Here is a 57671-nt window from a genome sequence, read left to right on the forward strand (position 1 = left end):
ATTGAGTACCACGGGGATCAAAAGCTGGATGCGCCTTCAGGAACAGCGATTAAAACGGCTGAATTGATCGCAGCCAACCGGGAAGAACTTCGTCAGGGTAACCCGAATGAAGAGGAGACGATTGAAGGCTCACGTGGTGGATACTATAACGGATTCCGTATTCACAGTGTTCGATTGCCAGGTGTATTTGCTCAGCAGGAAGTGGTATTCGGCGATTTTGGTCAAACGCTCAAAATTCGTCATGACTCCTACGAGCGTGCAGGGTACATGCCTGGTGTTAAAATCGGAGTGCAGAAGGTTATGGAATATACAGGACTCATCTACGGATTTGATCACTTTATCGACTAAAGGAGATTATCATGTTGAAAATCGCATTTATCGCCCATGATCGCAAAAAAGAAGAGATGGTAAACTTTGTGACTGCTTATGAACCCGTATTTACTGACCATCAACTATATTCTACAGGTACAACGGGCCTTCGTATTATGGAAGGTACGTCCCTGAAAATTCACCGGTTTGAATCCGGTCCTCTAGGTGGAGACCAACAGATCGGTGCTTTGGTTGCTCAAAATGAAATGGATCTGATTATCTTCCTGCGTGATCCGCTGATGGCTCAGCCACACGAACCGGATATCAATGCACTGCTTCGGTTGTGTGATGTACAGGGCATTCCACTCGCAACCAATATCGCAACGGCGGAAATTCTGGTTAAAGCACTGGATCGCGGAGATTTTGGCTGGAGAGAACTTGTGCATAAATACAAACCGGAAGCTGGAGTGAATCAAGGTGATTCCCAATGAGTCTTGATATTCTGATTTTTGGGGCACACGCTGATGATGCGGAGATTGGTATGGCGGGAACAATCGCCAAGCATACTGCCGCAGGCTTGAAAGTTGGCGTGTGTGATCTGACAAAAGCAGAAATGTCATCCAACGGGACTGTAGAGCGCAGAGCCGAGGAAGCGGAGGAAGCCTCCCGCGTCCTCGGTCTTTCGTGTCGAACCAATCTGGGTTTGCCAGACCGCGGCTTATACATAACCCCTGAACATATACAGGCTGTAACGGCTGAGATTCGTCGTCATGCGCCGCGAATTGTATTTGCACCTTATTGGGAAGACCGGCATCCGGATCATGTCATGTGCAGCAAGCTTGTACAGGAAGCGGTATTCAATGCCAAGTTGCGAAATTATATGCCGGACATGCCAGCCATCCAAGTGAAGGAACTGTATTTTTACTTCATTAATGATATTGGGCCAACGGATTTGATTGTCGATATTACGGAACACTATGAGCAAAAGGAAAGATCGCTGCTCAGTTATCGTTCTCAATTTGAATCAGGAGCAGGTACGGTTTCTACCCCATTGAATCAAGGGTATATTGAACGTGTAAGAGCCCGCGATTCCTTGCTGGGTCAGCGGAGCCTGATACCCTTTGCTGAAGGATTTGTGAGTATTACACCTTATGTCGTTGGGCAGTTTGGCGCAGCAGCCAGGTAATATCCTGCTGCGCTTGCTCGTATCCTGATATATCGTTTTATTTTCCGTTGCATTACATCAACCTGCACACGCGGGAGATCAAAGGAGCGTCCACCGGATGGAGCAAAAGTTAAAGATTGGTATCACCTGTTATCCGTCCCTCGGAGGGTCTGGCGTTGTCGCAACGGAGCTCGGCAAATTGCTTGCCGAACAGGGTCACCAGGTTCATTTTATTGCGAATAGTATCCCGTTCCGATTGGGTACTTTTCAGAAGAATATTTTTTACCATGAAGTTGAAGTGAACGATTATTATGTTTTTCGCTATCCACCATATGATCTGTCGCTTGCAACCAAGATGGCCCAAGTGGCCAAGGCACAGCAGCTGGATCTGCTGCATGTGCATTATGCAGTTCCGCACGCCGTATGTGCCTTCTTGGCCAAACAAATGGTGGGCGAAGACCTGAAGGTAGTCACGACGCTGCATGGAACAGACATTACCGTTCTTGCACAGGACGAATCGCTGAAGGATCTCATTCGCCTTGCAATTAATGAAAGTGATGCCGTAACTGCTGTATCACAGGATTTGATTCGGGAAACGGTAGATCTGCTGGATATACAGCGTCCAATTGATTTGACCTACAATTTTATAGATAAACGAATATATTACCCTCGGGATGCAGCCAGTCTGCGCAGGGATTTTGCAGCACCGCACGAGAAAATATTGATGCATATCTCCAACTTTCGTCCGGTGAAGAGAACCCAGGACGTTGTTGAGGTTTTCCGTCAGGTGCAGGAGCAGGTTCCAGCCAAATTGTTATTTGTTGGTGAGGGGCCTGACCTGCCTAAAATCCAATGGAAAATCAATGACATGGGATTGAATGATAAAGTTCATTTCCTTGGTAAACAGGATGATATTGCACAAGTCATTTCGATGGCGGACATCCTTATGCTGCCTTCCGAGAAAGAAAGCTTCGGACTTGTGGCTCTGGAAGCGATGGCTTGCGGTGTGCCAACGGTCGGATCGCAGGCGGGAGGAATTCCGGAACTCGTACTGCACGGCAAAACCGGATATTTATCCCCGATCGGCGATACACAGTCCATGGCTGAGAACGCGATTCGTATATTAACAGACGATCGACTGGCCGCTGATTTCAGGGAAGCATGTCTTCGTAGGGCTCATCATGATTTTTGTAACGATGCAATTCGGCATGAGTATGAACAAATATACTATCGGGTGCTGGGACGTGAAGTTCCCAATTTGAAGCCCGTTTGTGGATAAACTGTCGTAATCATCGGCAGAAGCAGCTGACCAAGGAAATATGGAGCAGCAGGCAGGTAATGAGGTGATGGGTTTGGTGCAATGGACAAAGGTAGACCCGGAAATGGCTCGGCAGAGTGAAGAGGTGCTGCTGAAGTTAAACGAAGAAGGTTATGATGCCTTTTGGGTCGGTGGTTGTGTCCGTGACGAGCTGCTTGGACGCAGTGTAGATGATATGGATATTACAACATCGGCTTCCCCTGAACAAGTGATGGAACTGTTCGCGGACTGTATTCCGACAGGGCTTCAGCACGGTACGGTTACCGTACGTTCAGGCGGCTATTTTTTTGAGGTCACAACATTCCGCACGGAATCGGAGTACAAGGACAATCGGAGACCGTCTGAGGTTCAGTTTGTCAAGGATATAAAAGAAGACTTGCAGCGTCGTGACTTTACGATGAATGCCCTTGCGATGGACAGAAACGGCAAAATCGTTGATCCCTTTGGTGGTCAGTCTGATATTCGTGAAGAATGGATCAGATGTGTGGGTGCAGCGAATGAGAGATTCGGTGAGGATGCACTTCGTATGCTTCGCTGTGTCCGGTTTGCATCGGTATTTGATTTTAAGATTGCCTATAACACATGGAGAGGTCTTGTGAAACAAAGAGATCTGCTTCAACATATCGCCATGGAACGGGTTCGAACCGAAATGGTAAAAATGATGGCTGGCCCCCATCCGCTGAGAGGATTGGAGCTGCTCTCCCGCAGCCGAGCATTGGAATTTATCAAGGCCCCGGTTCACGGGGACCGATTCGATAAAAAAATATTGGTTAGTATCGAACAATTGTCGGGAGTAGACGTTTTGCTGCGCTGGTCTCTTCTGCTGATCTCAGGTCAGTACATAAGGGAGGAAGCAGATGCTTTACTGCGCAGGTGGACGTTTTCCAACGATGATCGTACGCGGATTACTGGAGTCCTTCAAGTTGAAGAATTAATGAAGACGGTGGTTCGTGAAAACAAGGACCATGTGACGTTACGATCCGAATGGATTGTTACCGTGTTAGCGTGTGGGCGTCAGGCAGCCGAGGACTGGCTCAAAATACAACCACTTCTTCCTTCTGGTTCACGTCTTTCCACTTCAGCAGAAAAGGTATATCAAAAGATTTATGCCAATGCGGGGGAGTGGACTCAAACCATGAAGGTGCACGAGCTAAAGGATCTCGATATTACCGGAGAGAATATTCTTGAACAGCTGCAGCGTAAAGGTGGACCTTGGCTTGGTCAGCTGATGAAGCATTTGTTGCGTGAAACGGCGATTGGAAATATAGCGAATCAGCATGAAGCGCTGACTGCTGAAGTGAAGCGGGTGGTTGCAGATGACCAAGCATGAAGAACTGTTACATATGTTAATGAATGCGGACGGGCAATTCGTGTCTGGTGAAGAAATCAGCAAGAACCTGTCCATTAGCAGAACGGCAGTCTGGAAACATGTGAACAAATTGCGTGATCTTGGATACGAATTTGAGGCGGTTTCCCGCAAAGGATATCGCCTGATAACAAAACCCGACAGTATTGATGCAGCAGGCCTCCAACTGGCTCTGCAAACGTCAATCTTTGGTCGTAAGGCAGTGATTCTGAATTCGACGATGTCTACTCAAGGCGATGTTCAGCAAATGGCTGAACAGGGGCAGGCCGAAGGCGCTGTGGTCCTTGCTGAAGAACAGTCGGGTGGACGGGGGCGATTCGGTCGTAAGTGGTTTTCTCCACCTGGCAAAGGCATCTGGATGAGCATACTGCTGCGTCCAGAGCAGCCCCTTCGGAACACTCCCCAGCTGACATTGTTAACGGGTGTTGCCGTCTGTCGTGCCGTCCGTGCCTATACCGGGGCAGATGCTGGTATCAAATGGCCGAATGATCTTTTGATCAATGGTCGCAAGATGTGTGGCATTCTGCTTGAATCTGCGGTTGAAGATCATGAACTGCGATACTGCATCGCAGGCATTGGGGTGGACGTCAATTTTGAGCTTGCGGATTATCCTGAAGACTTAACTTCAATTGCCACTTCGATCAAAGTGGAAACAGGGCAGCAGGTGGATCGGACGAAGTTGGCAGCGGCCATTTTGAACGAGCTGGAACATCTGTACTTTGTGTATCAAAAAGAAGGTTTCGGTGTTATTGCGTCATTGTGGGAGGCATTGTCTGTTTCAATTCACCGTGAGGTGAAGGTTTCAAACCCGCAGGGAAGCATCGAGGGAACTGCTATTGGGCTGGATCCTTCAGGTGCATTGATTGTAGAGAAGTCAAGTGGAGAACGCATAACCGTTGTATCGGGTGAAATATCTCTGATAGAGTAAGGAACTTGTCGAATTTCCACTAAAATAATGATCATAACACGTGAAGTTTGGGCTGATCTTTGGTATACTGTGTTCGTGAGGCGATATCGGCTATACAGACCGAATTGCACTCCGGCAACAGTATGCCTAATTGGCTTGAATATGAACAGATGCATAGCAAAATTGAAAATGTGTTAAGTGAGTTGTTGGATTCTGCTCTGAGCCGAAGAGGACCGAGACAGAAGGGACGATCGCAAGTGACTCTTTTTTGACTTTTCGGGACTTTTTAGTGGAAAACTAAAAGGTTTTTTTGTTGCGTTTTGAATTGAAAAGGAGAAAGGAGCCATGAAGAAAATGGCTAACAAACAAGCGTTGAATATTGTGAAAATGAAAAAATACAAGCAGGATGGCGTACCGCTCAGCATGATAACAGCCTACGATTATCCAACCGCGCTGCTGGCGGAAGAAGCAGGTATTGATCTGATCCTGGTCGGGGATTCCCTCGGCAATGTAGTGCTGGGATATGATTCTACCCTGCCTGTGACCATAGACGATATGGTATATCATACGCGTTCCGTAGTACGGGGTGCAGGCAACACCTTTATCGTAGCCGATATGCCTTTCATGACCTATCACGGCAGTGTGGATGAGACACTGAAAGGTGTTCGTCGACTGATGCAGGAAGGTCATGCGCATGCAGTCAAAATGGAAGGCGGCGTGGAAATTGCGGATACGGTCAAAGCCGTGGTGCAAGCAGGCGTACCTGTCCTCGGGCATATCGGACTAACCCCGCAATCGGTAAATCAAATTGGTGGGTATCGCATTCAGGGTAAGGATGCAGCGGATGCCAGACGATTGATGGATGAAGCAAAGGCACTTGAAGCAGCAGGAGCCTTCGGGATTGTGCTTGAACTGGTTACCGAAGAAGTGGCAAGAGCCATTTCGGAAGAGCTGTCCATTCCTACCATTGGTATTGGAGCCGGTAGAGGATGTGATGGTCAGGTATTGGTGTTTCATGATGTCGTTCAGTATGCTTCTCCGTACATGCCCAAACGCTTTGTCAAAACGTATGGCGATGTGGGCACATTGATTCGCAGCAGCATTGAAGCTTATGTGAAGGAAGTCAAGGATCGTTCGTTCCCCGCTCAAGAGCATGTATTCACGGCTGCAGACGGCGTCGTGGAGCAATTGTACGGACATCGTAAAGAAAAGGTGGAGAGCAACTCATGAAAGTGATTCGGAACATCGCAGAATTAAGACAGGAAATTGGCTTGATGCGTCAAGCGAACCCGACCAGAGAAGCCTCTGTTGGCCTGGTGCCTACAATGGGTTATCTTCATGAAGGGCATGCGAGTCTGATGCATGCTGCCAAACAGCAGAGTGATATTGTAGTATTGAGCATCTTCGTTAATCCGATTCAGTTTGGGCCTAATGAAGACTTTGACAGCTATCCAAGGGATGAAGCCAGAGATGTGGAAACGGCACGTACGCAGGGAGTGGATATCGTATTTATTCCCACTGTTGCCGAGATGTATCCACAGCCGACACAAACGACGGTATCCGTATCCCGTCTGACTAACCGGTTGTGCGGGGCTTCTCGTCCCGGACATTTTGATGGAGTGACCACCGTCGTATCCAAGCTGTTTAACATCGTTCAACCACAGCGGGCATTTTTTGGGATGAAAGATGCCCAGCAGGTCGCAGTCATCCAGCAAATGGTCAATGACCTCAACATGCCGGTTGAGATCGTTCCATGTCCCATTGTACGGGAGCAGGATGGATTGGCCCTTAGCTCACGTAACGTCTACCTGAGCGCTGAAGATCGTCAGGAAGCTCTGGTTCTGTCCAAGGCACTGCGTGCGGCCCAAGAAGCAGTTGATACCAGACACGACACAACAGCTGCGGATATTCGCCGTATTCTGCGCGAGAACATTGCACGGTCTTCACGAGCTGTTATTGATTATGCCGAAATTCAGGCTTTTCCAAGTCTGGAACCACTCGCTGATCAGGAAAAAGTGTATGGACGTGACGATCTGCTGATTGCACTCGCAGTGAAATTTGGCAAAACAAGACTGATTGACAATACAAGACTGCAAACTACGGAGGTCATGTCCCATGTTTAGAACGTTAATGAAATCCAAAATTCACCGTGCCACCGTTACGGAAGCCAACCTGAATTATGTGGGGAGCATTACCATTGATGAAGATCTGATGGAAACATCCGATTTGATGGAAAATGAAAAAGTGCAAATTGTAAACAACAACAATGGCGCACGCCTTGAAACATACGTGATTCCTGGACCACGCGGCAGCGGAGTGATTTGTCTTAATGGTGCGGCTGCACGTCTCGTACAGCCCGGGGATACAGTTATCATTATTTCCTATGCGATGATGTCTCAGGAAGAGGCTAATACGCATAAACCTACAGTTGTATTTGTTGATGGTCAGAACAAACCTGTACAGACCATGAAGCATGAGGTTCACGCGACAATTATGTAATCGACTGGTAAGGGGAATGAAATCGGTCCCCCCTGCAAAAAATGAGTACAGGTCACGCACTAATCCATTTTTTCAAGGGTGGGGATGCATCGATGTTCCAGCATGTTTTCGCCGAGATGAACGACATGTTAGATGAAATTATCAAGCGCTACCCTTCCGCTGAAGGTCTGAACAAACAGGAACTGCTGCAAAAGTGGAACTTGCTGAAGCGGATGAGTGACGGGATGATTGATGAGTGGCTGATGTTTGAGGAGAAAATGAGTCAGGTAAAGGATTTGGAACAACCGGTTGCTCTTCAACCGGAACAGGAAGCAGTTACCGCACTGCCGGAGATCCATCTGGAATCCTTTAGTCGCGGTCAGGGGTATTTCAAGTTGCAAATGTATCCGCAAGCCATCATGCAATTTTCACGGATTGTTGATGAATATCCTGACAGTGCACTGACTCGGTACTATCTGGGACTTGCACACATGAACCTCAATCAGACCGCTGAAGCGGGAAGTCATTTGCGGCTCATTGTGCACCTGAAGGGTTCCCCGAGGCTAAAGGGGCTAGCCTGTAATGCTTTGGGCTGCATCGAAGCCAAGCTGGCGAATCCGAAGGGAGCCTGTTCCCTGTTTGCTCAAGCGCTCCAGCATGACCCAACGCTGACCGAACCACTGTATAATATGGAAGCCTGCAGGCTGAACAGCGGACAACTGCAATATGGAATTAGCTGACTGTACTTGATCATGAAGTGCTTTTCAGCAGCATCAAGACGGTGTTTCCTCCTTTAACCTAGTGGAGGGAACACCGCCTTTTTTGTCAGTTAATTTTCAAATGCCCGTTTTTTTGCTATGCTGTAACATAGACTGAATGGAAGGGAATTGTACATTGCAATGAAATTTGCCGTATTGGATTTCGAAACAACCGGCACGCAGTCCGACGGTGAGATTATTCAAGCCGGACTTGCCATCATAGATCATGACTACAGCATAACTCAAATATATAGTTCTTATGTAAACCCGGGTGTTCCTATTCCGCCGTTTATTACGGGGTTAACCGGGATTACGGACGAAGATGTGGCGGACGCTCCCTCACTCGAAGAGATGATGATGGAGATGGTTCCGCTGCTTGACGATGTTGTCCTGGTCGGACACAACGTTGCTTTTGATTTTCATTTTCTCCAAAATGCGCTTGACCGATGTGGCTATTTGCCGTTCACCGGGCGTATTTTGGATACGATTGATTTTCTCAAAATCTCTTTTCCATCTCTCGGGTCTTATCAGCTTGGGTATGTATCAGCCGAGTTCGGATTTCAACACGACCGGCCTCATCAGGCTGACAGTGATGCTCTAGCAACTGCTTATGTACTGCTGAAGTGCCTGGACGAGCTGCGTGAATTGCCCTTGATTACCATACAGCGTCTCAGTGATCTGTTTGCTCCAGAAGACAGTGATCTGGGCTGGTTCTTCGACGGCATGCGCAGCGAGAAGGAAGCAGAGCCTATTCAGGATCTCGACGGACATACGTATTACCGTCAGCTGGCCTTAAACGTAAGTGACTGGACCGAGATTGGTGCACCACGCGATGAACGAGAAGGCAATCCGCTTGAAGGTATCAGTTTTGAACAGTATATGGATCAGGTCAGAAATAATCTGAAAGATACACTGGATCATTACGAAGAACGCGAGGCGCAGACGCAAATGTTCAGCAGCGTAAGACAGGCCTTGGACGAAGAAAAGCATCTGTTAATCGAAGCGGGTACAGGTACGGGGAAATCCCTCGGTTACTTGCTGCCTGCCATTTATGAAAGTGTGAAGCAGGAACGAAAAGTGATGGTTAGCACGCATACAATTAACCTGCAGGAGCAGCTTCGAGAGCGGGATATCCCTCTGCTCACCAAAGTAGTTCCTTTTCCGTTTAAGGCTGCTGTGTTCAAAGGACGGGGGCACTATCTGTGTCTGCGGAAGTTTGAGCACAAGATTAACAAACGGGAATTCGCCACACCAAAAGAAGACTATTTTACAGCGGCACAGATGATCGTCTGGCTCACCCAGACGGAAACCGGGGATGATGAGGAGTTAAACCTCAGCGCTCGCGGTGGGGATTTCTGGGAGACCGTGCAGAGTGAGTCTGAATCCTGTCTGGGACGCTCCTGTCCGTGGTTCAGAAAGTGTTTTTATCACCGGGCAAAACATGAAGCAGGTTTGTCTGATATCGTGATTACGAATCATTCCAAGCTGTTTACCGATGTCAAAGCAGCTCATCAGCTTCTGCCGGCTTATGACAGTCTTGTGATTGACGAGGCCCATCATCTGGAAGATGTTGCAGGCAAGCACTTGGGTCTTCATATGAAATATTTCACGTTGGTTCATACATTAACCCGATTGTTTAAAGATAGTCGCAATGGTCAGCTTCCCATGCTGCGAACTCAGCTGTCTGGTCATGAGATGTCGGCACAATGGGGCTCAGTGATTGACCAGATGTTCCCGCTTGCTGTTGAAGTCAAGGAAATGTGGGATCGGCTGAGTGAGGCTTTATTTAGCCTGCTGCCTGAGCGAAGTGATGCTTCTCCGGGAGAAACAGGACAGTTTTCACTCCGATTGAAGCCTTCGCAGAAACCGGCGAAGTGGCAGGAGCTGCAGGATTATGAGAACCAGATCTATGTCACGCTTGGTGACTTGATCCGTAAGGGAGACAAGCTGCTTCTGGAAGTCAAAGAGGATCAGGACGACTATCAATCGGATAGTCTGATTACGGACATTACAGGTTTGCTTAAAGACTTGGCAACGCTAAAAGAGAATCTTCGCTTTTTCATGCGGATGGATGATGCCAAAACAGTATATTGGATGGAGGCAAGCGGGCAATTCCGCAGCAAATCACTGCAGCTCTATGCCGTTCCTGTCGATGTCAGCGCACAGTTGAAGGACATGTTCTTCGATAAAAAGAAAAGCGTTGTTCTTACTTCGGCTACGCTCTCTGTGGATAAGTCATTTCAATTCATGATTGAACAGCTTGGCCTGCAGGAAGCGGCCGACAATAACCGTTTGCTGACGTCCATGCTGCCATCGCCATTCCGCTACCGGGATCAGGCTTTGCTGGTTATTCCGCGTGATTTTCCAAGCGTGAAGGGCAGTGTTGGTGATGCACACTTTGTGGACATGCTCGTGCGGTCTCTTGCCGAAACGGCTATTGCTACACGGGGGCGCATGATGGTGCTCTTTACTTCATACAGGATGCTTCGCCAGGTTTATGATCCGTTAAAAGAAGCATTGTCCGGTAACGATATCTCGCTGCTCGGCCAAGGTGTAGACAGTGGCAGCCGCTCCAAGTTAACACGTCGGTTCCAGGATGCCAAAGCTACGGTTTTATTGGGGACCAGCAGTTTCTGGGAGGGTGTCGATATTCCGGGGGAAGCACTGACTTGTCTGGCGATTGTCAGATTGCCTTTCCAGCCGCCGAATCATCCGCTGGTGGAGGCGAAGAGCGAACTGCTGCAGGAACAGAAAAAGAACCCGTTCATGAAGCTATCGGTTCCACAGGCAGTCATTCGTTTCAAGCAGGGATTCGGGAGGCTGGTTCGTACAGCCAAGGACAGGGGCATTGTCATCGTCTATGATACGCGGGTGATTGAGTCTTACTATGGGAAATACTTTTTATATTCATTACCCGGTCCCAAAATGGAACATATGCTGACAGAACAGATGGTTCCACGGATTAGCGAGTGGCTGGAAGCGCCTGCGCATGACGAACCTGCTGCAGAATAGGATGTAACGTCATTGCGCAATGAGGTCTTCTCGCTGTAAACTTTATTAGATCAACAAAGTGATGATTCATTCATGAAGCACTTTTAATTTTATACTTGATAAGGCATCTTGCATGATTTCATTCGGAAACGAAAACGGTTATGCAGGGTGCTCCATTTTTATTTATCTATCGTGGCCTTGGTAAGGGGGAGTTATGTAATGAAATCAGATAAAATTTCGGAAGCCGTGGTACGCAGATTGCCTGTTTATTTGCGATATTTGAGTGAACTGCACCAACGTGAGGTTAACACGGTTTCATCACAGGAGCTTGGACTCCGGCTGGATCTTAATCCTGCCCAGATTCGCAAAGATCTTGCATACTTTGGGGACTTTGGCCGCAAAGGCATCGGATACGACGTATCGTATTTGATTGAAAAAATTCGCCAAATTTTGAAGATTGATCAGCAAATCAATGTAGCACTGGTCGGAGCCGGTAATTTGGGACATGCTTTGTCCAATTACAATGCGTACCTTAAAGACAACATGAAGATCGTTGCTGTTTTCGATGCTTACGGTCCCAAGATTGGCAGTCAGATTAACAGCCTGAAGGTACAGCCAATGAATGAATTATCGGATTCGGTCAAAAAGGATAATATTCGCATCGGCATTATTACCGTACCGGATACCGAAGCTCAAAATGTAGCCGATCAGTTAATTGAATCCGGCATTGAAGCGATACTGAATTTTGCACCGACTATCCTCAAAACACCGCCGCATGTCCGTATCCATCATGCCGATTTTACAACGGATCTGCTTAGCCTTGCTTATTATCTGGAGAATGGAAAGGACGACGAGGAAGATGACGACAAATAGATGGGTAATTCATAACGGCAAATTTGCTGTTAATAGCGGTACGGAATGGAATGTGGTTTCAGGTTACATGGTAGTCGAAGAGGACAAGATTGTGCATATTGGTGAGACATTGCCGGATGGGGATGAGAACCTGCCGAAGGTTGATGGTAAAGGACTGGTCTTTTTGCCGGGTCTGATCAATACGCATGGTCATGCAGCCATGTCGCTTCTGAGAGGCCACGGGGACGATCTGGCCTTACAGGTATGGCTTCAGGAGAAAATGTGGCCTATGGAGGCGAAAATGACGTCTGAGGACGTATATTGGGGTACCTCCCTGTCTGTACTGGAAATGTTGAAAGGTGGCACAACGGCATTCCTGGACATGTATGACCATATGGACCAGGTGGCTAAAGTGGTGGAACAATCCGGTATCCGGGCTGCATTGGCACGTGGTGTAATCGGTTTGTGTTCCGAAGAAGAGCAAATGCGCAAACTGCAGGAATCGGCTGCCTTTGCACGCGAGTGGAACGGACAGGCTGGTGGCCGAATTACGACGATCATCTCACCACATGCGCCATATACATGCCCTCATGATTACATTGAAAAGCTTGTACAGGTTGCGCATGATCTGGATCTGCCGCTGCATACCCATATGTCGGAAACGCTTCGTGAAGTGGAGCAGAATGTGACGGATTACGGTCTCCGTCCTGTAGCCCATTTGGAGAAGCTTGGCTTCTTCTCACGGCCTTCTCTCGTTGCTCATGCGGTGCATCTCAATGATGAGGAGATTGAAATTTTGGCACGGCATGATGTCGCTGTCTCCCATAATCCGGGAAGCAACCTGAAACTCGCTTCAGGTGTAGCACGAGTTCCGGATTTGCTAAAAGCGGGTGTTACGGTATCCTTGGGAACAGATGGACCAGCGAGTAACAACAATCTGGACATGTTTGAAGAGATGAGACTTGCTGCGCTGATACACAAAGGAGTATCCGGTGACCCTACGGCTGTACCAGCAGGAGAGGCGTTGCTGCTTGGAACGGGTTATGGTGCCAAATCCATATTCCTGAACAATACAGGAGCACTTCAAGTGGGGATGAAGGCCGATTTTATTGCACTGAACATTGAACAAGCTCATTTCTATCCGCACACGGACCTCATATCCCATACGATCTACTCGGCTTCAGCCAAGGATGTAGAGCATGTATGGGTGGACGGCAAACAATTGGTGAAGCATGGGGAATGTCTTACAATGGATGAAGAGCGCATTCTGCGTGAGTCTCAACTTGCATTTGACGGACTGCTCGCCCGTTAATTTCAGAACGCAGCAGCGTCATAGGGGAAAGGAAGTTCGGCTTTTGAAAAGAAAAAAGAAATGGATATGGATCTCGCTGCTCATCCTGATTTTGATTCTGTTTGGACTTCAGCGCTTTTATATCTATATAACCCAGGACCAGCGCAATGAAGAAGCACTAGCTATTCAAGCGGCACAGGAGCAGCTGGGGATTACATCTTACGAGAATCTCCGAAAATACGTCTGGGGCCAAAAAGAAGGCGATGACAATATTTACTGGACCATGATGGCCAAAAATAAAGAGAATCAGGACATTGCCGTCTGGGTCAAATTCGATGCAACCAACAAACCTGTCACAGGGAATAACGCTGTGCACAGTGAGCTGCTGCAGAACGGGTTGTCTGAAGCACAGATTCGGAATCGATTCAGCTCTGAAGTTCCAGGCGGAGAGATTAAGCGGATTATGCCAGGAGTTGTCAATGGAATCTATGTGTGGCAAGTGTATTACAAAGACGATACGCATAACTACTATCGATTCTATCGTTTTAGCAATGGCGACCAAGTTGATTTGGTATATACCATTCCAAACAGCTAATCGAAATAACAGAACTTTTTCTTAGGTAATTTCTTCAAAGAACCGGCAGATGGAAGCACGTCTGATCCGGTTTTTTGGCGTATCCTGCGAATCATTCTGGATTTGAATAGTTAAAATTAATAATTTATTCATATTTTCGCCTTCGAAATTGTATATACGATGTGATATACTCAAATATGTATTCAAGGATACATCAAACAGGAATAAAACCTGTTGGGCACATCACAGGTCATTCGTACACAATTCATATTATGCCTATAAGCTATAGGGATGGGCTCAAAATTTGGGAGGGGAAACTCACTTGAAGCTAAAAGTATTGCCTATTGCTTTAACTGCCGTCATTTCAGCCGTTGTGTTGTTTGGAGGTTGGTTTGTGTATCGTCAAGTGGCCATGCAGAATCCGATTGAAAAAATGGTAACCCAATATGACGGGGTTAATGACGTTCACTTAACTATTAACCGTAATGACGTACAATTGAAACTTGATTTGCAGCCAGATGTGGATCTGGGCAGATTGGTTCAATATATTCAGAAAGAAGGACAGACACTGATCGGCACGCGTGCATTGAAATTGGACGTGGTGGATCATTCAAATGAAGCCCTGGAAAACTGGTGGGGCGATGCCATGTTTACTGTCGCTCAAGCGATGGAGAACAAGCAGTACACGGATATTACACCTACATTATCCAAAATGGCGACCAATGGTATTCAAGTGAATACGGCCATGGATGACAATAACGTATACGTAAGCCTCCGAGATGGAGATGCCAGCAAGTTTATTATTCTGCCGCGTGTACCCGGTCAGATAGGAGTGTGGCCTAATGCCTAAATGGACGAAGGAAGTTGCCATTGGATTTGTCCCTGTGTTGATTATCTTTCTTGCTTTTGTTGGTGTGAATATTTTCCCCATTCTGATTGCAGCTGCGGTTGTGGGCGGATTGCTGCTTATGATGCAGATGCGCGGGGGAATTACGGTTGGAGCAGGTCAGGAACGCAAGCGCAAGAAAAAAGGACCTTCTAAACTGACTTTTGAAGAAATCGGTGGCCAGGACAGTGCCAAGCAGGAGCTGCGGGAAGCGCTTGATTTTCTGATCCGTCATGAAGAAATTCAGAAGTTCGGGATTCGTCCTTTGAAAGGTATCCTCCTTACCGGCCCTCCGGGAACAGGGAAAACGCTGATGGCCAAAGCGGCCGCACACTATACCGATTCCGTGTTTGTTGCAGCCTCAGGCAGTGAGTTTGTCGAGATGTATGTCGGTGTCGGTGCGGGCAGAATTCGTGATTTATTTCGCGATGCCAGAACACGTGCAGCAAAAGAAAATAAAGAGAACGCCATTATTTTTATTGATGAGATTGATGTGATCGGTGGTAAGCGTGAAGGCGGTCAGCAGCGCGAGTATGATCAGACACTCAACCAGCTGTTGACGGAAATGGACGGAATTTATACATCCGATACACCTCGCATCCTTGTTATAGCGGCAACAAACCGCAAAGAAATGCTGGATAGCGCATTAACCCGTCCTGGACGTTTTGACCGTCATATCCAGGTAGACCTGCCTGACAAGAAAGGCAGAAAGCACATCCTGGAGCTCCATGCGGTGAATAAACCTCTGCTCGAGGGTGTAAGCCTGGAGAAAACGGCTGAAGAATCCTATGGCTTCTCAGGTGCACAGCTGGAAAGTGTCATGAATGAAGCAGCAATTTACGCCATGAGAGATGGATTGCTCAACATTGAACAGCGTCACTTGTCTATGGCGATTGATAAAGTCATGATGGGTGAGAAAACGGATCGTGAATCCAGTGTAGAAGAGAAAAAACGGGTTGCGATTCATGAATTGGGACATGCCATCATGGCAGAACTCGTGCGTCCCGGCAGTGTTAGCCAGGTGGCGCTCAGCCCGCGTGGACAGGCACTCGGTTATGTGCGTCACAATCCCCAGCAGGAGCAATTCTTATATACCAAACGTTTTCTGGAAGAGCAGATCATGATCGCACTTGGCGGAGCAGCTGCCGAAGAAATGTACTATGGTGGCCGCAGTACCGGTTCGCGCAACGACTTTGAGCAGGCGACCAATGTGGTACAGACCATGATGGCTTCTGGCCTGACTTCCCTCGGAATCGTGAACATGGATATGGTTACAACGGAAGAGCTTATGCGTGAAAATAAAATGATTCTGCAGGATTTGATGGAACAGACCAAACGGCTTCTTGAAGAACAGCGGACAATTTTCGACAATTCATTGGATACACTGATGAGAGAAGAAGTGTTGTCTGGCGAACAATTTCGTTGTCAATTTCGTGACAGCGCCCTTTTACCGGCATAATTTATTTATGCCGGTTATTTTTTTTTACATTTCACTCGTGCTAAGATATTATTATATGTTGGGTCGAAATTTGTAATTTTCGGCGAACAGGGTACAATAGAGAAATAGAGAACCGAAAGGATGGAGCAGAACCATGTTTTTTAAAAAAATAGGAGTTGTCGGCGGCGGCACCATGGGACAAGGCATTTCCCAAATGCTTGCAGCCAAAGGACTTGATGTGCTTCTGGTGGAGCATACGACGGAGAAGCTTGACCATGCATATGACATGATCGAAACAAACCTAGATAAGCAATTGGAGAAATGGGCTATTACGAAAGCCGAAAAAAAATTGATTCTTTCCCGTATTACCAAAGTAGCTCATTTGGCTGAACTGGGATCTTGCGATATGGTTATTGAGACGATTTCAGAAGACCTGGAAGCCAAAAAAGAGGTATTCGGTCAACTGGATCAAGTTTGCCCAAGCAACGTTATTCTTGCAAGTAACACATCCACGCTGAGTTTGACCGAGCTTGCAAGCTCGACCAAATACCCAGAGCGTGTTATTGGTATGCACTTTATTCACCCGGTTTCCCGGGTTGACCTTGTAGAGATTATTCGTGGGTTGAAAACTTCGGATGCCACTTTCGATGAAACGAGAAGATTTGTGGAAGAAGTCGTGGACAAAAAAGGTGTAATGATCTATGAATCCCCAGGATTTGTTACGTCCAGACTGATCTGTCTTTTGATCAATGAAGCACTTCATGTCCTTCAGGAAGGCGTGGCTTCTGCTGAAGATATTGATGATGCAATGCGGATCGGATACAATTTCCAACATGGTCCGCTTGAGATGGCTGACCGTTTCGGATTGGATTCTGTGGAAGCTGCACTGGAAAGAATGTTCCGTGAATTCGGTGAATTGAAATACCGTCCTTCCATCGTACTGAAGAAAATGGTACGTGCAGGACATCTTGGTGTTAAAACGGGCGAAGGATTTTTCAAGTACGACAAGGATGGTGACCGGCTGTGAAAGTACTCGTAATCAATGCGGGGAGTTCCTCGCTTAAATATCAATTGTATGACATGACGGATGAGTCCGTATTGGCTAAAGGCTTGGTAGAACGGATCGGAATGGATTCCTCCATTCTGACGCACAAACCGACTGGCCGTGAGGATGTTACTGAAGTTAGTGAAATTCTGGAGCACACAACAGCAATTCGTAAAGTCATTGACATTTTGACAGATAAAGAAAACGGCGTTCTGGGTTCGGTAGATGAGATTCAGGCTGTTGGACACCGTGTCGTTCATGGTGGGGAAGCATTCAAGGAGTCCGCTCTGGTTGATGATGCATCCAAGGCTGAGATTCGTCGTCTGTTCGATTTGGCACCACTTCACAACCCTGCGGCCATGATGGGTATTCGTGCGGCTGAATCCAATATGCCAGGTGTACCTCAGGTGATGGTATTTGATACGGCATTCCATCAAACGATGCCTGAGAAAGCCTATCTCTACGCGATCCCTCGTGTGCTGTACAAAAAATACAAAGTGCGTCGTTACGGTGCCCATGGTACTTCCCATGATTACGTAAGCAAGACTGCAGCCGAGTATTTGGGTCGTCCGGTAGAAGATCTGAAAATCATCACTTGTCACGTCGGTAATGGCGGTAGTGTAACGGCGGTTCAAGGTGGCGTGTCTGTGGATACATCCATGGGTATGACTCCGCTTGAAGGTTTGATGATGGGAACACGCAGTGGTGACCTAGATCCGGCCATCGTACCTTACGTGATGAACAAGGAAGAACTCAGCGTGAGCGAAGTGAACTCCATGTTGAACAAACACAGCGGACTGCTGGCGATCTCCGGAATCAGCAGTGACATGCGTGAGATTACAGAAGGTATGGAGAACGGTGATGCGAACTCCACCCTTGCTTTCGAAATGTACGAATATCGTTTGCGTAAATATATCGGTTCATATGCAGCTGCAATGAACGGTGTGGACGTAATCGTATTTACTGCAGGGGTCGGCGAGAACTCCGTAGTTCTTCGTCAAAAAGTATGTGAACAACTTACTTACCTGGGTGTTGAAGTGGATGAAGCCCTCAATGCCATCCGTTCCGGCGAACCACGCCGGATTACAACAGCGAATTCCAAAGTGGAGGTACTCGTCGTACCTACCAATGAAGAATTGGTAATTGCTCGTGATACACACCGAATCGTATTGAATTCTAAGTAATCTAATTGTAAAGTGAATATAGCATGTCAAGGAAGTGCAGGGGACAGGCTGAGGCCTGCCCGCTGCATTTTCAAATTTAGGAACCAAGGGGAGATATGGGCATGAGTACGGATTGTGTAATTCGTAATGTGAATGAGCATGTGGGCGAAACCGTTAAGATCGGTGCCTGGATTAATAACAAACGTTCCAGCGGTAAAATTCAATTTTTGCAGCTGCGCGATGGAACCGGATATATTCAAGGGGTAGTCGTAAAGAGTGAAGTTAGCGAAGAAGTATGGAATGATGCCAAAAGCCTGACGCAAGAAAGTTCCTTGTATGTAACGGGAATTATTCGTGAAGAACCACGCAGCGCATCCGGATATGAAATGACGGTTACGGGCGTCGAGATCATTCATTTGACAGAAAACTATCCGATTACACCGAAAGAGCATGGTGTTGATTTCTTGATGGATCATCGTCATCTTTGGCTTCGTTCCACCAAACAACGTGCTGTTATGGTGATCCGTGCAGAGATCATCCGCGCAGTTCAGCAGTTTTTTGATGGTAACGGATTCACACAGGTTGATCCTCCGATTCTGACACCTTCGTCTGCCGAAGGTACAACGAACCTGTTCCACATCAAATATTTTGATGAAGATGCTTATCTTACTCAAAGTGGGCAGTTGTACATGGAAGCTGCGGCAATGGCGCTGGGTAAAGTATATTCCTTCGGACCAACGTTCCGTGCCGAGAAATCCAAAACCCGCCGCCATCTGATTGAGTTCTGGATGATTGAGCCGGAAATGGCATTTGTGGATCACGAAGAAAGTTTGCGGGTACAAGAGAAGTTCATCGCACACGTGGTTCAGTCTGTCGTGAAAAACTGTCGTGCTGAACTGGAATCCATCGGGCGTGACGTATCCAAACTCGAAGGTATCACAGCTCCATTCCCGCGTATTACGTATGATGAGGCGATTGAGTTCCTGAACGGACAAGGCTTCGATATTCCTTGGGGAGAAGATTTCGGTGCCCCTCATGAGACTGCAATTGCCGAGAAGTATAATACACCGGTATTTATTACGCATTACCCGGCTGGCATCAAGGCCTTTTACATGAAACCTGATCCGAATCGTCCCGAAGTTGTTCTTTGTGCTGATATGATCGCACCAGAAGGCTATGGAGAAATCATTGGTGGATCGCAACGTATCGATGATCCCGAGTTGATGCAACAGCGCTTTGAAGAGCACAAGTTGTCCGACGAGGCATATCAATGGTACTTGGATCTGCGTAAATACGGATCGGTTCCTCATTCCGGCTTCGGCCTCGGATTGGAGCGGACGGTAGCATGGATCTGTGGATTGGATCATGTACGTGAGACAATTGCATTCCCACGTATGCTCTACCGTCTGTACCCTTAATGATTAATCGCGAATCTATGGAAGAAACCGGCTCCAAAGCGTGGCTGAGTGGCGTAGCTTACGGATTGACATCTGGAACAGCACAGCTCCCGTATGCTTTGTTGCGTTATTATCATCAACTTGGATTAACAGATTCCGAAGTGCTTTTGCTGATTCAATTGCTGGGTTACCGTCAGGCAGAATTCAATGAGTTTCCTACCCTGGAAGAGCTCGCGGCACGTATGGGACTTGCCCCTGAAGGCATCGCCAGAATGCTGCAGCGACTGATGCGGGATGGATATATTTCCATTGATGAGCATCGGGACGAGGAACGGGATATTCAGTACGAGCGTTACGATTTGCATGGACTGTATGCCAAGCTCGCAACGTGTGTCGCTGAAGATGCAGCAGCAGCGCGAGCACAGCAGATGAGCATGAACGCACGTCCAAATTCGAACAGTGTTCAAATAGAAGAGGAAGAACGAAACATGTTCTCCATCTTTGAAAAAGAATTTGGTCGTCCGTTATCACCTATGGAATGCGAAACGATCTCCAGCTGGCTGGATCAGGACCGATATCAGGAAGAGCTGATTTTGATGGCTCTGAAGGAAGCTGTATTTGCCGGCAAAGTGCATTTCCGTTACATTGACCGCATTTTGCTGGAATGGAGCCGCAACCGGGTGAAGAATGTTCAGGATGCGAAGGCATACACGCAGCGTTTCCGAAGCGGGGGACGTTAATCACGTGTAAAGGAACAATCAATGAACAGGCCAGAAGACATTCTGCGCCTGTTTTTTGAATTCTAGATTGAATTGATCAAGCTACCCATGGAATGATTTTATCTTTTCAGGCAATGTAATCACATGAATTTAAAAAAAATTAAATAAATACGCAGGGGCAGCCCAGAAAGCTGTCGTCTATTGTAGTGGAGAGGAGGGGAGAGTCATTGACGAAGCGCGCTTAATCGAACAAATCCGTCAAGGGGATAAATCCAAGTTTCGTTTATTGATCGATAAGTACAGCCAGCATGTATACCATGTGGCGTATTCCGTACTCAGGAACGATCAGGAAGCGCAGGATGCAGCTCAGGAGGCGTTCATTCAGATGTATAAATCTCTCCCCGATTACCGTTCCGAAGGATTCAAAACATGGCTTACCCGAATTGCCTTTCACAAAGCCATCGATGCGAAACGAAGGCTGGGCCGAAGAAACAGCGAAGATCTGGGTGGAGAAGAACGAATAATCAACCTGCCTGGAAGCGAAGAAGATATTCTGGCCCGTCTCGTTCGGGAAGAACGCAAGGAAACACTGCGTGAACGAATCAATCAACTGCCTGCCCAGCATCGGGACATTATTACTGCGTATTATTTAAGCGAAAAAAATTATGAGCAGATCGCCCATGATGCCCAGGTGGCTGTCAAAACCGTGGAATCCCGTTTGTACCGTGCCCGGCAGTGGATCAGAAGTCATTGGAAGGAGGATGAGTGGCGTGAGTAAAATCGAGATGTACGGCGTTCAGGACTGGACGGACTATATCGAAGGCCGAATTACCGGGGAACAAGCGATTCGCATGGAAAAGGTATTAATCGAAGATCCAGAAGCGATGGATCACTATCTGGAAGCTATGGGTATTCATCAAACATTGCCGAAACTGGATAATCCGGCTCACTTTGCGGATTCCATTATGGAACGCATCACAGATCTGGAACATTCAAAGAGCAAGCGCAAATCACGTTCAGGACGGAGCAGACGCTGGCTGGAGCATAAAGTATTTCATTACGCGGTAGCGGCCTGCCTGACGTTAATCTTCCTCTCTTCTGGGGTGTTTGACAAGGTCGCACCTTATCACAAGTTCCACGAAGGCGAGCAGAGGGGATCTTTCACACAAAAATGGACGGAGGCAGCCACTTCATGGCTGGATAACTTCAAGCCTAAACCATAAATAATTCGCATTGCCTGAAAAGAAAGGATGACGACTGTGCAATCAGATCGTAACAAATTACTTGCATTTTTATTGAACCTGATACCGGGCCTTGGTTTTCTCTATTGGAGGCGGCCTACCAGAGCTGTGGTCTATCCATTACTCTTTTTTGGCACAGGCATTGGCTTCGTCATGTTGGCATTGTTGACTGATGAAAAGGATCTGATAATTGTCGGGTTCCTGGGAGCCGTATTCTTCTGGTGTATCAGCATGCTGGATATGATAATCGTTCTGCTTCGTGCCCCTTCACTGCATGATGCGCGTTACCAGGGTTATGGGGCACATTACGGTGGTCTCCATCAAGGTCCCGCGTACCAGGAAGCCTATGCTGATCAGGAAGAGCATCTCGGACAGATGGACCAGGAGGGGCCGCATCAGCATCATGGTGGAGTGTATGGTGTACCCGAGAATGGCTATGGTCAACCTATGTATCGAAAAGGGAGCGAGGGAGAACGATTTTTCACCATTTTACTTTCCTTTATTCCAGGATTGGGTCATCTTCACCTCGGACTGTTACATCGCGGCCTTTCGTTTCTGATTGCATTCTTTGGCTCATTTGCGATGATGGTATTTGTAGCTTCGATTACGAATGAATCGGTATTTCTGATGTTCCTGCTCATTCTGCCTGTGATTTGGGTGTATTGTATGTTTGATGCGGTTCAGCATGTCCATCGCAAGCAGGCAGGAGAAGTGTTGCAGGACCGAACGTTGTTCGAAGAACTGGAAATGGGAAGAGCCTCCGGACGACGAAGCAAAGTGCTGGCAACTTTGTTATCAGCCTTTCCTGGTGCGGGTCATCTGTATCTGGGACTGCAAAAAAGAGGCATGCAACTGATGTTCCTGTTTCTCGGCAGCATCTACGTTCTGGACCTGCTTCATTTATCCGTATTCTTGTTCATGATTCCGTTGATCTGGTTCTACAGCTTTTTTGATGGACTTCAGTGTTCAAGCCGTTATGGCCGGGAACCGCTCACCGATCAACCCATTTTCAAAGATTGGGCTAAACATCAGCGTCTGATTGGATTCGGGATCGCAGCGCTTGGTGTGTATTACCTGGCCATCCGGCTTGTCATCCCGCAGCTGAATGAGCTGTTCCCCAATCTCTTCATGACTTACGAGATTCGTTCCTATGTGAATACCGTTATTGTTTCGCTGTTGCTCATTTTTGGTGGCTTGAAACTGCTCTTCGGCAAGCAGCGTTCAATTGGACAGCATAGTGGAGTAAACGGAAAAGACGAGGAATCAGCCAATCTCTTCTTGTTCAGGGATCGGGATGATCGATTGTAAGTTTGTAGTAAAGCGCTAGACAAAAACACGCCAAAGGCTGAATAAGCAGCCCGTGGCGTGTTTTTTGTTTGTCTGAATATCAGAGAGGAATGATTTCTATTTCGAAGCACCTTTCAGCAGCAGCTGACGATACATCACTTCGAACAAAAACTCGAATGCTTCCAGATGTCTTTTTGCTTCAAACGCATCTTTACCCCACGCATAAATGCCGTGGTTGCGAAGTAAAATCCCTGGCACCTTCGGATCAAGTACACCTGGAACCAACTCGGCAATGGATGGAATATCGGCAAAGTTAGGCAGGACCGGCACACGAATCTCGGCATTTTCTTCCCAAATGTTAAAAGCCTTGATCAATTCGATTCCTTGGATCGGCACAGATCCTTCTGCGCCAAAAAACTCGCTAATCAGGTTGTTAAACACGGTGTGCACATGGAACACGGCACCACAGCCAGTCAAACGATAGATTTCACAGTGAATCAACGTTTCTGCACTAGGTTTCAGGGTTGTCGTTTCAATGGCTTTGCCATGCTTGTCCACAAACAGAAAATCTTCCGGTGTACGAAGAGATTTGTCTTTACCCGAAGCCGTAACCGCAAAATAAAATTGCTCCGGATCAAACTCTCCCACACGCATCGACAGATTGCCGCTTGTACCCGGGAACCAGTTGCGACTGGCAAACAGTGCTTTAATATCAGCAAGTTCTTCCAGTACCTGGCGTTTGTGTTCCAATGTAATTTTTTCAAAACCCATCTTTACAGCACTCCTTGTGTTTGCTTCTGTTTCATGTCTTCCATGATATCGTAAAAGGTAGCAAAAGGCACATGATCTACGCCAAGTTCAATGCATTTGTCCGTCAAAATGGAGCGGGAGTAGACAAGATCGGCAATTTTGGCACCTTCAAAATCGGTTAAACTATCTCCAATCAGAATCCGATTATAGTGTTCTTCCGGGAACGTACGGATCACCGTTGTTTTGCACATGCCGCAGCCGTTCTCACAAGGGGGCTGGCACGGATTGGGCCACTCAATGCGGATAAAATCACCCGTAAAGTCTGCTCCGTTACAATAGACGTGGTCTTGTGGAATGTTGAATGGTGCAAGCAGAGGCTCGATAAAAAAGTCCATGCCGCCGCTGGTTACATTGAAATCAATGCCTTCGCTTCGTACGTATTCCAGAAACTCACTGAATCCCTCGCGGATGCCGGCTTGTCCAAGAACGAATTCCACAATTTCATCTTTTTGCGATGCAGGCAGTAGAGCAAACATGGCACCGACACCTTCTCGCAATGATATTTTCTGCTCGACAGTATCTTTCATGATCGGTTCAATGCCTTCAGGCTTAAAATGCTTCATGATGGCTACGATGTTGTCCGAAAGGGTGATCGTACCATCAAAATCGCAGAAAATGACCGTTTTCTTATCACTTCTCATCGTTCTCCACCCCATAGATCCAATGCGCTTTTCAGCTCGGGATGTTCAGCTGCATATTCTGAAAGTGGAATCGAGCGTTGTGCTGCCTCGATGGCTTGCAAAAATGCGCGTCCACCCGCTTCAGTGCCCATTGGATGTCCGTGAATGCCTCCGCCTGCGTTAACGATGACGTCGGTGCCAAAGTCACGCAAAATAAGCGGCACAAGCCCTGGATGAATTCCTGCCGAAGGAACCGGCATACTGGTTCTGACCGGGAGCTCTTTTGAGAGCAGCTGTTCCGTAATGGCCATATTCTCCTCTTTCGGCATGGTCACCGATCCATAAGGTGATGGGAAGAGGACGAGATCTGCTCCGGCAAGACGCATCAGCTGACCGAGCAGCACTGAAGCCGAAATACCGTAATGCGGCGAAGGATAGAATGCGCCTGCAAGCGCAGGGTGGGCCATGATGGGCACGTTGATATCCGGATCGCTGCTAAGCTCATGCAGAACGTCATAGCCGTAGGACAGCACGTTAAACAGTAGTGCATTTGCTCCAGCATCGATCGCTCGTTCAGCCTGCTTCTTCAACCGCGAAGTCGGGCCGGTCAGGTTGGCGGCGTAGAGAAGTTTCTTACCAGTCTCTCGGCGAGCCTGTTCGGCAGCCTTCATGCAGACCTCGACTCTTTTTTCAATAGGTGTCAGCTTGTTCTCAAACAGAATTTCGTCATCCTTGATCAGATCGACTCCGCCTAGAGCCTGGCGGATAAACTGTTCGCGCAGTTCATCTGCATCCAGGCCAATAACCGATTTGAAGATGCTCATTAAAAGTGGACGATCATGGACACCAAGCAGATCGCGGACACCATTCAATCCAAACTTGGGACCAGGGAACGCGCTCAGGAATCCGTCCGAGAAACCAAGTCTTGTCAACTTGATCCGTCCATCCATCGAAATTTTGCCAAAGACCGTGACAAGCAGGGCCGGAATATCGCGACTGAAGTTTACATCGGGATAACCGATTGTAATATCAGCATACCGCTCGCCCGGAGCCATGCCCTCAGTTTCATGTACGTTTACACTGATGACTTCGCCTAGATGTTTCTGCATCGCTTCACGCTTGGCTTGCGGCAATTCGGTCCAGCTGCCGACAGTCATGCCAACAGCAATGGATTCCGCCTTTTTGCGGAAATCCGCACGATCATCGTGCAGACGATATGTAGCAGTGCACATGTTATTCATCTTAAATCTCCTTCCAAGGCAGCCCCCATCTCCCGTGAGCGCTCTGCACAGCGGTTGACGGCTGCAATTACATTTTCAAAGAAATCGCCCTCATCCAGTGTTTTCAGTGCGGCTTGTGTGGCGCCTCCAGGTGAGGTGACATCACTGCGAAGCTTCATGGGTTCCGCTCCTGTCTGTTGAACCATCCGCGCTGCACCAAGTACGGTTTGAACGGTCAGATCGCGGGATTGCTGACTGGACAGACCACCACGGATTCCCGCGGCAATCATGGCTTCCATTAAATAGTATACATAAGCCGGGCCACTTCCGGAAATACCCGTGAGCACCTCCAGTTTCTCCTCAGGTACAATGGTCACGATGCCAACCGCTTCAAACATCGTCATAACCGTGCTGCGCTGTTCATCCGTAATTTCTGCGGAGAAAGCAAGACCGGTTGCACCGAGTCCAATGGTGCTGGATGTATTCGGCATGGAACGTGCAATCGGCTGTTTGCGGCCGAGCAGTGTCTGCATCGTACGAATGGATAATCCCGCAATAACAGAAACAATGAGTTGGTCCGGTGACAGGAGGGGACCCAACTCGCGAAGAGCTCCAGCAGCATCTTTTGGTTTCATGGCCAGTACGATAACGGGAGAAGCGGAGAGCAGTTCAAGCGATTGGGAGGCTGTTCCTGTATGAACGGCATACCGGGTACTCAGCTCTTCCTGACGTTTCTGGTTGCTCCGGTTCAGCATCGTAATATCCTGGGGACGTACAACGAGGCGGGAGATCAGTCCGCGCACGATGGCTTCTGCCATGGCACCTGCTCCGTGGAAAGTAATCTTTTGCTGTAATAACGTCTGTTGTTCTTGACTCATGGTTATCGTTCCTCCCTATATGTCTGTAACTGCGATTTTACTGCCGAATTTGTCCGTTGCCAGTAATGCGATATTTCGTTGAAGTGAGAGCAGGAAGACCCATTGGGCCACGCGCATGCAGCTTCTGTGTGCTTATACCAATTTCGGCTCCATAGCCGAATTCGAATCCGTCCGTGAAACGTGTGGAAGCATTGTGGTACACCGCGGCAGCATCCACATCATGCAAGAAGCGCTCCGCATGAGCTGTATCGCGGGTGACGATACATTCGGAATGTTTTGTGCCATAGGTTGCTATATGATTCATCGCTTCTTCCAAATTCTGTACAACCCGTATATTCAAAATATAATCGTTATACTCTGTCGCGTAGTCCTCCTCCGTCACGGGAATGGCATCAGGTACGAGACGGCGAGTGGTGTCACAACCCTTCAATGAGACGTTAGCCTCACGGAATTGTTCGGCCAGGGCAGGCAAATGCTGTTCTGCGTAAGCCGCATGAAGCAGCAGGGTTTCCATGGAATTGCATACGGACGGGCGCTGTGCTTTTGCATTAATCGCAATTTCTGCTGCCATCACCTGATCAGCCGATTCATCCACATACGTATGGCAGATTCCTGCACCTGTTTCAATGACAGGTACCGTCGCGTTGGCAACCACGTTGCGAATCAGGGAGGCACCCCCGCGAGGAATAATTACATCCAGCAGGCCATTCAGCTTAAGCATTTCATCGACTGAAGAGCGGTTTGCATCTTCCACGAGCTGCAGCGCATCCGGTGGCAGGTCTGTTTTGGCCAGTGCTTGATGCAGCACCTCCACAATTTTGCGGTTCGATGAGAGAGCAGAAGAACCACCGCGAAGCAGAACGGCGTTTCCGGTCTTGAGGCATAAGCCGGCAGCATCCACCGTAACATTGGGACGAGCCTCATAGATGATGCCAATCAGACCGATCGGCACTCTCAATTTTTCAATATGCAGCCCATCTGGACGTGTGAACGACTCCAGCACTTCACCAACAGGATCTGGCAGCTCGGCAATTTGACGTAAGCCTTCAGCGATTCCTGCAATGCGCTCTTTATTTAAGGAGAGGCGGTCCAGCATGGATTCTGGCGTGCCTTGTTCTCTTCCGCGTTCGAGATCCTCAGCATTGGCTGAAATAATGGATTCCGATTCGGCAATTAATGCGTTCGCCATGGTGAGCAAGGCCTTGTTCTTCTGTTCTGTATTCAATCGGTTTAACTGTGGAACGCTGCTTTGAGCCTTGCTGGCTTTTTGTCTAACTTCACTCATCTGGAATTCCTCCTTCATATATACAAGTTCAAGTCATTACCTTATACAAGTACTTGTTATTTTAACGTAATCCACTCGTCTCGATGAATGACCTCAAGTCGGTGGATGGCATTTAGTGTTTTCATCACTTCGCCGCTTGGCATACCTGCGATGAGACGAAGTTGATCATCATCATAATTGACGATGCCTCGACCCAGAAGCGTCTCATCCATGCCAATGACTTCTACGACGTCGCCTGCGTGGAACGTGCCAAGCACGCGTTTGACTCCTACGGGCAGCAGACTATGACCGCCGTGGACAAGAGCTTCTTCGGCGCCGGCATCCACTACAACGGTACCGAGGGGGGTCGACATGAAGCCGAGCCATTGCTTTTTGCGGGAGAGTGCAGCAAGACGAGTCTCGAAATAGGTCCCCTTACCACAGCCCTCAACAGCATTTTGCAAGTCCCCGGATTCCTTGACACTACCGACAAAAACGGGAACCCCTCCGCGTGTTGCGACTTTAGCTGCATCGACCTTGGAGCGCATGCCGCCTGTTCCGACCGACGAACCTGAACCTCCGGCATAAGCATAGATTTCTTCAGTAATTTCAGGTATCCGATCATAACGCACAGCGGAGGGATCCTTGCGAGGATCTGCTGTGTAGAGTCCATTGGTATCGGTGAGAATAACGAGATGCTGCGCTTTTACCAAATTGGCAACGAGTGCCGATAGCAGATCGTTATCCCCGAATTTCAACTCGTCTACAGAAACGGTATCATTCTCGTTAAAAATGGGGATGACCCGCTGTCTGAGCAGCTCTTCCACCGTCATGCCTGCATTACCCATCCGTTTTCGGCTGTGAAAATCGGTTCTTGTCAGCAGAATTTGCGCTGTAGTAACGCGGTGCGCTGCAAAAGCCTGTTGATATGCCTGCATTAATAATGCCTGTCCAACTGCGGCCGCAGCCTGCTTCTCATGCAGCATTTTGGGACGATGGGGATAACCGATCTCGCGGAATCCGGCAGCAACGGCTCCGGAAGTGACCAAGAGGACTTCATGCCCCTGTTCGGCGAGCGAAGCGATCTCACTGGCAAAAAATGAAATGGAACTGCGATCAAGTCCACCTTCCTCCGTGGTAAGGGAACTGCTTCCAATCTTGACTACAATACGTGAAGGCATGCTTTCACTTCCTTAAACATGATTAATGAGATACCAGCGGACGGTTATCCCGGTACAAAAAAAACTCCCGTCCTTTGTTGTAAAAAGGACGAAAGTTTGTGACTTCCGCGGTACCACCTTTATTGATGATTGATTCATCCGGCTTTGCGCCCTGTAACAGAAGGCACCGTCCTGCATAAACAGGCCGCTCAGGGGTAGGTTTCGGAGAGAAGCCGCGGTAAATTCTTGCAGCCCGGTGGAATTTACTCTCTGGGCGCGGCCTGTTTTCTCGTACTGGTCCCGTCATCACGTTTCGTTCGATATTTGTTAATAACATACCATGGAAACTTGGCAGATGCAAAGGGGTATTCTACCTCTATTTACTTAAACAAGTTCAGCTTGCCAATCCGTTTAACGGCTTCCTGCAGTCGTTCTTCGTCACTCAGCAGACCAGCCCGAACGTAACCTTCCCCGTGAGTACCAAACCCTATACCTGGGGCTACAGCCACTTTCGCTTCCCGAAGCAGCAAATCTGCAAAGTCGGATGAAGTAAAGCCGGCAGGAACAGGCAGCCAGCTGAAGAACGAACCTCCTGGCTTCGCAGCTTGCCAGCCTATGGATGCGAGTGCCTCGTAGAAAGCGTTACGGCGGGATTCATATCGCGCAACCAGATCCGTAACACATTGTTGAGAGGAAGTCAGTGCAGCAGCAGCTGCAGCCTGAATGCCGCCAAAGAGGCTGACATAAATATGGTCCTGCAGCAAATTGATCTTGGAGATAATCTCCGCATTACCGAGGGCAAAGCCTACCCGCCATCCTGCCATATTGTAGGTTTTGGATAGCGTATAGAATTCGATGCCGACTTCCTTGGCGCCCGGAGCCTGCAAGAAACTGACCGGACGATGCCCATCGAATCCGATCGCGCCATAGGCGAAGTCGCTGGCGACTACGATTTTATTTTGAATGGCGAATTCCACCGTATCTTTATAGAAGGAAAGTGGGGCCGTTGCAGACGTTGGATTGTTGGGATAATTCAGATACATCAGCTTGGCCTTCTCCCGATCTTCAGCCGAGATGGCCTCAAAATCAGGAAGGAATGCATTTGAATCGAGCAGCGGCATAAAAGACATGTGTGCTTTGGCAAGAGCAACACCGGACCAGTAGTCCGGATAACCTGGGTCAGGAACGAGACATACGTCTCCAGGATTAAGCAGCACTTGAGGCAGCTGGACGAGACCTGTTTTTCCGCCAAACAGAATCGCGACTTCAGTCTCCGGATCAAGATCAACGTTGTAGTCTTCCTTATAACGGTGGGCGATTGCCTCCTTCAGGAACGCATGACCGCTAAAAGGAGAATATTTGTGATAAAGCGGATTTTCAGCGGACTCTTGCAATGTTTTTACAATGTGTGGGGGTGTAGGCGTGTCCGGGTTCCCCTGACCGAGATTAATTACGTCATGACCACTGGCGATTTCACGATTCACATTTTGAACAAGAGTTGCAAAAAATTGCGTTGGCAGCTGTGTCATGACATCTGAGGTAGGTATATTAAAAGCCGAACGAGCCGAACGTTGCTGTTGATTATTCATTATTTTCATCACTCCGGTTCATAAAGATGGGAATAGTATTCATTAATTTATCACGCTAATCCCGAGCTGTATAGAGGGGAAAAGGATGGTGTAGACCGAATAATAGGGTCTCTGCCGCGTTATAAAAAAATATATAAGGGAGATTCAGAAAAGAGGAATTTAATAGGTGCTTCAACTTCTGTTGATATGTTCCTATTGCAATTGTGTATCTAACTTGCTCCAGATTAAAGGTTGTTGCTTGCTTATAATCAGTAGCACGGATAATGATAAATGCTGCCTGAATGGCTAGGTTCCCAGCCCGGATAACAGGGTTGCGGTCGTCAATACGATCAAGCTATGATAACAGGTATTACGATTCAGAGGAGTGCATGTCATGACAGAACAACAACCGGGGGAAATGCGTGTTGCCCTGATTCAGGGCGATATTCAGCTCGGAAATCCTGAGGCCAATCATAAACATATGCAGACATTGCTCGAACGAGCAGTGGAACAATATCCGGATCTGAAACTGGCAGTGCTGCCGGAAATGTGGAATACAGGCTATGCTTTGGAGAAAATCCAGGAGCTTGCTGACCCGGAAGGTCAAAGATCACGGGCATGGTTATCGGCTTTTGCTCAGAAACATCAGATTTCAATTGTCGGGGGATCCATAGCCGAGAAGCGAAATGACCAAATTTTCAATACAATGTATGCGTATAACAGAAATGGAGATCAGGTCACCCGTTATGATAAATTGCATCTGTTTCGTCTTATGGATGAAGAGAAGTATTTGCAGCCAGGCGCCGATCCTGAAATTTTCGAACTGGAGAACGGTCTCACAGCGGGTGCTTCCATCTGTTACGATATTCGCTTTCCAGAACTTGCCCGCACGCTTGCATTGAATGGGGCGAGAGCATTGATAGTACCTGCTGAATGGCCCAATCCGCGTTTGCACCACTGGCGTACACTATTGACGGCACGGGCCATTGAAAATCAGATGTACGTCATCGCCTGCAATCGGGTAGGTAAAGGGGGAGACACGGAATTTTTCGGACATTCTCTCATTATTGATCCTTGGGGTGAAATTGTAGCTGAGGGCGGAGAAGGGGAAGAGATCGTGTCAGGACTGATTCGTCCGTCTCTCGTAGATGAAGTACGGGGACGTATTCCGGTTTTTGAAGACCGCAGACCTGGCATTTATTTTGGGGGAAAATAACAAAAGATATTTCAGTAAGGTGTTTATTCTTCCTGGAGGCGGGTAATGATAACTATCCCGTCACCAAGGAGGATGATCAATCAATGGACAACCATGTGAAAGATACGCTCAGGAGACTGGAACAGGAAAACACAAGGGAAGATCATTTGAGGCCGTTCTTAGAGAATGGGGCAGGAGGGCTATCCCCCCCTGAACAAGCTGTTCAGGACGAAGGCCGACTGGTCAATCAGCAGAACAGGCTGACGAGTGAACGTAATTTGCGAAAATAAACGGCTAGACATGAAAATCTCTTATGTACGTTTCTACGTTAACTTAAATCATGATATCAGCAACATGGTGCTGTAACGAAGCATTGCGATCTCATGCAAGAACTTGATCCTGCTTATGCGGGAGACGAGTATATAACAAAGGCTTGGCCCGTATGGGTCAGGCCTTTGTTTGTTTTGATCCGTTTTGATCATGGAGTGTTTATTTTACGTAAGCAGTATTTTCGTGATCACCCTCAGAGAGCTTGGCAACAGTCTGTTTAAATGTGTCAATAAAAGCTTCTGCTGCCTTGGACAGTACGCGTCCCTGGCGGTAAGCGACGACCAGAGTACGACTCGGGACAGGTTCAGCGAGTGGTACATATACAGGCACGAATTCACTGCGTGGTGCCCTCGCAATAAAGCGTGGAACAAGCGTGATTCCCATGCCTGTAGCTACAAGGGACTGCACGGTTTCAATGTTGTTGCTTTCAAACACAACACGCGGATCAAATCCGGCCTGCTCACACAGATCAAAGGTCAGTTTACGGAAGCCTTGACCTTTTTTCAGGACAACAAAAGACTCATCCCGCAGCTCTTCCATGTGAACGGGAATCGGTTGTTCCGGATTTCCTCTGATGGCCAGGGGATGATTAGGTGGAACCGCCAGATCGATCCGCTCTTCACCGATCGCAACGTAAGACAAGCTCGGCTCCTGGAGAGGCAAGGAGAGCAGACTGAGATCTGCCTTGCCGCTTGCTGTCAATTTCTCCAGGGTAAGTCCGGCGTCCTCGAGCAAGGTAACTTCGATATCCGGATAAGCTTGCTGGTATGCAGGGAGCACATGCGGAAGGAGGTGTGAACCGGTGATCGGCATGCTGCCCACAACGACTTTACCCTTGCGCAGCTGGGAGATATCCGACATTTCCTGTCTGAGCAGCTCCACGGCATCAACAATTTTCTGGGCTTGCTCCACAAATGTGACCCCGGCATGGGTCAACTCCACGGTGCTTGTATTACGTTGGAAGAGTAAAACGCCCAGCTCTTTCTCCAGTTTGGATAATTGCTGACTGAGTGAAGGCTGCGCGATATGAAGCTTCTCGGCTGCCCGGGAAAAATTCCGTTCGGCAGCAATCTGCAGCGTATATTGAAGTTGTCTGAATTCCATATGCACATGTCATTCCTTTCGTTATGCCACCATTATAACATTCCGGGTGAATAAATCATTTTCCTGTTGTGAATCCGTGGAAAAAGCATTGACACCATTGGTGAAGCAACGTAGTATAAGTTTTATGATAATGATAATTGTTATCAATTAAAGACCGCTGTGTATGCAGAGGTTATTGGCATTTGCCTCATTATAGGTCAAACCTATTACATCTATAGATATTATATCTTGGAACAATGAAGGACAGGGTGATATATTTATGTCATTCAAGAGCTTCACCGTTTGGACAAAAAAGAAGCTCTTCCAAGGACCGAACTTATGATGAGGTGAAAATGATGAGTAAAAAAACGATGTTTGAGAAAATCTGGGAAAATCACGTGATTCATCAGGAAGAAGGAAAACCTAGTATTTTGTATATCGATCTGCATCTGGTGCACGAAGTAACTTCTCCACAGGCATTTGAAGGACTGCGCTTGAGTGGTCGTAAAGTACGTCGTCCTGAGCTTACATTCGCAACAATGGATCACAACGTACCGACCAAGGATCGCTTCAACATTACAGATCCGATTTCCAAACAGCAAATTGATACACTCTCTCAGAACTGCCGTGATTTCGGCGTTAAACTGTATGATCTGGATACGATTGATCAAGGTGTCGTACACGTTATGGGACCAGAATTGGGTCTGACTCACCCAGGTAAAACTATCGTTTGTGGTGACAGCCATACGTCCACGCACGGTGCATTTGGTGCACTGGCATTCGGGATCGGAACAAGTGAAGTCGAGCATGTTATGGCAACCCAATGTTTGCAACAAGCGAAAGCCAAAACGATGGAAGTTCGCTTCGTTGGGAAGCGTAATCCGGGTGTAACCGCAAAAGACATGATCCTCGCAGTGATTGCCAAATACGGCACAGACTTTGCGACAGGTTATGTTATTGAGTATACTGGCGAATCCATTCGCGAACTCAGCATGGAAGAGCGTATGACGGTCTGCAACATGTCCATCGAAGGTGGGGCAAGAGCAGGGATGATCGCGCCGGACGAAACGACGTTTGAGTATCTTCGCGGACGTGAATATGTACCTGCAGGTGCCAAATTCGATGAAGCTGTTGCAGCATGGAAAGAGCTTGTTACCGACGAGGGTGCTGAGTTTGATCGTGTCGTTGAGATTGATGTGGAGTCCCTGATTCCGCAAGTAACTTGGGGTACGAGTCCGGGTATGGGAACAGATATCTCTTCCAAAGTACCTGTTCCGGCAGAACTGCCGACTGAAAATGAACGTAAAGCGGCTGAAAAAGCGCTTGAATATATGGGACTTACACCAGGAACACCGATCTCTGAAATTCCGGTTGATTATGTATTTATCGGTTCTTGCACGAATGGACGGATTGAGGATCTGCGTGCGGCAGCACAGGTTGCCAAAGGTCATAAGGTGTCCAGTAATGTTACGGCAATCGTCGTTCCTGGCTCAGGCCGTGTTAAAATTCAGGCGGAAAAAGAAGGTTTGGACAAAATTTTCACGGAAGCCGGATTTGAATGGCGTGATGCGGGATGCAGCATGTGTCTCGCGATGAACCCGGATGTATTAAAGCCAGGACAACGCTGTGCTTCGACTTCCAACCGTAACTTCGAAGGACGTCAAGGACGCGGAGGACGTACGCACTTGGTATCTCCAGCAATGGCAGCTGCAGCAGCAGTTAAAGGTCACTTCGTTGACGTACGTGACTGGAATTTCAAAACGGAAGCAGTTATCTAACAAGTAACGGACAGAAGGGAGAACGGATCACATGGAAGAATTTAAAACATTGCAAGGCATCGTTGCACCGGTAGACCGGGTCAATGTAGATACAGACGCAATCATTCCCAAACAATTTTTGAAACGGATTGAACGTACCGGTTTTGGACAATTTTTGTTCTATGAATGGCGTTTTGATGAAGAGGGGAACAACAATCCTTCCTTCGAAATGAATAAATCCCGCTACGAAGGAGCGTCCATTCTGATCTCCCGTGCGAACTTTGGCTGTGGCTCATCCCGTGAGCATGCACCATGGGCGATTATGGATTATGGATTCCGTTGCGTCATCGCACCGTCTTTTGCGGACATCTTCTATAATAACTGCTTCAAAAATGGCATCTTGCCAATCAAGTTGTCCGAAGAGCAGGTAGAGGATCTGTTCCAGCGTACAGCTGCGCATGAGGGTTATGAACTGAATGTGAATCTGGAAAACAAAACGATTACAGATGCACACGGACTGCATATTGATTTTGATCTGGATGAGCATCGCCGTCAATTTTTGCTGCAAGGACTGGATGATATCGGCCTGACGCTGCAGCATGATGATGAGATTACGGCTTATGAGCAGCGCCACGCGGCGAAGCTGTTTGGATAAGTTGCCCCATAACTAGCATTTCATAACAAGTGTAGTCTATCAACCTCCATAATGGGCAGGGAACCTGGTGTTCCTTACTCAATATGGGGGTTGTTTTATTTTTTTGTGCTTGCGCTTATCTGCGGGAAGACAGGGTTTTTCCGACTAAATATGACAACGTTGTAACCGGATGATCAGACAATATCTGATAAACTGTTTAGTATATTATGGAAAGTTACATAGAGGAGCAGTGGAAGGTAGTTAAAGGTACAAAACACAACAGAACGGTGGATGATTTATGAAGAAATGGTCTGTTGCAGTCGTTTTCTTTCTGTTTATGTGTTTATTTCCTGTCATGGCGAATGCCAATGCAGGGCCCTCGATTGTGCTTGATGGTGTGACAATTGATCAGCGATCTGGAGCGCCAGCCGAGAATATAGGGAAAACCGTGATGGTACCTATTCGCATTGTTTCGGAAAATCTTGGTTATCAGGTAAAGTGGCAAAAGGAAACGAAGTCGGTTCTTGTTCAAAAAGGAAACAGCAGCATTGAGATGACAGCTGGCAAAGATGCAGCGACGGTCAATGGAAGCCTTGTAGAGCTGGATTCCCCACCTTTGATCAAACAAGGAACCACACTGGTCCCCTTACGTTTTGTCGGGGAAGGCATGGGGCTGAAAGTGGGATGGGACAATGGGACCAAGACGGTAAACCTATTCACCGTCCCTCCAGTGGCAGGATCGAATGAAGAAAATGATGCAAGTGAAGCCCCAGCACCGAGCATGAATACAGAATTGCAAAGTATCAGTTTCAGCGGGGATCGACTAATTGTAGCAGTTAATGGTGAGATCATGCCGAAGCTGTCTACGCTTGGTGAACCGGATCGCATTATCGTAGATTTGCCTGGCACAACCTTCTCTCAGGATTTCCTTCAGGGACAAGCCTCCGGCCCCGATGGCAGTGGCAGTATTGAAGTGACGGATTCCGAGCTGGTGTCCAAGGTTCGATATGCAATGTTCAGCAGCTCACCATCTACTGTTCGCGTCGTGTTTGACTTGAAACAGTCCGCAACAGCCAAATGGTCACTTGGAGAAAACAATGTGATGCTCGTCGATCTGACAGCAAGTAGTGGTGAGTCTGCAAGTAAACCAGCCTTGCCAAACGATGACGGCAAGAAAATAGTAATTATTGATCCGGGACATGGCGGAAGGCAGTCGGGAGCTGTAAGTATTTCTGGCAAATACGAGAAGGATTATAATTTAGCTGTGGGTCTAAAGGTCCAGGCACTGCTGGAGCAATACGATGACATTCTAACGGTGATCACACGACAGGATGATACGGAACTGTCATTAAAGCAGAGAGTAGATATTGCGGAACTCAACCAGGCGGATATCTTCATCTCCATTCACGGCAACAAATTTACGACTCCTGTTCCGAATGGAATAGAGACACTTTATAGTCGTAAAGACAGTAAATCTCTGGCGGATACACTTCACAAATATGTGTTGCCGGTTACGGGACTTAAGGATCGTGGTGTGAAAATGGTCAGCCTGCATGTAACCCGTGAAACAACCATGCCTGCCGTTTTGCTAGAACTCGGTTTTATGAGCAATCCAACAGATGAGGCGATTATGCTCACTGAGGATTATCAGGACCAATGCGCTCAGGCGATAGCAGACGGAATAGCAGAATATTTGGGGCTGTAAGGCTGGTTATTCGTAAAAACGCAGTTTAGGACAGTCCGTTGTTTTCAGATGTTTAATTGATAAAAAAGGAAATAAACAGACATTAAAATGTAGAAAAAGCTTGATTTGACAACGTTTTTTTTCTGTTATGTTGGAATATATTCGCAACTTTTGAGAGCGCGTGGCGTCTAATAGGTGTCTGGTAATGCCCACGTGGTCAGTCGGAGCTGTAAGTTGCAACATGCAGCGAAAAAATATGAGAATGGTAGGGGTGAAGGATGAAGAAGTTCGGTTTTTTGGTACTGTTATTTGTCTTTGGGCTCGTTTTCCCGGGCTATAGTCATGCAGCAGCAGATACGAAAATTATCCTAGACGGGAAAGAAATTGTGCAGCCATCGGATGCCAAGGCGGAGATCATCAACAGCAAAGTGATGGTCCCGATTCGGGTTGTATCCGAAAGTTTGGGTTACAGTGTGGAATGGAAGCAAAGCACAAGCACTGTAACGATAAGCAAAGACAACATTGCCATGCAGATGATTGTTGGACAGAAGACGGCAACGGTGAACGGCAGTAACGTGAACCTGGATGCCCCGCCACTCGTAAAAAATGGTACGACACTTGTGCCACTCCGATTTATCGGTGAACAAATGGGTCTCAAGGTGGGTTGGAACAATACCACGAAGACGGTAACATTAATTACCCAGAATTCAGGTTCCGGAAACGGAACAACAACTCCTCCGAACTCCGGTAATAATGGCGGAGGAACGAATGAGGAAGGTCTTGTACTGGTGAACGGCATCAGCTTCAGTGACAACCGCTTCTTTATTGCAACAAGCGGAGATACGAAGCCGAACGTCTTCACGATGACAGGACCGAATCGAATCGTTATCGACTTACCTAATACCGCATTCGCTGATTCTTTCAGTGAGGGACAAGCTCTTGACAGCAACCAGAATGGACAGCTTGTAGTTAGCGGTTATCCCGATGTTTCTAAGATCCGGTATTCACTATACAGCAACAGCCCTTCTACTGTTCGTTTTGTCATTGACCTTTCCAGTGCCAAAGGTTATGAGGTTCAAAACGATTCTGGTTTGATCATGATTGATTTGAACAAACAAGGCGAAACACCTGCTCCACCAGTGGGGGATAATGGCAAGAAAGTTGTCGTGATTGATGCAGGACACGGGGACCAGGATCCTGGTGCAATCGGTGTTACCGGAAAACGGGAAAAAGATTTCAACTTGGCGATGGCTTTGAAAGTGGAAGCACTGCTGAAAAAAGAGTCTAAAATTGACGTAGTGCTGACCCGCAGCGACGATACTTTTCTGGCTTTGAGTGAACGTGTGAAAATTGCCGAAAAAGTAAACGCGGATATCTTTATTTCGATTCATGCCAATAGTGGGCCTGCTGCTGCCAACGGTGTAGAAACGTTCTATACTCGATCCACCAGCAAGGAACTGGCTACCATCATGCACAAGTATCTTCTGCAATCCTCCGGATTGAAGGATCGTGGCGTGAAGACGGCAAGCCTCCATGTTACCCGTGAAACGACAATGCCAGCAGTTTTGCTGGAAGGCGGTTTCCTGAGCAATAAGAGTGATGAAGCAGCTCTGTTCACTGAAAGTTTCCAAAACAGTGTTGCCAAGGGTATTGTTGCAGGAATCAAGGAGTATCTGGGAATTAAATAAGGGCTAACCCTTATGATCAGGAGGCGGAGTTAGAATGAACAAAAAATTATGGATTGCAGCACTGTTGGTGACGGTTATGGCAGTTGCTGCCGGATGTGGAAGCAAGCCAACAGCAGCCCCTGCTCCAAGTCAGACTCAGGGAGCTGGTACAGAAGTTAACGTCCCTGAGGATCAAAATAGCGAGAATGAGACAAATGAAACCGAAATTACGGATCCTGTAACTGTGGAAACAGAAGGTACGACATCTACACCGGATTCGACACCTTCCAGCTCGGGTTCGGAAGGCACGACTTCTTCGGGAGGAACTTCTACGGAGTCCAATAGTACTTCACAGAGTACAGAACAAAAAACAATTAATGTGTTTTATACCGATCCGGAAGAGCTGGAAGTGCATGAAGCCACTGCGAGTATCTCCTACGCTACAGATGACGACAAATACAAGGAAGCATTTGCAGCTTTGCAACAAACGTCAGATGACAAACTTGTTCCACTATGGGCTAAAGAGATTGAATTAAAGTCCGTAAAATTTGATGCAGGTGCACTCACATTGGATATCCATATGCCTGATACCGCGCGTCTTGGTGCAGGTGGAGAAGCGTATGCAATTGATGCCTTGAAGAAAACATTCTTCCAGTTTGATGAAGTCAAATCGCTTGATTTGTTGGTGGACGGGCAGCAATCTGAGAGCTTGATGGGCCATGTCGATCTTGAGCATCCAATGACGAGATCTGAATAGGTTCGCTGTTGCTTGTTGTTTTACCGTTTTCCAAGGGATATCGACCGTTTTACATGAGAGGGGAAATCATAGGTGACTTTTAAATATAACAATCCATCACACTCTAAAAAAGTAGTATCAGCCGTGCTTGCAGGCATGATGGCCCTTAGCACTGGCGGAGCTGCCATGGCAGCAGAATCAACAGAAGCGGAGCAAAGCCAGACTGCAGCTGTTAGCAATACGACTGCACCTGCAGGTTTGTTCAGTGATATCAAGGTTGGATACTGGGCTGAGAAGCACGTATATAAACTGGCAAACCAAGGTATCCTTCTCGGTAACAATGGTCTGTTCCGTCCAGGAGATGCGGTAACACAACAGGAAGCTGTAACCATGGCGATCCGTTTTATGAACCAGGAAGGCCAGTTGAACGACAGCACGGCTGCGGCATTACCGACAAATATGGAAGTGGGGAACTATTTCAAGCCATATGTCGCTTTGGCGCTTCAACTGGGACTGATTGATAAAACGGAAGAATCCACAGCAGACGTCTCCAAAACATCATGGGGACAAAAGCCTGCATCGCGTGAGTGGATTACCAAATTACTGATCCGTTCATTGAACAAAGAGGCTGAAGCGAAGGCACAGAACAGTCAGTCTACTGGCTTCGCCGATGATGCAAGCATTTCCGAGGATGGAAAAGGTTACGTCAATCTGGCGGTGAGCCTAGAGCTTGCCAAAGGAGTAGAAGGCAACAAATTTAATCCTACTGGCTCGGTAACGCGCGCCCAACTGGCGACTTTCTTCAGCAGAGGAGAGGCGTTAACAGAGACGGCATATCCGAACACCTTTACGGGTTATGTGACTGGCTTAAAGGATGGTCAGATCAGCATGCTGGTTGATGGCAAAGCAATGAACTTTGCGGTGAACACCAGCACACCATATTTTACAAAAGACAGTGAAACACGTGCGGCAGCACCCAATGTTCAGCTCTATACCAAAGTGCAAGTGGTTGGCTCTGCCGGAACTGCAGCTTATGTGGAGGTAATGGATGCGACACCGCAGGTAGAGAGCGTTGAAGGTACTTTTGCACGTTCACTGTCAGGCAATAAAATTGGTATTTTTGTTGGCGAGAACTATGAAACGTACGGATATGATGAAGCTACGGCATTCATTGATCAGAATGGAAATGCCATTAAGCTGTCTGATATTACAGCAGATAGTATCATTGAGGTGCAGCGCGAAACGTTCTCCCCTGACAAAAAGACTGTCGCCATTCGTGTGAAATCTGGTATTGTCAACAAGAGCGATAGCGGTGTGATTGCGGAAGTAAGTACCACTGGAAAAACAATCAAGTTCACGAATGCAGCAGGAACCACTGAGCAATTTGTGTATGGCGATAATCTTATCATTCGTTATCAGGATCGAATTCTCTCCCTCGCCGAGCTTAAAGCAGGAAGTGCGGTTAAATACACAGTGAAAGACAGTGTTCTGCAAACCATTGAATTGTCTCAGGGAGTAGAGCAGTCGGTACGTGGTACCCTGGTAGAGATCGGCGGCAATCAATCCACACTAACGTTCAAACGTGAAGGAGGCTCCCTGGAGGCGAAACTTCTTGCGGAAAATCCGGAAGTGGTGATTAACGGAATTCAGGATGCCGCATTGAATGATCTGATTACGGATGCAACCAATGGTGACCAGGTCGAACTTACGCTGAACGGGGAAGATCGCGTAACGAAAATACAGGTGATTGGACGTCAGATGGAACCGATGAACGGAGCTTCCGTGGTATCCTACAACAGCAAAACCAAAGTGTTGACGGTACTGGACAGCAACAAAAAACCATTTGTATTTACCCTGGATGATAAAACGAAGCTGGACTACAACACAACCAAACCTACGCTGGCTGGATTGGAATCGCTGTTGAACGAAGGACGTAAACTTGATCTGACTTATGTTGGAACACGGGCATTGTCCGTAAAAGTAATTTACAAATATGAAGGTACGCTCAGCGGGATCGATACGAATAAGAAAACGATCAGCTTATTGTCCGGTAATCAAACCATCACCGTCCCATACTCGACCGTTCCAACAATTGAGATTTATAACAAGTCTGGAGCAGGTTTGAGCGACCTGAAAATTGGTGATAAAGTGACAGTTACACTTGGTTCTAATCAGGATTACGTACAGAAAGTGTCACTGAACACCGTGGCCCAATTTGAAGTCGTATCTGTAGAGACCAATGGCCGTGTTCGTGTAAAATCAGATTCGTTGACAAGTCAGTTTTACGTGGATCAAGCTGTTTTGACTGGTGAAAGTGGACAGTCGATCACGGCTTCCCAGTTAACAGCAGGCAACCTGATTAACGTCACATTCGAAGGAACAACGCCTAAAGCGGTTCAGGTCGTGAAACGTACGCTTGCGGAAGTGACATCTGTGGATGCGACTTCGGTTACACTGAAGTTGTTTAATGGACAGAGCGAAACTGTACCTGTTAGCGGTGCTGTAAAAGTCATCAAGTCGGGTTCCACATTAACGACATTAAACAGTCTTACAGTGGGTGATCGTGTAGAAATGACAAAGGATACGGACAATTCGACACGATTCAGAGTGATGACGATTATGAGCAAACAGTTCTGGTCTTATGATGGAGTAGGAAACCAAATTTTGGTTAAACGCGAGTCCACTTCAGACACAAATTACCGTTTTGCACTTGGTACAGGCGTATTTGTTCACCAGGGTGACAACACTTTAAGCGTGCAATCTCTCAAAGATAATGATAATATTGTATTGTATCTCCTGAATAATGTAGTCATGGAGATCCAAAAACAGTAATCGTTTCTTTTCGAGGATCAAAAGAATGACCGTCTTGATGCGGGATCTTTCCTGCATCAGGACGTTTTTTTTGCAAGCTTTTTGGGCGTCCCCGCAGAACACTCGAAATAAGCTTGGAAGTAAGTCTCCACTCTGTGTGGTGATTTTGTGGGAGGTAGCTCTTCATGAATGCAACAACGGTTAGGCACATACTCGATACAATGGAAGCGATGTTCCCTGATGCACATTGCGAATTAAATCACAGCAATGCGTTTGAATTGACTGTAGCTGTCCTGTTGTCTGCCCAATGTACCGATGAGACGGTAAACAAGGTGACCGCAGACTTGTTCCAAAAGTACACCAGTCCTGCTGACTACCTGGCGGTTCCTCTCGAAGAGCTGGAACAGGACATCCGGCGTATTGGTTTGTACCGGAACAAGGCCAAGCATATTCAGAACATGTGCCGTATTTTAATAGAGCAGTATGGCGGTGATGTACCGCAGGAACATGATCAGCTTGTGACCTTGCCAGGCGTTGGGCGGAAAACTGCAAATGTGGTTGTTTCTAATGCGTTTGGTGTACCAGCCATTGCGGTGGATACTCACGTTGAACGTGTATCCAAACGGCTCGGGCTGGCAGGCTGGGACGACTCCGTACTTGAAGTCGAGAAAAAACTGATGAAGCGCGTACCCCGGGACGAGTGGACCTTAACTCACCACCGGATCATTTTCTTTGGACGCTACCATTGCAAGGCTCAAAATCCCCAATGTCATATCTGTCCATTGCTGGACATATGCCGGGAAGGGAAGAAGCGTATGAAAACGTCCCAAATCAGGAAAGATAAGGAACGTGTTACTACCCCAAAACGAAAAATAAATTAATGAGTAGAAGAGGATGAGTAATCATGAAATGCATTTCCGTGTACACTGACAATTTTGAGGCTTTTTCCGATATTTTCGAACAAATCGTTGAACAGGAAATGGCTGAAAATGAAGAGAAAGAAGTAGAAGGCATCACTGTAAGCCACTCTGGCGATGTGCCTGAGCACTATTTGGAGCGCATGTCTACAAAACCGGAAGTTGTAGTTATGAGAGACAAAGGAAGAGACATCACTATTCTGCAGCATGGACAAGTATTTGAAATTTTGCTGCCCTCAATGGAGAATGCTGTTTCCTAATTTTCTTGCTAAACGCAAGAGGTGTTGCTTCAATGCTGGCATCGAACTTACCACATAAGTTCATGCTGGCATTGAATACAGCATACATAGCATTGCACTACCGACATGATGTCTTAACAGAAAATACATCACAACACAGATAAAACCGACAGATCGGTTTTATTTTTTTTAGCTAAAATAATCTGTTGTTCTTGCAGGGCCGATCATCTATACGTGCAAACCGTTCAAATTCAGGTCGTCTAATGTTAAAATAAGACTATTATAAGATAAAGGCATTAAACAGATGCCAAATTAGAGGAGCCAGGGGGAAGGCCAGTCATGACCAGAACAGAATACCCAGTAGAAATGGCCAAACCTCTGCTTTCACTGCGTGAGGCGATGGAGCAGACAGAAGACCATACTGCTGTACAGGCTTTAACGGATCTGATGAGCAAGGCGGAAATGAAGCAGTTAACGATCGCATTTTGTGGGCACTTCTCAGCAGGAAAATCGAGTCTTATCAATAGTTTATGCGGTAAGCGGGTCCTGCCTTCAAGTCCTGTTCCTACAAGTGCCAATGTGGTGTCCATTCGTAATGGTGCGCCTCGTGCATTGATTTATACGGCTGCTAACGAAAGCGCTGACAATCAGGCAGCTCCTCTTGAGGTATCTCCTGAACAATTGGAGGAGTACTGCAAGAATGGCGGCGCATATCGTTCTATTGAAGTATGGGATGATATTCCTTTGCTAGCGGACGATGCGGTGCTGCTTGATACGCCAGGTGTGGATTCGACGGACCGGGGACACGGTTTGGCGACCCATTCGGCGCTTCACCTGGCAGATGTGGTGTTCTATGTGATGGATTATAATCACGTCCAGTCTGAAAGCAACTTATCTTTTGCCAAAAGTCTGTCGGACTGGGGTAAGCCGTTGTTCCTCATTGTGAACCAGATTGATAAGCACCGGGAACGTGAGCTTGCGTTTGACGAATATGTGAAGGGTGTAGAGGCCATTTTTGATGCGTGGGAAGTCAGGTATGACGGCCTCTTGTTTACTTCGCTTCGCGATAAGGAGCATCGTTACAATCAATGGCATGTGCTTCCTGATTTAATTCAACACATGATGAAAGAAAAGGAAGCGTTGATTCAGCATAGTCTTGCAAGTTCGGCCAGCCATATCACCGAGCAGCACTTGATCAGGCAGGCGGAACAGCGTGAAGACGAAGAGTCCGCTCTGCTGGAGGAAATCGGAGGACGGGAAGGTTTAGACCGTTTGGAACGAGACCTGGATAAGCTAAAGGCAGAAGAAGAGGAACTTCGTAAGAAACCTGCACGTGAGCGTGAGAAGTTCCGGGCCGAGCTGGAGCCTCTTCTGGCGAATGCCAATCTCACTCCGGCAGATATTCGGACATCGGCGTCAGCCTATCTGGAGAGCCGGAAGCCCGGGTTCCGGGTAGGTTTGCTCTTCTCGGGCGGCAAAACTGAACAGGAGAAGCAGCGCCGTGCAGCTGAGCTTGTGAAAATGCTTCAGGATCAAACCTCGGGTCAAGTGGAGGTGCACATCCGCACCATGCTCCGCAAGCTGGGAGAATCTCACCAGCTGTGGAGCCCAGAGTGGGAACAGGCATTAAATGCGGAGCTGCCTGTTCTGGATGAAGCACTGCTGGAGATGAAACGAAGCGCCAGCGCAGAGGTGTCTCCCGAATATGTGCTTCAATTCAGCAAGGAGGTGCGGGGCGAGATTGAGGCCCGCTACCGCAAGTCGGCCATGTTGCTGGCCGACCGTTTGCTTGAGGCGTTGGGCGCGCAGGGTGAAGCTGCGCTCCAGGCGCTGGACGCCAGCCGCGCAGCGCTGCTGGCGCAATCCGCGGCGGCGGCGCGCTACACGGCGCTGCAGCGCGCCGCCGCCGCCGAGGCAGCAGGGCTGCGCAGCCTGCTGCCCCCTGCGGGCCCCCTCACCTCCGGGCTGTTGCCGGAGGTGCAGGGCCCGCACGTGCCCGCGCAAGAGCCGAGCGAAGCTCACGGCTCTCGCCCGGGCACGGCAGCGTCTGTGGCTGCGCAGCCACAGACGGAGGCGCCGCCGCGCAAGGCTGCGGCGCACGTGCAGCCGGCGGCTGGTGCACAGCGCCGCCGGCGCCTGGACGCAGCGGCGGCACGGCTGGAAGCCGCCGCTGCGCTGGTAGAGCCGTACCCCGCCATGGGGTCGGCGGTACGGGATCTGCGTGCACGCGCGGCTTTGCTTGCGGGCGGCACGTTCACTCTGGCGCTGTTCGGAGCCTTCAGCGCCGGCAAATCCTCCTTCGCCAACGCGCTGCTTGGCGAATCTGTACTACCCGTATCGCCCCATCCAACGACAGCGGCGATTAACCGGATCATGGCTCCAGCCGGGGGCGCGGAGCATGGAACCGCCCGGGTCCGGATGAAGACCCGAAACGCCTTTCAGGAGGATCTGGCCTATTCGTTCCGTTTGCTCGGACTGGGTGAACCAGGAGCAGATTGGCAAAAACGGGTCAAGTCTTTATCGCCACAAGAGGTACATCCGGCAGGGCGACCGCATTACAGCTTCCTGCAGGCAGCGGCTGCAGGCTGGGATGACACGGCAGATCAGCTGGGCCAGGATATCCAGGTAGACCTGAACGGATATCGAAACTTTGTGGCCAATGAACGGAAATCCTGTTTTGTCGACAGTATTGATCTGTACTACAGCTGTGAGGTCACGGAACAAGGCATTGTGCTGGTGGACACACCAGGAGCCGATTCGGTGAATGCCCGTCACACTGGCGTAACCTTCAATTATATGAAGAATGCGGACGCGCTTATTTTTGTAACCTACTACAACCATGCATTCTCCCAGGGGGATCGACAGTTCCTTAATCAACTGGGACGGGTGAAAGACAGTTCTGCCATGGACCAGATGTTTTTTGTGGTTAATGCCAGTGATCTGTCTTCATCTGAAGAAGAGCTAGAGCAGGTTCTCGACCATGTCAGCACACAGCTGCGAACGAATGGAATCCGTGCGCCCCGATTATTTCCTGTTTCCAGCCTGCTCGCGATGGAGGGCAAGCGTGCGGGAGACGAAAATATGCTTGAACAATCGGGTTTTATCCGATTTGAAGAGGAGTTTAATCGGTTCGCAGGTACGGAACTTGCTGACCTTGCTGTTGGAGGTGCTGCCGAAGAGTTATCACGGGTCGTGCAGCGGTTGGATCAGCGTGCACATGATGCTGTTCAGGGTGAAGAGGTGCTGCAGCAGCGCAGACAGGAACTTCATGCCATCATGGATCAATCACTCGCTCGAATTCGGACCCTTTCGGAGCGGTCCATGAAAGAAGAGCTTGCCCAGGAAACGGCTGAATTGCTCTTTCATGTCAGACAGCGTCTGGGTTACCGTCTGGGTCTATTTATGGCTGAAGCATTTCACCCTTCCGTACTGCGGGAAGACCGTGGCAATCTGAAAGGCGCATTTGCAGCTTGCGGTCGAGAGCTGCTGCGCATGATCGCTGTAGAACTGGAACAGGAATTGCTTGCGACCACGCTACGACTGGAGCAAACAGGGAAGAGCTGGTTAATGAAGCAGATCAATGATTGTGTCCAGGAACTCAAACAACGATCAGGAGGAATGGATCTATCGCTGGCCTTAGACGAAAGTTGGAGCACACCTGTGCTCGAGGAGATCAGGCTGGAGGAACCATCGGGATGGAAAACCTACCTTGGCTACTTCCGCAATCCGAAGCAGTTCTTTGAAGGTGACGGAAGGCAGCGACTGCAGGAGGCGCTCGATCCGGTGATTAAACAAATGGTAGCTGGCGCTCTCCCAGCTGCACAGGAGAAGCTGGTGCAGTTCTATGAAGCCCAGCTGCATCAGTCATTGAAGCATCAATCCAGCCAGCTGGAAGATCGACTGAAAGAGGCCGTTGCTGCATTAAATGAGACATTGACGAGCGGTGTCCCGGCAGAAGAATGGCATAGCCTGTCAGTCCAAATGCAGCAATATGTACACGAATAAGTATACACGCAAAGTGTATGCATATGTATCCGGAAAAAGGCTCCTGACCGACCAGGTCATACAGGGAGCCTTTTTTTGTCCGAACAACCTGAAACAAAGAGAATATTCAAACATTTGATTGATAGGTGGTCTTTTATTCCCGTTAATGACGCATTAAGGAGAAAGTAGCCTGAATATGGTCAGTTATTCGCTTTGCCGCGAATGAGGGACGGTGATAAACTTCATAAATGTTCATACTGTTTTTGAACTAGACAAGAGGAGGAGAAACATGGATGTTCTCAGGCAGCTGCAAACCTTTTTTTGGGAGAAGCGCACGTATTTATTTGTATCAATCTTGTTCCTCGCCATAGCGACTGCGCTGGGGCTGGTGTATCCGAATTTGCTCAGGATACTGATTGATGACGTCATTGTACCGCGCAATTTTGAAGACGTTCCCATACTTGCTTTGACCGTGTTAGGTGTTGTGATTTTGAAAGCGGGAATGCAGTTTTTACACGGTTTTTTTGGAGGACGCCTCGGTAACTTCCTGGCGTACCGACTCCGTAACGCATGTTACGAAAAGCTTCAATTTTTATCCTTCCGTTACTATGATACGGCCAAGACGGGTGATCTGATGTCCCGCCTCACGGGAGACCTTGAAGCCATCCGCAACTTTATCGGGTTCGGCTTTGCACAGATTCTCAACATGGTTTTGATGGTCGTATTCGGCGCAATCATGATGATGACGATGAGTTGGCAGCTTACCTTGCTGACGCTCATATGTATTCCTCTGCTTGCCTTCGTTGCGCTGAGATTTGAATCCCAGATCCACCCCGCGTTCCAGGAGATGCGACTGGCGCTCAGCTCATTGACAACAGCCGTACAGGAAAATATCACCGGAGTGCGTACCGTGAAATCTTTTGCACGCGAGCCTTACGAAGTGGAGAAGTTTTCCACACGCAACGAGCGTTACAAAACGAATCAGATTCATGCTGCAACATTGTGGAGTCGCTATTTTCCAATCATGGAGATTCTTGCTTCTGTAAGCGTTGTACTGCTTCTTGTCATTGGAGGAAGAATGGTCATCCAGCAGACACTGACGCTTGGTCAACTCGTTGCCTTCTTCAGTTTGATCTGGTACATAATCGGACCCATGTGGAACCTTGGTTTCCATATCAACAACTATACGCAATCCAAAGCTTCGGGCGAACGGGTGCTTGAACTGTTGAATACACCAGTGGACGTGCAGGAGACAGAAGATCCAATCATTGTCGAGGCTGATCAGGTTAAAGGGCATGTAACGTTTGAGTCTGTAACCTTTGCGTATGGCAATAAAATGGCGGCAGTTACCGATATTAATTTTGATGCGCCTCCGGGCTCGGTTATCGGTTTTCTGGGAGGCACAGGCTCCGGTAAGTCCACTATTATCCAGCTCCTGATGCGTGCATATAACGTCAATTCGGGAACAATCAAATTGGATGGCAAAAATATTAAAGACCTGGGCATTCGCAGCCTGCGGAGTCAGATCGCTTCCGTGTTCCAGGAAACGTTCCTGTTCTCGTCAAGCATACGCAACAACATCTCGTACGGTCTCAAAAATGTAAGCATGGATGAAATCATACGGGCAGCGAAGCTTGCCAAGGCTCATGATTTCATCATGGAATTTCCGGACGGATATGACACGGTTGTGGGTGAACGAGGCATGGGGTTGTCCGGTGGTCAGAAGCAACGGATTGCGATTGCGAGAGCTTTGCTTAAAAATCCGAAAATTCTGGTACTGGACGATGCGACAAGTGCAGTGGATATGGAGACCGAGCATGAGATTCAGTCCGGATTCCAGGAAGTCATGCGGGGAAGAACGACCTTTATTATTGCACACCGTATTTCTTCACTGCGTCATGCGGATGAGATACTCGTACTTGATGAAGGGCGTGTTGTTCAGCGTGGCACACACAAACGCCTCATTGAAGAACCTGGACCGTATCAGGATGTTTACAAGATTCAATACGCAGATTATATCGCCCGCGGCAAGCGGGAGGCTGGGGAGCAGGTGAACTCATGAGTGCCGAAACAGTAGCAGACAGGCGCGAGGTCAAAGGGACCACTGAAAAGAATCTTAATGAACGATTTGTCTATCAGGATGATGAGATCATTGAGAAACCGTTTAACTGGAAAGAATTTGGACGTTTGTTCGGATATATGAAACCTTATGCTAGGCAGCTCCTGCCACTCGTCATATTAATGATGATTTTGGGTACTATTACCAAACTGTCCGTTCCTTTTTTGATCAGTTTAGCGATTGACAGAGCGATAGCTCCCGCGAACGGACTGCCAAGCATGACAATGTTATATCTTATTGCGGGATCAGTACTCCTGCTGTATCTGATCCAGTGGGCAGCCAATACGTACCGGATCAAACTGACCAATATTATAGGACAGCGAGTCATTTATGACCTTCGCTCGGATCTGTTCAAACACATCCAGAAGCTCTCCTTTAACTTTTTTGACAAAAGGCCAGCAGGCTCCGTACTGGTTCGTGTCACGAATGATATCAACTCATTGCAGGACTTGTTCACAAACGGTGCTGTCAACGTCATGATTGACTGTGTGCAGTTATTGGGAATTATCGTAATTTTGCTCTTAATCAACTGGAAGCTTGGTCTGGCAGTCATTATCACGGTACCGATCATGTTTATCATATCCACCAAACTTCGGGTGTTAATCCGCCGAGCCTGGCAGGATGTACGCATGAAAAACTCCCGCATCAACTCCCACTTGAATGAATCTATTCAGGGGATTCGTGTGACGCAGGCGTATACACAGGAAAAAGAAAACATGAAATACTTCGACAACATGAACTTGTCGAGCAAACAATCATGGGACAAAGCATCGGCCATGAACCAGGGGTTTGGACCGCTGATCGAAATTACCGGCGGTTTCGGTACATTGATTCTCTTCTGGTTTGGTGCTTACCTGATTCAGGATGGTCAGTTGACCGTAGGTTTGCTTGTAGCCTTCGCCAACTATGTCGGCAACTTCTGGGACCCGATCAACCGTCTGGGACAGATGTACAATCAACTGCTGGTAGCGATGGCTTCCTCGGAACGAATTTTCGAATTCATGGATGAGAAACCAAGCATCGCCGACAAGCCGGGTGCGAAACCTATTCCTTCCATTAAGGGAGATATCGTATTTGATAATGTCGTGTTTGAATATGAGAAAGGCAGACAGGCGCTAAAAGGAATCAGCTTTACCGCGGGAGCAGGCCAATCGATTGCACTGGTTGGTCACACAGGCTCAGGGAAAAGTACGATTATTAACCTGATTAGTCGTTTCTATGACATCACTGGGGGAAGACTCACCATTGACGGTCGGGACATACGGGACGTAACGGTAGAGAGTTTGCGCAGCCAGGTCAGCATAGTACTGCAGGATACGTTCATTTTCTCCGGAACCATTCGTGACAATATTCGCTTTGGCAGACTCGATGCAACGAATGAAGAAGTGGAAGAAGCGGCGAAGGCAGTCAATGCCCATGAATTCATTATGAAGCTGCCTGGCGGATACGATACAGAGGTTGAAGAGCGAGGGAATGTACTGTCCATGGGGCAAAGACAATTGTTATCTTTCGCACGTGCATTGCTTGCAGATCCGCGGATTCTGATTCTGGATGAAGCGACAGCAAGCATTGACACCGAGACAGAGCTCAAAATTCAGGAAGCCCTGAAAGTGTTGTTGAAGGGCAGAACCTCATTTATGGTTGCTCACCGTCTCTCAACAATTCGGAATGCGGACAATATTATCGTACTCGATCATGGTGAGATCAAGGAAGAAGGAAACCATGAGCAACTTATCCAGAAACAAGGAGTTTATAATGGATTAATAGAAGCTCAATACAGATTTTTGTAAAAAATGATCGAAAAAACACAAAAAATCTTGTAAAATTCACAAGAAAAATAGGGAGCACTCTTGCATTCTTTAACCAAAACCCCGAAAATAGAGAGACAGATATAGAAGATTTCTCTTTGGGAGGATTGGAAAGAACATGTGGGGTGCTCCTTTTACGGCTCAAGCCAAAAAAATGCTGCTGTTGGGCAGCGGAGAATTGGGAAAAGAGGTCGTTATTGAGGCCCATCGACTGGGAGTAGAGACGATCGCTGTAGATCGTTATGACAATGCACCTGCCATGCAGGTTGCACACCGGTCTTACTGCATCGACATGTTAGATGCCGAAGCTTTGAAACAATTGATCCGTAAGGAAGAACCTCATTACATCGTACCTGAGATTGAAGCAATCGCAACAGAAGCCTTGCTGGAGCTTGAGGAAGAGGGATTTTGTGTTGTGCCTACGGCCCGTGCTGCCCGTTTAACCATGGACCGCGAAGGAATCCGCCGATTGGCAGCCGAACAACTGAACCTTCCGACAGCAGCTTATCTTTTTGCAAACAACCTAGAAGAGCTTCAAGAAGCGGTTCGTGAACTGGGTACACCTTGTGTGATCAAACCCCTGATGAGTTCTTCCGGCAAAGGGCAGAGTGTATGCCGCACGCCGGATGACGTAGAGAATTGCTGGAATATCGCTCTTTCTGGGGCGCGCGGCAAATCTGTACGTGTCATTGTGGAGAGTTTTGTGAAGTTTGATAGCGAAATAACGCTGCTCACTGTAAGATCCGTAACCGGAACCGTATTCTGTCCTCCGATTGGCCACATTCAAAAGGATGGGGATTATGTCGAATCTTGGCAGCCCCATGCCATGACGCCGCAGCAATGGGAGCAAGCTTGTCATATTGCCAAGTCTGTGACTGATGAACTCGGTGGTTATGGGCTGTTCGGAGTCGAGTTATTCCTGACATCCGACGGAGTCGTGTTTAGCGAGGTGTCACCTCGTCCGCATGATACAGGTATGGTTACCATGGTAACGCAAGACAGCTCCGAGTTTGCATTGCATGTGCGTGCAATTCTTGGTTTTCCGGTTACAGATGTACATCTGCTCACACCGGGAGCTTCAGCAACGCTGAAGGCGAATGTTGAAACAACTGACTTTACTGTAGGCGGGATTGAAGAAGCGCTGGCCCTTCCACGCACTCAGGTTCGTGTATTTGGCAAGCCTGAGACGAAAGTGGGACGCCGCATGGCTGTGGCACTTAGTGCTGGCCAGGATGTGGAGGAAGCTCGTAAAACGGCGGTTCAAGCCGCAAATATGCTGAAAGTGGAGGTAAATCATGTCCAATAATGCCCAGGCCCCTGTACTGATGATCCGAGAGTGTGAACTGCGAGATGCTGAAGCGGTAACGGGACTGATGCGCGAGGTCAGCTATCCGACAACAGCCAATGTTATGAAAGAGCGCATTGAAGGTTTGGAGAGCAATCCAAACGCATGCATGCTTGTTGCCGAAGTGGATGAACAAATTATTGGTATGATCGGCTTGCAATGTGTGCAAAGTCATGCCTATCCGGAACCTGCCGCTCAAATTACGTCCTTGATTGTAGGGCAGGAACATCGTGGAGGCGGCATTGGTCGTCGTCTGATGGCTCGTGCTGAGGACTGGGGCAGACAGCAAGGTGGGAAACAATTGTTTGTCACCGGTGCGAATCGTGAAGTTGCTTCATCAACATATTCTTTCTATGAGCATATTGGTTTCCAGAAGAGAGGATATCGTTTCAGTAAAGTCCTTCTATAGAAAGATTATTCTGAACTAAGGCACCAATTTGTCAATGAGATTGATGATTTATTGGTTCCTCGGGACATTCGGACAAGGTTAAGTTGTCTGGATGTCTTTTTTTTGGTTAAAAAAGGACGCCCCGCAAAGTATATTTTTCCGATATGATAATCCTTAAGCCAATCATTGAAGAAAAGTGGCAATTTCAACGTGTATAGAGATTATATTAAATATTCATTTAAGCATGCATAAATCCGATATATCTTTTATAGCAAGTATGGGTACATAACTCAATTCATGGTATGAGCCTTCATGATATAAACTTTTTCATTGCTTTTGAATCAAGACGAATGTTACAAAAAAGTAACTTTTCCATAATTTATAGGTTCACATCATCATTATGAATTGGTATACTGCTAGAGTATTCATTACAAAGTTGTAACTAATTAATTTTCGAGGAGATGAATTATTTGAAAAAGAACTTGTTGAAAACTGTCGTCACTGGTAGTCTGACAGCGGTATTGGCCGTAGGGATTATGATGCCCGCTTCTGCATCAGCTGCAGAGGTGTCCACATATAAAGCAACGTTTAAACTTACGGATGCTGCGAGTCTGAAAACAATGCTTGAAAAATGGATGAAAGACAACGGAATTACGGTATCGAATGGTCAAGTTGTTAAACAGCCAACAGCACAGCCAGAAACAACAAAACCAACAAAACCAGAAACAACAAAGCCAGAAACAACAAAACCAACGCAACCAACTCAAGAAGAGAAACCGGCTGCTACACCAACGAAAAAGCCTGAAAACAATGGCAGCACTGGTAATACAAGCAACACAGGTAACAACACCAGCAACAATAGTAATGAGTCGGCACAATCCGATTTCGCAGCACAGGTTGTAAAACTCGTTAATGCTGAACGTTCCAAAGCAGGTTTGAGCGCACTGGCTTCCGATTCGCTTCTGGATAAAGTCGCTCTTGCAAAAGCAAAAGACATGAGCAATAACAACTATTTTGATCACCAATCCCCAACGTACGGTTCTCCGTTTGACATGATGAAACAATTCGGAGTAACGTACAGCTATGCTGGAGAGAACATTGCCAAAGGTCAAAAAACGCCACAGGAAGTTGTTACTGCATGGATGAACAGTGAAGGACACCGTGCTAACATCCTGAGCAAAAACTTCACCAAAATCGGCGTTGGTTACTTCAACGGATACTGGGCTCAAGAATTTATCGGCAAATAATACATTTGAATGAAGAACATTCGAGTTGTAATCGAAAAAAAGGTTATGTCATCACAGCTAGGTCTGTGCATGGCATAGCCTTTTTTCATTACCAAAATTAGATGATGATTGAAGCGGCAAAATTTGCAAATTATCGACAGAACATTTATGTTATTTAGAAAAAGCGTCATCTTAATGTAAAACCATATTAAATTCTAAGTACCCAACCAGGTGTACATGAGCGGAGATGTGATGAATGAAAAGAAAAAACCTTGATTCAGCGCCATGGATCTGGAGAACAATCAGTACGGTATCCATCTTGGCAACGCTTTTGCTATTATTCGGTTTTGGTTACGCCATAAAAGACGTCATCTTTCCTACGGGAGATTCAACATTGGGAACGACTCAGCCATCAACTACGCCTGCTGATGAAGCAGGTAAACCTGCCGCTCCCATCGAGGATGGGAAGATTCGCATGGCAGTCATCGGTGATTCTCTGGCAAGAGGTACGGGCGACGATGAAGGACTTGGATTCGTACGACGTGCAGGAAACCTTCTGAAAGAACAAGGGTATCAAGTCCAGGTTCTTAACAATTTGGGAGTCAACGGTCTGAGGACTGACGCTTTACTGAATAAACTGGACGAACATGGCGTACGTTATGTCCTCCAGCAATCCAACTTTATTTTATTGTCCATTGGTGCTAACGATCTGTTCCAAGGGGGGCAGGTTTTGCAGGGGGAAGACCCGCCAACTGCTGAGCAATTGACTGCAGCATTACCTGAAACGTCCAAACGTCTTCAGGACATTTTGAAGAAAGTAAAAGAGATCAATCCGGACGCACAGATTGCATACATAGGGCTGTACAACCCGTTTGGTGATGTGAAGGAACTGGAGTTACCCGGAAATGCAGTTGTAGCTGCATGGAATAATGCTGCTCTTACAATTTTGAATCAAGAGGACAAAATGATGCTTGTACCAACCTTCGATCTGTTTGAGAACCATCTGGGCGAGTATCTTTCATCGGATCACTTCCACCCTAATGGTGCAGGATACGAGCAAATTGCAACTCGTATTGCACAGGAATATCAGGCTGAATCAGCGGCAGAAGGGAGCACAAAATAATGGCAGAACCACAGACCGATTCAGTACTTTCTGTACAGCAACTTAAGAAAAAGATTGGACGCAAATGGATTATTAAAGATGTCACTTTTGACGTCAAGCCTGGCGAGATTTTTGGTTTCCTTGGTCCTAATGGAGCGGGTAAAACGACAACCATTCGTATGCTAGTTGACCTAATCAAGCCGACAGAAGGTAAAATTAAGGTTTGCGGTTACGATGTGAATCGCGATCCAGAACGTGCATTGAAATATGTCGGTTCCATCGTTGAAAATCCGGAGGTATACACATACTTGACCGGTTGGGAGAATCTGGAGCACTTTGCCCGGATGCAGCCAGGTGTGGATCATGCCCGTATTCAGGAAGTGGTGGATATCGTTCGTCTTGACCAGCGAATTCATGATAAAGTAAGGACTTATTCATTAGGTATGCGTCAACGGCTGGGTATTGCTCAAGCGCTGCTTGGACGCCCGCGTTTGCTAATCCTGGATGAGCCCACAAACGGACTTGATCCCAAAGGGATTAAGGAACTTCGTGTCTTTATCAAGCAACTTGCAAGTGAAGGCATGGCTGTGTTTGTCAGCAGTCATCTATTGAGTGAAATCCAGCTTCTGTGTGATAGGGTTGCCATTATTAGCGCAGGCCGAGTTCTTGCGGTTGGAGGCGTAAACGAGTTAATCGAGGATCATTCCAAATTTGCCATTTGGCATGTTTCACCTTTTGATGAAGGGAAAAGAATGCTTCTTGACGCAGGTATTACGCTGATAGATCGCCCGGCTGAGGTGATGGATGATACCATTATTGCAGGGCTGGGGCCAAATGCAGTTGTTGCTGAAATGCATGAGGACCGTATACCCGGTCTGGTAAATCAGATGGTTCAAGCAGGAATTCAGGTTGAAGGTGTGCAGCGGATTCAGCCAACACTGGAACAATTATTTTTAAAGATGACAGAAGGTGAATCCATTGAGTAATATCATGCCCCTCATCCGAAATGAAACGATCAAGATGGTGAAGAAGAAACGTCTTTATATTATTTTTATCGTCCTTGCGGTCCTCGTTCCGATGTTTACGTATGCGCAGATGAAATCTGCGGAAAATAATCGTGACAAGTTCGGGGGAGATTGGCGGCTTGAACTTCAGCAGGCAATCACGGATAATCAGAATTCACTGGGCAGTGACCGGGTACCGGAGGAATATAAAAAATACAGAATGGTTTACATCCAGCAGATGCAATATTATCTGGAAAATGACGTGAATCCTGAAGAGCCCAATGGTGTCACCTTTACCCGGGAATTCATGAACAATGCTGTAGGCTTGTTTATTCCCCTGCTCATTATGGCCATTGCATCGGATCTGGTTTCGGGTGAGCGTACAACAGGTACCATCAAGATGCTGCTTACTCGTCCGGTGAAACGCTGGAAAGTACTGCTCAGTAAACTCATTACCCTGCTTATGTTTGTGTCTATAATCGTCGTATCTGCGTATATTATCTGTTACATCATCTCCGGTGCGGTATTTGGCTATAAAGGTTTCGGCATGCCGATTTTTACCGGATTCAAGGTCGTAGGCACCGATGTGGATATGTCTGCCGTACACGCCGTGGACCAATGGTTGTATCTTCTCATGCAGGCAGGATTAATTTGGTTTGTTAGTGTCATCGTGGCGATCCTGGCATTCATGGTTTCCGTCCTGGTCCGCAGTACTGCAGCAAGCATTGTCATTATGATGGCTGCACTTATAGCAGGCACAATTCTTACAAGCATGGCTGCATCCTGGCAGTCGGCCAAATACCTGTTCATGGTTAATCTGGAACTTCCGGATTATTTGTCTGGCGGGCTGCCGCCGATTGAAGGAATGAATTTGGGTTTTTCCCTTATTGTGCTTAGTGTTTGGGGCATTGCATCACTCATTGTGTCATTCCTTGTC

50 protein-coding genes (2 of these 50 running past the window's edge) are annotated in these 57671 nt (G+C 47.7%); 42 read left to right on the forward strand and 8 right to left on the reverse strand.

Annotated elements, in window-relative coordinates; translation table 11 throughout:
• The 23 genes from dapB to AAIH57_RS19465 all read left to right on the forward strand — a co-directional run.
• On the forward strand, positions 1 to 348 hold the 3' end of the coding sequence (gene dapB / locus AAIH57_RS19355) for a 4-hydroxy-tetrahydrodipicolinate reductase (protein WP_413035373.1). 456 nt of this gene lie to the left of the window's left edge; 348 of the gene's 804 nt are visible here — the last part of the coding sequence; its start codon lies beyond the left edge, outside the window; the stop codon is at positions 346 to 348.
• Between the two features lie 11 nt (positions 349 to 359).
• Positions 360 to 800 carry a methylglyoxal synthase gene (mgsA, locus tag AAIH57_RS19360; RefSeq protein WP_175397876.1) on the forward strand — a complete coding sequence of 147 codons (441 nt, stop codon included), beginning with the start codon at positions 360 to 362 and terminating at the stop codon, positions 798 to 800.
• A complete protein-coding gene (gene bshB1 / locus AAIH57_RS19365; RefSeq protein ID WP_430022669.1) occupies positions 797 to 1495 on the forward strand; it encodes a bacillithiol biosynthesis deacetylase BshB1 in 699 nt (232 codons plus the stop codon). Before mgsA ends, bshB1 begins: the two co-directional genes overlap by 4 nt.
• Before the next feature lie 97 nt (positions 1496 to 1592).
• The gene (gene bshA, locus AAIH57_RS19370; RefSeq protein ID WP_175397878.1) at positions 1593 to 2753 is read left to right on the forward strand and encodes an N-acetyl-alpha-D-glucosaminyl L-malate synthase BshA; all 1161 of its coding nucleotides are present in this window, start codon (positions 1593 to 1595) and stop codon (positions 2751 to 2753) included.
• A gap of 67 nt (positions 2754 to 2820) precedes the next feature.
• Positions 2821 to 4122, forward strand: a complete 1302-nt coding sequence (locus AAIH57_RS19375) for a CCA tRNA nucleotidyltransferase (RefSeq protein WP_430022729.1) — start codon at positions 2821 to 2823, stop codon at positions 4120 to 4122.
• The gene (locus AAIH57_RS19380) at positions 4109 to 5086 is read left to right on the forward strand and encodes a biotin--[acetyl-CoA-carboxylase] ligase (protein WP_430022670.1); all 978 of its coding nucleotides are present in this window, start codon (positions 4109 to 4111) and stop codon (positions 5084 to 5086) included. Before AAIH57_RS19375 ends, AAIH57_RS19380 begins: the two co-directional genes overlap by 14 nt.
• Positions 5087 to 5419: 333 nt before the next feature.
• Positions 5420 to 6295, forward strand: a complete 876-nt coding sequence (gene panB, locus AAIH57_RS19385) for a 3-methyl-2-oxobutanoate hydroxymethyltransferase (protein WP_175397966.1) — start codon at positions 5420 to 5422, stop codon at positions 6293 to 6295.
• A gap of 44 nt (positions 6296 to 6339) precedes the next feature.
• Entirely contained in the window at positions 6340 to 7188 is an 849-nt protein-coding gene (gene panC, locus AAIH57_RS19390) for a pantoate--beta-alanine ligase (protein ID WP_430022730.1), read from the forward strand.
• Positions 7181 to 7564 (forward strand): aspartate 1-decarboxylase, encoded by a 384-nt coding sequence (gene panD / locus AAIH57_RS19395; RefSeq protein WP_175397881.1) that lies wholly within the window; start codon positions 7181 to 7183, stop codon positions 7562 to 7564. The genes panC and panD overlap by 8 nt, the downstream gene beginning before the upstream one ends.
• A 92-nt stretch (positions 7565 to 7656) precedes the next feature.
• Complete coding sequence (locus AAIH57_RS19400) at positions 7657 to 8283, forward strand: tetratricopeptide repeat protein (protein ID WP_175397882.1); 627 nt, start codon at positions 7657 to 7659, stop codon at positions 8281 to 8283.
• Positions 8284 to 8442: 159 nt separating this feature from the next.
• Complete coding sequence (gene dinG / locus AAIH57_RS19405) at positions 8443 to 11313, forward strand: ATP-dependent DNA helicase DinG (protein WP_430022671.1); 2871 nt, start codon at positions 8443 to 8445, stop codon at positions 11311 to 11313.
• A gap of 198 nt (positions 11314 to 11511) precedes the next feature.
• Positions 11512 to 12165, forward strand: a complete 654-nt coding sequence (locus AAIH57_RS19410) for a redox-sensing transcriptional repressor Rex (protein WP_175397884.1) — start codon at positions 11512 to 11514, stop codon at positions 12163 to 12165.
• Positions 12152 to 13456, forward strand: a complete 1305-nt coding sequence (locus tag AAIH57_RS19415) for an amidohydrolase (RefSeq protein ID WP_430022672.1) — start codon at positions 12152 to 12154, stop codon at positions 13454 to 13456. Before AAIH57_RS19410 ends, AAIH57_RS19415 begins: the two co-directional genes overlap by 14 nt.
• A 43-nt stretch (positions 13457 to 13499) precedes the next feature.
• Positions 13500 to 14030 (forward strand): DUF5590 domain-containing protein, encoded by a 531-nt coding sequence (locus tag AAIH57_RS19420; RefSeq protein WP_430022673.1) that lies wholly within the window; start codon positions 13500 to 13502, stop codon positions 14028 to 14030.
• A gap of 301 nt (positions 14031 to 14331) precedes the next feature.
• Positions 14332 to 14859, forward strand: coding sequence for a hypothetical protein (locus AAIH57_RS19425; protein ID WP_175397887.1), 528 nt, complete (start codon positions 14332 to 14334; stop codon positions 14857 to 14859).
• Positions 14852 to 16354 carry an AAA family ATPase gene (locus AAIH57_RS19430; RefSeq protein ID WP_175397888.1) on the forward strand — a complete coding sequence of 501 codons (1503 nt, stop codon included), beginning with the start codon at positions 14852 to 14854 and terminating at the stop codon, positions 16352 to 16354. Before AAIH57_RS19425 ends, AAIH57_RS19430 begins: the two co-directional genes overlap by 8 nt.
• Before the next feature lie 133 nt (positions 16355 to 16487).
• Entirely contained in the window at positions 16488 to 17360 is an 873-nt protein-coding gene (locus AAIH57_RS19435; RefSeq protein ID WP_175397889.1) for a 3-hydroxyacyl-CoA dehydrogenase family protein, read from the forward strand.
• Complete coding sequence (locus AAIH57_RS19440; RefSeq protein ID WP_175397890.1) at positions 17357 to 18562, forward strand: acetate/propionate family kinase; 1206 nt, start codon at positions 17357 to 17359, stop codon at positions 18560 to 18562. The genes AAIH57_RS19435 and AAIH57_RS19440 overlap by 4 nt, the downstream gene beginning before the upstream one ends.
• Positions 18563 to 18663: 101 nt before the next feature.
• Entirely contained in the window at positions 18664 to 19959 is a 1296-nt protein-coding gene (gene asnS / locus AAIH57_RS19445; RefSeq protein ID WP_127540342.1) for an asparagine--tRNA ligase, read from the forward strand.
• 17 nt (positions 19960 to 19976) lie between these two features.
• Positions 19977 to 20678, forward strand: coding sequence for a DnaD domain protein (locus AAIH57_RS19450; RefSeq protein ID WP_430022674.1), 702 nt, complete (start codon positions 19977 to 19979; stop codon positions 20676 to 20678).
• A 265-nt stretch (positions 20679 to 20943) separates the two neighbouring features.
• Positions 20944 to 21435, forward strand: coding sequence for an RNA polymerase sigma factor (locus AAIH57_RS19455; RefSeq protein ID WP_430022675.1), 492 nt, complete (start codon positions 20944 to 20946; stop codon positions 21433 to 21435).
• Positions 21428 to 21880, forward strand: coding sequence for a hypothetical protein (locus AAIH57_RS19460; RefSeq protein ID WP_175397893.1), 453 nt, complete (start codon positions 21428 to 21430; stop codon positions 21878 to 21880). Before AAIH57_RS19455 ends, AAIH57_RS19460 begins: the two co-directional genes overlap by 8 nt.
• A gap of 36 nt (positions 21881 to 21916) precedes the next feature.
• Positions 21917 to 23206 (forward strand): multi-tm2 domain protein, encoded by a 1290-nt coding sequence (locus AAIH57_RS19465; protein WP_430022676.1) that lies wholly within the window; start codon positions 21917 to 21919, stop codon positions 23204 to 23206.
• A 96-nt stretch (positions 23207 to 23302) separates the two neighbouring features.
• Here AAIH57_RS19465 and AAIH57_RS19470 read toward each other — a convergent pair whose 3' ends face one another.
• From AAIH57_RS19470 to AAIH57_RS19500, 7 genes are all read right to left on the reverse strand, one after another.
• The gene (locus AAIH57_RS19470) at positions 23303 to 23956 is read right to left on the reverse strand and encodes a methylthioribulose 1-phosphate dehydratase (protein ID WP_175397895.1); all 654 of its coding nucleotides are present in this window, start codon (positions 23954 to 23956) and stop codon (positions 23303 to 23305) included.
• A gap of 2 nt (positions 23957 to 23958) precedes the next feature.
• A complete protein-coding gene (locus tag AAIH57_RS19475) occupies positions 23959 to 24636 on the reverse strand; it encodes a 2-hydroxy-3-keto-5-methylthiopentenyl-1-phosphate phosphatase (RefSeq protein ID WP_430022677.1) in 678 nt (225 codons plus the stop codon).
• The gene (locus AAIH57_RS19480; protein ID WP_430022678.1) at positions 24633 to 25856 is read right to left on the reverse strand and encodes a 2,3-diketo-5-methylthiopentyl-1-phosphate enolase; all 1224 of its coding nucleotides are present in this window, start codon (positions 25854 to 25856) and stop codon (positions 24633 to 24635) included. Before AAIH57_RS19480 ends, AAIH57_RS19475 begins: the two co-directional genes overlap by 4 nt.
• Entirely contained in the window at positions 25853 to 26713 is an 861-nt protein-coding gene (gene proC, locus AAIH57_RS19485) for a pyrroline-5-carboxylate reductase (protein WP_175397898.1), read from the reverse strand. Before proC ends, AAIH57_RS19480 begins: the two co-directional genes overlap by 4 nt.
• A gap of 37 nt (positions 26714 to 26750) precedes the next feature.
• Positions 26751 to 27998, reverse strand: coding sequence for a glutamate-5-semialdehyde dehydrogenase (locus tag AAIH57_RS19490; RefSeq protein ID WP_430022679.1), 1248 nt, complete (start codon positions 27996 to 27998; stop codon positions 26751 to 26753).
• A 56-nt stretch (positions 27999 to 28054) separates the two neighbouring features.
• Entirely contained in the window at positions 28055 to 29158 is a 1104-nt protein-coding gene (gene proB / locus AAIH57_RS19495; RefSeq protein WP_175397900.1) for a glutamate 5-kinase, read from the reverse strand.
• A gap of 359 nt (positions 29159 to 29517) precedes the next feature.
• Complete coding sequence (locus AAIH57_RS19500; RefSeq protein ID WP_175397901.1) at positions 29518 to 30726, reverse strand: pyridoxal phosphate-dependent aminotransferase; 1209 nt, start codon at positions 30724 to 30726, stop codon at positions 29518 to 29520.
• Between the two features lie 373 nt (positions 30727 to 31099).
• Here AAIH57_RS19500 and AAIH57_RS19505 point away from each other — a divergent pair, with 373 nt between their 5' ends.
• Positions 31100 to 31921 (forward strand): carbon-nitrogen family hydrolase, encoded by an 822-nt coding sequence (locus tag AAIH57_RS19505; protein ID WP_430022680.1) that lies wholly within the window; start codon positions 31100 to 31102, stop codon positions 31919 to 31921.
• 83 nt (positions 31922 to 32004) lie between these two features.
• Entirely contained in the window at positions 32005 to 32190 is a 186-nt protein-coding gene (locus tag AAIH57_RS19510) for a hypothetical protein (protein WP_095292751.1), read from the forward strand.
• A 199-nt stretch (positions 32191 to 32389) separates the two neighbouring features.
• Here AAIH57_RS19510 and AAIH57_RS19515 read toward each other — a convergent pair whose 3' ends face one another.
• Positions 32390 to 33334 (reverse strand): LysR family transcriptional regulator, encoded by a 945-nt coding sequence (locus AAIH57_RS19515; protein WP_175397903.1) that lies wholly within the window; start codon positions 33332 to 33334, stop codon positions 32390 to 32392.
• Positions 33335 to 33669: 335 nt separating this feature from the next.
• Between AAIH57_RS19515 and leuC the strand changes: the two genes are divergently transcribed.
• From leuC to AAIH57_RS19600, 17 genes are all read left to right on the forward strand, one after another.
• Positions 33670 to 35091 carry a 3-isopropylmalate dehydratase large subunit gene (gene leuC, locus AAIH57_RS19520; RefSeq protein WP_175397968.1) on the forward strand — a complete coding sequence of 474 codons (1422 nt, stop codon included), beginning with the start codon at positions 33670 to 33672 and terminating at the stop codon, positions 35089 to 35091.
• Positions 35092 to 35122: 31 nt separating this feature from the next.
• Positions 35123 to 35725 carry a 3-isopropylmalate dehydratase small subunit gene (leuD, locus tag AAIH57_RS19525; protein WP_095292742.1) on the forward strand — a complete coding sequence of 201 codons (603 nt, stop codon included), beginning with the start codon at positions 35123 to 35125 and terminating at the stop codon, positions 35723 to 35725.
• Between the two features lie 277 nt (positions 35726 to 36002).
• Positions 36003 to 37409 (forward strand): N-acetylmuramoyl-L-alanine amidase, encoded by a 1407-nt coding sequence (locus AAIH57_RS19530; protein ID WP_430022681.1) that lies wholly within the window; start codon positions 36003 to 36005, stop codon positions 37407 to 37409.
• Between the two features lie 257 nt (positions 37410 to 37666).
• Positions 37667 to 39076, forward strand: coding sequence for an N-acetylmuramoyl-L-alanine amidase (locus AAIH57_RS19535; RefSeq protein WP_430022682.1), 1410 nt, complete (start codon positions 37667 to 37669; stop codon positions 39074 to 39076).
• A 34-nt stretch (positions 39077 to 39110) separates the two neighbouring features.
• Positions 39111 to 39812 carry a GerMN domain-containing protein gene (locus AAIH57_RS19540; RefSeq protein WP_430022683.1) on the forward strand — a complete coding sequence of 234 codons (702 nt, stop codon included), beginning with the start codon at positions 39111 to 39113 and terminating at the stop codon, positions 39810 to 39812.
• A gap of 72 nt (positions 39813 to 39884) precedes the next feature.
• Entirely contained in the window at positions 39885 to 42623 is a 2739-nt protein-coding gene (locus tag AAIH57_RS19545; RefSeq protein ID WP_430022684.1) for an S-layer homology domain-containing protein, read from the forward strand.
• Between the two features lie 164 nt (positions 42624 to 42787).
• Entirely contained in the window at positions 42788 to 43483 is a 696-nt protein-coding gene (gene nth / locus AAIH57_RS19550) for an endonuclease III (protein ID WP_430022685.1), read from the forward strand.
• 23 nt (positions 43484 to 43506) lie between these two features.
• Positions 43507 to 43779, forward strand: a complete 273-nt coding sequence (locus tag AAIH57_RS19555; protein WP_024630585.1) for a hypothetical protein — start codon at positions 43507 to 43509, stop codon at positions 43777 to 43779.
• 318 nt (positions 43780 to 44097) lie between these two features.
• Complete coding sequence (locus tag AAIH57_RS19560) at positions 44098 to 47763, forward strand: dynamin family protein (RefSeq protein WP_430022686.1); 3666 nt, start codon at positions 44098 to 44100, stop codon at positions 47761 to 47763.
• A 268-nt stretch (positions 47764 to 48031) separates the two neighbouring features.
• Positions 48032 to 49804 (forward strand): ABC transporter ATP-binding protein, encoded by a 1773-nt coding sequence (locus tag AAIH57_RS19565; RefSeq protein WP_430022687.1) that lies wholly within the window; start codon positions 48032 to 48034, stop codon positions 49802 to 49804.
• Positions 49801 to 51651: an ABC transporter ATP-binding protein gene (locus AAIH57_RS19570; protein WP_175397911.1), complete on the forward strand. Its 1851-nt coding sequence runs from the start codon at positions 49801 to 49803 to the stop codon at positions 51649 to 51651. The genes AAIH57_RS19565 and AAIH57_RS19570 overlap by 4 nt, the downstream gene beginning before the upstream one ends.
• Positions 51652 to 51787: 136 nt before the next feature.
• A complete protein-coding gene (gene purT / locus AAIH57_RS19575; RefSeq protein ID WP_430022688.1) occupies positions 51788 to 52975 on the forward strand; it encodes a formate-dependent phosphoribosylglycinamide formyltransferase in 1188 nt (395 codons plus the stop codon).
• Positions 52965 to 53423 (forward strand): GNAT family N-acetyltransferase, encoded by a 459-nt coding sequence (locus AAIH57_RS19580; RefSeq protein WP_175397913.1) that lies wholly within the window; start codon positions 52965 to 52967, stop codon positions 53421 to 53423. Before purT ends, AAIH57_RS19580 begins: the two co-directional genes overlap by 11 nt.
• 449 nt (positions 53424 to 53872) lie before the next feature.
• On the forward strand, positions 53873 to 54649 hold the full coding sequence (locus AAIH57_RS19585) for a CAP domain-containing protein (RefSeq protein ID WP_175397914.1): 777 nt from the start codon (positions 53873 to 53875) through the stop codon (positions 54647 to 54649).
• Positions 54650 to 54884: 235 nt separating this feature from the next.
• The gene (locus AAIH57_RS19590) at positions 54885 to 55751 is read left to right on the forward strand and encodes a GDSL-type esterase/lipase family protein (RefSeq protein ID WP_175397915.1); all 867 of its coding nucleotides are present in this window, start codon (positions 54885 to 54887) and stop codon (positions 55749 to 55751) included.
• Positions 55751 to 56716, forward strand: coding sequence for an ABC transporter ATP-binding protein (locus tag AAIH57_RS19595; protein WP_175397916.1), 966 nt, complete (start codon positions 55751 to 55753; stop codon positions 56714 to 56716). Before AAIH57_RS19590 ends, AAIH57_RS19595 begins: the two co-directional genes overlap by 1 nt.
• Positions 56709 to 57671: the 5' portion of an ABC transporter permease gene (locus AAIH57_RS19600; RefSeq protein WP_175397917.1), read on the forward strand. Its footprint extends 27 nt past the window's final position; 963 of the gene's 990 nt are visible here — the first part of the coding sequence; it begins with the start codon at positions 56709 to 56711; its stop codon lies beyond the right edge, outside the window. The genes AAIH57_RS19595 and AAIH57_RS19600 overlap by 8 nt, the downstream gene beginning before the upstream one ends.

Source organism: Paenibacillus sp. MABNR03 (assembly GCF_050455445.1).
Classification (GTDB): domain Bacteria; phylum Bacillota; class Bacilli; order Paenibacillales; family Paenibacillaceae; genus Paenibacillus; species Paenibacillus xylanilyticus.

Coding starts and splice junctions, on each gene's coding strand:
- mgsA (WP_175397876.1), top strand. CDS start 360: ATGTTGAAAATCGCATTTATCGCCCATGATCGCAAAAAAGAAGAGATG.
- bshB1 (WP_430022669.1), top strand. CDS start 797: ATGAGTCTTGATATTCTGATTTTTGGGGCACACGCTGATGATGCGGAG.
- bshA (WP_175397878.1), top strand. CDS start 1,593: ATGGAGCAAAAGTTAAAGATTGGTATCACCTGTTATCCGTCCCTCGGA.
- AAIH57_RS19375 (WP_430022729.1), top strand. CDS start 2,821: ATGGGTTTGGTGCAATGGACAAAGGTAGACCCGGAAATGGCTCGGCAG.
- AAIH57_RS19380 (WP_430022670.1), top strand. CDS start 4,109: ATGACCAAGCATGAAGAACTGTTACATATGTTAATGAATGCGGACGGG.
- panB (WP_175397966.1), top strand. CDS start 5,420: ATGGCTAACAAACAAGCGTTGAATATTGTGAAAATGAAAAAATACAAG.
- panC (WP_430022730.1), top strand. CDS start 6,340: ATGCGTCAAGCGAACCCGACCAGAGAAGCCTCTGTTGGCCTGGTGCCT.
- panD (WP_175397881.1), top strand. CDS start 7,181: ATGTTTAGAACGTTAATGAAATCCAAAATTCACCGTGCCACCGTTACG.
- AAIH57_RS19400 (WP_175397882.1), top strand. CDS start 7,657: ATGTTCCAGCATGTTTTCGCCGAGATGAACGACATGTTAGATGAAATT.
- dinG (WP_430022671.1), top strand. CDS start 8,443: ATGAAATTTGCCGTATTGGATTTCGAAACAACCGGCACGCAGTCCGAC.
- AAIH57_RS19410 (WP_175397884.1), top strand. CDS start 11,512: ATGAAATCAGATAAAATTTCGGAAGCCGTGGTACGCAGATTGCCTGTT.
- AAIH57_RS19415 (WP_430022672.1), top strand. CDS start 12,152: ATGACGACAAATAGATGGGTAATTCATAACGGCAAATTTGCTGTTAAT.
- AAIH57_RS19430 (WP_175397888.1), top strand. CDS start 14,852: ATGCCTAAATGGACGAAGGAAGTTGCCATTGGATTTGTCCCTGTGTTG.
- AAIH57_RS19435 (WP_175397889.1), top strand. CDS start 16,488: ATGTTTTTTAAAAAAATAGGAGTTGTCGGCGGCGGCACCATGGGACAA.
- asnS (WP_127540342.1), top strand. CDS start 18,664: ATGAGTACGGATTGTGTAATTCGTAATGTGAATGAGCATGTGGGCGAA.
- AAIH57_RS19450 (WP_430022674.1), top strand. CDS start 19,977: ATGGAAGAAACCGGCTCCAAAGCGTGGCTGAGTGGCGTAGCTTACGGA.
- AAIH57_RS19470 (WP_175397895.1), bottom strand. CDS start 23,956: ATGGGTTTTGAAAAAATTACATTGGAACACAAACGCCAGGTACTGGAA.
- AAIH57_RS19475 (WP_430022677.1), bottom strand. CDS start 24,636: ATGAGAAGTGATAAGAAAACGGTCATTTTCTGCGATTTTGATGGTACG.
- AAIH57_RS19480 (WP_430022678.1), bottom strand. CDS start 25,856: ATGAATAACATGTGCACTGCTACATATCGTCTGCACGATGATCGTGCG.
- proC (WP_175397898.1), bottom strand. CDS start 26,713: ATGAGTCAAGAACAACAGACGTTATTACAGCAAAAGATTACTTTCCAC.
- AAIH57_RS19490 (WP_430022679.1), bottom strand. CDS start 27,998: ATGAGTGAAGTTAGACAAAAAGCCAGCAAGGCTCAAAGCAGCGTTCCA.
- proB (WP_175397900.1), bottom strand. CDS start 29,158: ATGCCTTCACGTATTGTAGTCAAGATTGGAAGCAGTTCCCTTACCACG.
- AAIH57_RS19500 (WP_175397901.1), bottom strand. CDS start 30,726: ATGAATAATCAACAGCAACGTTCGGCTCGTTCGGCTTTTAATATACCT.
- AAIH57_RS19505 (WP_430022680.1), top strand. CDS start 31,100: ATGACAGAACAACAACCGGGGGAAATGCGTGTTGCCCTGATTCAGGGC.
- AAIH57_RS19510 (WP_095292751.1), top strand. CDS start 32,005: ATGGACAACCATGTGAAAGATACGCTCAGGAGACTGGAACAGGAAAAC.
- AAIH57_RS19515 (WP_175397903.1), bottom strand. CDS start 33,334: ATGGAATTCAGACAACTTCAATATACGCTGCAGATTGCTGCCGAACGG.
- leuC (WP_175397968.1), top strand. CDS start 33,670: ATGAGTAAAAAAACGATGTTTGAGAAAATCTGGGAAAATCACGTGATT.
- leuD (WP_095292742.1), top strand. CDS start 35,123: ATGGAAGAATTTAAAACATTGCAAGGCATCGTTGCACCGGTAGACCGG.
- AAIH57_RS19530 (WP_430022681.1), top strand. CDS start 36,003: ATGAAGAAATGGTCTGTTGCAGTCGTTTTCTTTCTGTTTATGTGTTTA.
- AAIH57_RS19535 (WP_430022682.1), top strand. CDS start 37,667: ATGAAGAAGTTCGGTTTTTTGGTACTGTTATTTGTCTTTGGGCTCGTT.
- AAIH57_RS19540 (WP_430022683.1), top strand. CDS start 39,111: ATGAACAAAAAATTATGGATTGCAGCACTGTTGGTGACGGTTATGGCA.
- nth (WP_430022685.1), top strand. CDS start 42,788: ATGAATGCAACAACGGTTAGGCACATACTCGATACAATGGAAGCGATG.
- AAIH57_RS19555 (WP_024630585.1), top strand. CDS start 43,507: ATGAAATGCATTTCCGTGTACACTGACAATTTTGAGGCTTTTTCCGAT.
- AAIH57_RS19560 (WP_430022686.1), top strand. CDS start 44,098: ATGACCAGAACAGAATACCCAGTAGAAATGGCCAAACCTCTGCTTTCA.
- AAIH57_RS19565 (WP_430022687.1), top strand. CDS start 48,032: ATGGATGTTCTCAGGCAGCTGCAAACCTTTTTTTGGGAGAAGCGCACG.
- AAIH57_RS19570 (WP_175397911.1), top strand. CDS start 49,801: ATGAGTGCCGAAACAGTAGCAGACAGGCGCGAGGTCAAAGGGACCACT.
- purT (WP_430022688.1), top strand. CDS start 51,788: ATGTGGGGTGCTCCTTTTACGGCTCAAGCCAAAAAAATGCTGCTGTTG.
- AAIH57_RS19580 (WP_175397913.1), top strand. CDS start 52,965: ATGTCCAATAATGCCCAGGCCCCTGTACTGATGATCCGAGAGTGTGAA.
- AAIH57_RS19590 (WP_175397915.1), top strand. CDS start 54,885: ATGAAAAGAAAAAACCTTGATTCAGCGCCATGGATCTGGAGAACAATC.
- AAIH57_RS19595 (WP_175397916.1), top strand. CDS start 55,751: ATGGCAGAACCACAGACCGATTCAGTACTTTCTGTACAGCAACTTAAG.